Below are 55,622 nucleotides of genomic sequence, written 5' to 3' on the forward strand. Positions count from 1 at the left end.
ATGAAGGAGTGAGTAGATGACAACCACCCTGTCCGAACGGGTGTCGCAGTCAGCCTTCGACGGCTCCATGCTCCGGGTCGTCCTGCTGATGGATCTCCACGAGGGGACCCAGCAGCAGTTCTTCGAGGCGTACGAACAGCTCCGCCACGACATCGCGTCGGTTCCGGGCCACATCAGCGACCAGCTGTGCCAGTCCTTCGAGAATCCCTCCCAATGGCTCATCACCAGTGAGTGGGAGAGTGCCCCGCAGTACCTCGCATGGGTCAACAGCGAGCACCACGCCGAACAGGTGAAGCCGCTCGGCGCGTGCGCCCGCGCGATGCGCCCGCTCAAGTTCACCGTCCTGCGCGAGACCGGGCGCGGCTACGGCCAGGCGGACCGCCCGGCGACGGCGCGCCTGCAGAAGACCCCCCGGCTGGGCGCCGGCATCGTGCGCCACGCCCTCACCTTCACGGTCAAGCCGGGCAGCGAGAAGGAGGTCGCCTCCATCCTCTCCAGCTACGCCTCGCCGGAGGCCCGGGTCGACGACCACACCCGGCTCTGCCGGACCTCGCTGTTCATGTACGGCAACCGCGTCGTGCGCACGGTGGAGGTCCAGGGCGACCTGATGGCGGCTCTGCGCCACGTCTCCGAGCAGCCCGGGGTCCGGGCGGCGGAAGAGGCACTCAACCCGCACCTGGAGAAGGACCGGAACCTGAACGATCCGGAGTCCGCCCGCATGTTCTTCATGCGCGCCGCGCTCCCGGCGGTCCACCACATCGCCGCACCCGAGCCCGAGTCCGCCGAGGTGCAGCGGCACGCGCTCTTCTACCCGGCCAAGCCCGGCTGCGGCGCAGCGCTCGCCAAGTTCCTGGCCCGGCAGGACGAGGCGGCCGCACGGAACCCGGGCAGCCCCGTTCGGAGCAGCAGCATCTTCCAGCGTGACGACATCGTCGTCCGGCTCATCGACGTCCGCGGTCCGTTCGACGCCGAGCCCGACACCACCTTCGGCGTTTCGGGACCGCGCAAGGCGGCGGTGCTCGACCGGCTGACGGCCCGGGCCGGCAGGCGGGTTCGCGCCACGGGCCACACCATGAACCTGATCACGGACCGCCGGGCACCCGCGGACTCCTGATCCCCCGGTCCGTCCGGCTCGTCAGGCCTGTCCGGCCTGTCCGGCCCGTCCGGTCCGCCCAGCGGCCCGTTCCACCCGGTCGCCCCACCCCCCCCGATACCCACCCATCCGCACCCAGGCTCTCCCCACACGCAGGAGGAACCCGCCATGACCCAACAGCGCCCACGCATCGTGGACCTCAGCGAGACGCCCCCCAACCGCCGGCGCGGCGGAGACCTGAGGGCGGTGCTCACCCCGACCTCCGTGGGTTCCACGAGCGGCTTCATGGGCCTGGCGATCATGGCCCCCGGTGAGTCGATCGCCGAGCACTACCACCCGTACTCCGAGGAGTTCGTGTACGTGGTCAGCGGCCGCCTCGAGGTCGACCTCGACGGCGAGGCCCACCCGCTGCGCACCGACCAGGGGCTCCTGGTTCCGCTCAACATGCGCCACCGCTTCCGCAACGTCGGGGACACCGAGGCCCGCATGGTCTTCCACCTCGGCCCGCTGGCCCCGCGCCCCGAGCTCGGCCACGTGGACACCGAGCAGGCCCCGCACCCGGAGGGCACCGCGTGGGAGCAGCCCCCGGACCGTACGGGAGCGGTCTCGTGACCCGCCGGCGGGTGGCCGTCACCGGAGTCGGTGTCGTCGCGCCCGGCGGGATCGGCGTCCGCGACTTCTGGGAGCTGCTCTCCAACGGCCGTACGGCGACCCGCGGGATCAGCCTCTTCGACCCGGCCGGGTTCCGCTCCCGGATAGCCGCCGAGGTCGACTTCGACCCCGCCGCGCACGGCCTCGAACCGGGCGAGGCGGACCGGGCGGACCGCTACATCCAGTTCGCCCTGGTCGCCGCCCGGGAGGCGGTGAAGGACGCCGGACTCGACCTCACCACGGACGAGGCCTGGCGGACCGGGGTCTCCCTCGGCACCGCCGTCGGCGGCACCACCCGGCTGGAGCACGACTACGTGGCCGTCAGCCAGTCCGGCTCCTGGTGGGACGTGGACCACAAGCGGGCCGGCCCGTTCCTGCACCGGGCCTTCACCCCCGCCACCCTCGCCTCCGCCGTGGCGGAGCAGACGGGGGCGCGAGGCCCGGTCCAGACGGTCTCCACCGGCTGCACCTCGGGGCTCGACGCCATCGGCTACGCCGTGCACTCCATCGCGGAGGGCCGGATGGACGTCTGCATCGCGGGCGCCTCCGACTCACCCATATCGCCCATCACGGTGGCCTGTTTCGACGCCATCAAGGCGACCTCGCCGAACAACGACGACCCGGCCCACGCCTCCCGGCCGTTCGACGCCGACCGGGACGGGTTCGTCCTCGGCGAGGGCGGTGCCGTCCTCGTACTCGAAGAGCTGGAACACGCCCGCGCCCGCGGTGCGACCGTCTACTGCGAGATCGGCGGCTACGCCACCTTCGGCAACGCCCACCACATGACCGGGCTGACCGCCGACGGCCTGGAGATGGCCCGGGCCATCGAAACCGCCCTCGCCCAGGCCGGCGTCGCCGCCGACGAGATCGACTACGTCAACGCGCACGGCTCCGGCACCAAGCAGAACGACCGCCACGAGACCGCGGCGGTCAAGCGGGTCCTGGGCGACCACGCCTACAAGACGCCGATGACCTCCATCAAATCCATGGTGGGGCACTCCCTCGGCGCGATCGGCGCCATCGAACTCGCGGCATGCGTACTCGCCATGACCCACCAGGTGGTACCGCCGACCGCGAACTACGAGACGCCCGACCCCGAGTGCGACCTGGACTACGTGCCCAAGGTCGCCCGCGGCCGGAAGTTGCGCAGCGTGCTCTCGGTGGGCAGCGGCTTCGGCGGATTCCAGTCCGCCGTGGTCATGACCCAGCCGAAGGAGGAGGTCTCGTGACCAGCCGTACGGTCATCACGGGCATCGGAGTCGTCGCGCCCAACGGCGTGGGCGCCGACGCCTTCTGGAAGGCGACCCAGTCCGGCCTCAGCGTGCTGGACCGGGTCACCAGGGCGGGCTGCGAGCACCTGCCGCTGCGCGTCGCGGGCGAGGTCCGGGGCTTCGACCCCGGCGCCCTGGTCGAGGACCGTTTCCTCGTCCAGACCGACCGTTTCACCCACCACGCGCTCGCCGCGGCGGACCTCGCCCTGGAGGACGCCCGGCTCGGCCGGGCCGACTACGAGGGCGACCCCTTCTCCGTGGGCGTCGTCACCGCCGCAGGATCCGGCGGCGGCGAGTTCGGCCAGCGAGAACTGCAGCACCTGTGGGAACAGGGGCCGCGCTTCGTGGGCCCGTACCAGTCGATCGCCTGGTTCTACGCGGCGAGCACCGGCCAGATCTCGATCCGGCGCGGGCTGAAGGGCCCTTGCGGGGTCGTGGCCAGCGACGAGGCGGGCGGCCTGGACGCCTTCGCGCACGCCGTCCGCGGGATCCGCCAGGGCAGCCGGGCCATGCTGGTCGGGGCGACGGAGGCACCGCTGGCGCCGTACTCCATCGTCTGCCAGCTGGAGTACGAGGGGCTGAGCACCCAGGACGATCCCGAGCGCGCCTACCGGCCGTTCACCGACAAGGCCTGCGGGTTCGTCCCCGCCGAGGGCGGCGCGATGTTCGTCGTCGAGGACGAGACGCAGGCCCGGCGCCGCGGCGCCACCGTACGGGCCGTCGTGGCCGGTCACGGTGCGACCTTCAGCGGCACCCGGCGACGGGACACGTCCGGCGAGGGACTGGCCCACGCCATCCGCGGCGCCCTCCGGGAAGCCGGCTGCGCGCCCGAGGAGATCGACGTGGTCTTCGCCGACGCCATCGGGACCCCGGAGGCCGACGCGGCCGAGGCGGCCGCCATCGCCGACGCCCTCGGCGCGTACGGGCGGAAGGTGCCGGTCACGGCGCCCAAGTCCGGTACCGGCAGGGCGTACTGCGCGGCTCCCGCCCTCGACACCGCGGCCGCGGTGCTGGCCCTGGAGCACGGCATCGTCCCGCCGACCCCGAACGTCTACGACGTGTGCCACGACCTCGACGTGGTGACGGGCAGCGCCCGCACCGCGGAGCTGCGCACCGCACTGGTGCTCAGCCGCGGCCGGATGGGGTCGAACTCCGCGCTCGTCGTCCGCAAGGGCTCGTAGGAAGAAGGGAGAACAAGATGTCCGGCCGGCTGACCCTGGAGGAACTGGCGGCCCTCATGAAGAAGGCCGGTATCACCGTCGATCCCACCGAGCCGGCGAGCCGTCCGCACTCCGCCTTCGACGAGTACGGCCTCGATTCGCCGGGCCTGCTCGGGATCGTCGGCGAACCGGAGAACCGGCGGGGGCGGGCCCTGCCCACCCACGCCGACCGCTGCAAGACCCCCGGGGAATTCCTCGACCTCGTCAACCACAGTCTGATGACCGGAGCCTGACATGGCAGGACACACCGAGAACGAGATCACCGTCAACGCGCCCGTGGACGTCGTCTGGGAGATGACCAACGATCTCCCCAGCTGGCCCCACCTGTTCAGCGAGTACGCCTCCCTCGAGATCCTCGAGGAGCGGGGCGACACCACCCGCTTCCGCCTGACCATGCACCCCGACGAGAACGGCAAGGTGTGGAGTTGGGTCTCGGAGCGGACCGTCGACCGCAAGGGCCTCACGGTCCGCGCCCGGCGGGTGGAGACCGGCCCGTTCGCGCACATGGACATCCACTGGCAGTACTTCAAGGTGCCCGGCGGCACCCGGATGAAGTGGACCCAGGACTTCGCGATGAAGCCGGACGCCCCCGTCGACGACGCGTGGATGACGGACAACATCAACCGCAACTCCCCGATCCAGATGGCCCTCATCCGGGACAAGATCGAGAAGCGTCAGCGTGAGGGCCGAGCCCCCGCCGTCAGCCGAGTCTGAGACGAAAGGCACGCACGGATGAACCAGCCGCACCGCGCTCTCATCGTCGCCCGGATGGCGCCGGGATCGGCGCCGGACATCGCCGAGCTCTTCGCGGGCTCGGACGCGGGTGAACTCCCGCACCTGGTAGGGGTCACGCGCCGCAGCCTGTTCCAGTTCGGCGACGTCTACCTGCACCTGATCGAGTCGGACCGGCCGCCCGGCCCGGCCATCGCGAAGGTCACCGAGCACCCGGAGTTCCGGGACCTCAGCGACCGGCTGACCGCCTACATCAGCCCGCACAACCCGGACACCTGGCGCAGTCCGAAGGACGCCATGGCCCACGAGTTCTACCGCTGGGAGAACCCGGGCGCCAAGTGACCCGGGCCCGGACGGGACCCGCACACCGAAGTGTGCGGGTCCCGCCGCGCGTGGCCCCGAGGAGTGCCCGGCGCCGCGTCGACCCGCGTCGACCCGCTCGGGTCGCGGCGGGCCGATCGCAGCAGAGAGCAGGAGAAGACGGCATGAACCCGACCGACATCGACCACTTCCCGGCGGATCCGGCCCGTCCGCACGACGGCGAGCCCGCGCGTACCTCCCTGCAGGTGCTCGTCCTGTCCGGTTCCTCCCGCACCGGATCGGTCAACGCCCGCCTCGGCTCCCTCGTCGCCTCGCTGGTGTCCCGGGCCGGTGCCACCGTACGGGCCGCCACGCTCGCCGACTTCCCGATGCCCCCGTACGACGGCGACGCGGAGGCCGACGAGGGACTGCCCGAAGGGGCCCTGGCCATGTGCGCGCGGATCGAGGCCGCGCAGGCGTTGATCATCGCCTCGCCCGAGTACAACGCCTCCGTGCCCGGCGTGCTCAAGAACGCCATCGACTGGGTCTCGCGCTACCGCCCGCAGCCCTTCAAGGACAAGCAGACCCTGCTGGTGTCGGCCTCGCCCTCGATGGTCGGCGGCAACCGCGGGCTCTGGGCCCTGCGCGTACCGCTCGAACACCTCGGCGCGCGCGTCTACCCGGACATGTTCAGCCTCGCCGGCGCGCACCAGGCGTTCACCGAGGACGGAGCCCTCACTGACCCGGGCCTCGGCGAGCGCCTGACCAGTACGATCGGCTCCTTCCTCGACCTCGTCGAGGCCGACACCCGTTACCTGTGCCTGCAGCGCCGCTGGTACGAGTTCCTGGGCGACCGCACCAACGCTCCCGTGACCTCACGCGCCCAGGACTGATCATCATCGGCCACAGGGGGTGAGCTATGTTGGAGCGCGAGTGACATGAGTTAGGGAGGCCCTCGAGTGTCATCGGGGCAGCAGGCACGCGCACAAGCGGCTGCGATCACACCAGGAGGTCAGTCGTCCGAAGAGGTTCGTCCTCCGGCCGACCGGCTCCTCGCGCTCTTCGACGGACGCCGCCTGTCACCGGGCCAGCGCCGCATCGCCCAATACCTGATCGACCACCTCACCGAGGCGGCGTTCCTCTCGATCACCGAACTGGCCGAGCGGGTGGGCGTGAGCCAGCCTTCCGTGACCCGCTTCGCCGCCTCCCTCGGCTTCAGCGGCTACCCCGCCCTGCGCGACGTGCTGCAGCCGATCGCGCTCAGCGCCATCGCCGGCGCCCCGGACACCCGCGCGCAGATCCGCCGCAACGAGCTGCAGGAAGCCGTCGACGCCGAGATCGACAACCTGGAGAACGTGCGCAGGCTGCTCGCCGACACCGACCAGGTGCTGGACATCGGCCGCGAGCTGGCCGCCTCGGTGCCGCTGACCGTCCTGGGCCTGCGCATCTCGGTCTCGCTCGCGGAGTACTTCGCGTACGCGGCCCGGCGCATCCACCCCGACGTACGCCTGGTGACCCGCGGCGGCAGCGTCGCCTTCGACGCGTTGCTGCAGTCCAGGGCGGCCGGCGGGACCTGGGTGCTGGCCTTCGCCATGCCGCGGCACGCCAAGGAGACCCTGGCCGCCATCCGGGCCGCCCGCAGTACGGGGCTGCGTGTGGTCCTGATCACGGACCCCACGCTGGGGCCGCTGGTGGACGAGGCGGACGTGGCCCTGACCGCGGGGACCGGATCCCGACTGGTTTTCGACTCGTACGCGGCGCCCGGCATGCTGTCCGCGGCCCTGTTGCAGGCGATGGCCGACGCGGACCCGGAGCGGACCCAGGCGCGGCTGGAGAGCTACGAGCACGTGGCCGACCAGCACGGCTTCTTCCTGTAGCCCCCCCCGCGGCCTGGTTCACCAGGCGATATTCAGCCCTCGAAGTGCATGAAATTTTTCATACTCTTGCTTACTCGACGGTATATATGTTTACTGACGACGGCGCTCCGGATCCACCAGATGCCAAGGAGGACCCCCATGTCCTCCCGAACGTACTCGCGGTACGACGAACCTCCTCAGGTCGCGACCGCGCGTCGGGTCCAGGCTTTCGGATCCCCGCAGAGCGCCCATGGCGGCCTCGGTCAACCCCTGGGCCGAGGCCGCCCCCCAAGAACGTCTCGATCAGAGTTCGACACCACTCGGAAGTGACGAGAATGCCTCAGACGGCCACGTTTACCCTCAGCCCTGACTGGCCCATGCAGGTCAAGGCACCCGGGACGCACGACTGGGAGCGCACGGCCACGCGTTGGCTGCGGGATCTGCTCCCGGCCCGCTACGGCGGCTACCTGACCCTCACCCGCCACCACGCGCTCCTGGCGCGGCACGTCCAGCTCCAGCTGCAGCACGAGATGCGCGCGGTGCGGGCGGCCCTGCAGACCAGCCGCGCCGAGCTGCCGACCATGGGCATCGCCGAGTCGGTCATCGAGAACTCGATCAGGATGTACGCCGTCGAGCTGGAGCAGCTGGGCCGGCTCGCCCGCGGCGCACGCCTGGTGTCCGACGCGCTCCTCGTCGGCACCCCCGCGCAGCGCAGGCGCTGACCTCTTTCAGGGCCTCTGCGTCGGCTGCCAGGAGCGGAGCCGGGCGGCCACGTCGAAGACGGTGGCGCGCAGCATGCGGATGTCGGTGATGAGGTCGCGCCACTGCTCGTAGGTGGCGTCCACGGCCTTGCCGGAGGCCTCGATGTACGCGACCGCGACCCCGTAGGCGAAGTACTCGTTGGAGTCGGGGAGCGGTCGGAGCAGCACGATCGCGTCGAGCAGGGCGGCGGCACGCCAGTAGGCGTCGGGGTCGTCCACTTCCAGGCTCGGCGTGTTCACCCGATGGCGGGCCACGGCGGCGACCAGGGCGGAGTGATCGGCCACCGCCACGTCCTTGAACAGCGCCTCCTGCCGCTCCAGCAGCCAGCGGTGATCGATGTGCAGTTCCACGCCTTCGAGTATCCCCGCCCGGGGCCCGGCCGTGGGGCTTTTCCGGTCGGGCGGGGACACGTGCGGGACTACGGCTTGGGCAGGGTGCAGCCGGGGCGGTTCAGGTCGATCTTGTTGCCGGGGGCTATGCAGGGGACCACGATGTACGTCTGCTGCGCGTAGTTGATGCCCTGGCGGACCGTCACGTTGCCGTTCTGGTCGACCTCGCACGGGTTGTTCTCCGTGCAGCGGGCGCCGTCCTCGTTGCCCGTGTTGTTGACGGCGACGACCTTGCCGGTCGCCGTGTCGATGACCGGTGACCCGGAGGTGCCGCCGATCGTGTTGCAGGCGGAGGTGTAGCGGACCGAGTCCTTCCAGGTCCAGTCACCCTCCTTGAGGCGGTAGGCGAAGCCGTCCACGTTGCAGCTGTAGATCCGCTTCCAGTAGCCGGAGACCACCTTGATGGCCGAGCCCTGGGTCGGGCGGGCTCCGTCGAGGGTCAGCGCGGTGATGCCGTACTGGCTCTGGATCTGGGCGTAGGTCCGGGTCAGCTGGTAGATCGAGATGTCGGTGTCGGTCATGGTCGCGTACGCGACCTTGCTCGCGCGGAGCGTACCGACCTTCGATCCCGCCGAGTTGAGCAGCGAGAACGAGCGGCTGGACGGGCGGTCCTTGACGACCTCGCCGGCCGCCGGGAAGCCCGACTCCAGGCAGTGTCCGTTCGACAGGACCAGCGCGAGGTCGTTCGGCCCGGAGCCGGGCGCGCGGACGACGGACCCGGAACAGTTGCTGAGGGCCACGGTGCCCGCGAAGTCGACCGCCGCGGCCGTGGCCGCGGGGGCGGTGGGTGGCGTGGCCGTGGGTGCGGTGGGCGCGGCCACGGCGGGGCCGGCCGCCGCTCCCAGCAGGAGCAGGGAGAGCAAGGCGCCGGTGAGAGGCTTGTTCATGTGGGGGTTCCCCTCTGAGGACAATGCGACCGAAGATCCTCCGGTTGTCATGCGCATTGTTGGGATGCCGGCTTCAACTCGCAAGACCGCATGGCCAGTTGACGACGGTGCCGCAAGAGAGGTCCCGGACCGCACCGAAGGCGTCGATAACGGACCGTGCACAGGTGTTCCGCACCGGTGGCTCCGCCTCCTACGGTCGGGGCAGCACAGTTCCGGACCAGGAGGCAACGTGAAGCGCGAGATCGACATCGACCAGCTGGTGACGGCGATGAAGGCGGTCGACGAGGCGGGGCGGCTCTTCGAGGAGGCCCGCGCCGTGTACGAGGCGCGCGGCCTCAAGAGGATCAGCGACGACTTCAAAGTGGCGGGTGGCTCGGTCCAGACCCTGCAGGGCGCCGAGGAGATGGCCCTCGGGGCCCGCAAGTACCTCGCCGAACTCGCGCTGATCGCCGGCTACGCCGCCGCCGGCCTCGAGGAGCGCGCGGGAGAGAGACCGGAGAGCGCCCGCGCCGGCTTCGCGGGCCTGAGCGGCGGCGGCGCCCGCATGGGCCGCCCGCTGCTCGACCCGACCCTGGAGGGACTGAGGCTGCTGCTGGCCGTCGACTTCTTCGAGCCGGCCTTCAAGGCCGGGATCGAGGAAGTCCTGCAGGCCGAGAAGGCCACCTACCCCGACCCCTCCACGCTCCGCATCCCCAAGCGCGCCGACCGCGCCGCCACGGTCGGCCGCACCCCCTGACACCCCCTGGGGTGCCGGGCCGGGCCGACGGGGCGAGGCTGGAGGCATGCACCATGCACCCGTCGTCGTCCACCGCATCCACCCGTCGGGTGGCCGCCAGGTGACCCTGCGGACCTCGAACGGAGAGGAGTCCCTGGGCCTGGCCCGCTCCGACGACGACGTCATCGAGTTCCTGCGCCGAGCCGGCATGCCCGACCCCGACGACGTGGTCCTCGGCGGCGCCGACCTGCTGGACTGGCAGGGGGACACCCCCCACGTGTACGAGGCCGACCCGCCGACCGACGACCTTCCCTAGGTAGGGGGCGTCCCGCCGATCAGGCCGGCCTCGCGGTGCCTGGTCCGGTCAGCCGTGGTGCACGGCCTCCAGGACGGCCAGATCCGCCTCGGACAGACGCAGCGCTCCGGCGGCCACGTTCGCGTCCAGGTGGTCGGGGTCGCCCGTGCCGGGAATGGCCAGAACATGCGGTCCCCGCCCGAGCGTCCAGGCCAGCCGTACCTGCGCCGGACTCGCGCCGTGCGCCCGGGCGACGGCGCGCACCTCCTCGTGCTCGGCGCCGCTCGCGCCCGCCTGCCGTCCGGTGCCGGCGATGGAGTAGAAGGGGACGAACGCGATGCCCTGTTCGCCGCAGGCGCGCACGAACCCGTCATGCTCGGGCCGCACCCCGATCCCGTACATGTTCTGCACGCAGACCACCGGCGCGATGGCACGGGCCTCGGCGAGGTGCTCGGGGGTGACGTTGGAGATGCCGAGATGGCGGATGAGGCCCGCGTCGCGGAGCTCGGCCAGCGCGCCGAAACGCTCCGCGATGGAGTCGGTCCCGACGATCCGCAGGTTCACCACGTCGAGGTGGTCGCGGCCGAGCTGGCGCAGGTTCTCCTCGACCTGGCCGCGCAGCAGCTCCGGGGTGGCGTGTTCGAGCCAGGTCCCGGACGGGCCCCGGCCCGGTCCGACCTTGGTGGTGATCACCAGGTCCTCCGGATAGGGGGCCAGCGCCGCGTTGATCAGCTCGTTGGCGGAGCGCAGCGGCGAGAAGTAGAACGCGGCGGTGTCGATGTGGTTCACGCCGAGCTCGACCGCCCGACGCAGCACGGCGATCGCCTGGCCGCGGTCCCTGGGCACGGCGTCGTCCGCGAACGCCTCGCCGGTCTGCGGCAGGCGCATCGCGCCGAAGCCGATCCGGTTGATCTTCAGGTCACCGAGGTTCCAGGTGCCCGCCGCGTCCGCGGTCTTCGTCTGTGAGGTCATGCCCGGATGATCCGCACCCGGTAGGCTGCCAGGCCATTGATTAAGGCATGACTGAATCCTCGGGGTGGACGTGCGGGCGGAACTGGCATTCTCCGTGAGCGATCTCGCGCAGATGCGGTTCGCCGTCTCACCGATGTGGGAGGTCGGGCCCAGCTACCGGCTGCTGGCCTCCGGGGCCACGCCCCACGTGCACCGGCCCTGGACCGATCAGGTCGGGCCGCGGCTGGCGGCCGCCGGCCTCGACCGGGGCTGGCTGGCCGAACTGATCCCGCCCTCGGGGTACGTACCCGACTTCCTCAACCCGGCGCCCACCGGACCCGCGCCCTCCCTGGCGGAGGAACTGGACAGGGTCCGGGCCACTCCCACCGGCCGGGTCCGCCTGGACCTCGACCGCCTGCGACAGGAACAGGGACGCCTCGGCCCGCGCACGCGGACCTTGTACGCCGATCCGCGGGCCCGCCTGGTCCGGGTCGCCGAGGAGATCGAGACCTACTGGGAGTTGGCCCTGGCGCCCTACTGGGCGCGGATCCGCGCGGTGCTCGACGCCGATGTCTTCCACCGGGCCCGGCAGGCGGCCGAGCATGGCGCCGGCCGTCTCTTCAACGACCTGCACCCCTCGGTGAGCTGGGGCGACGATGCGCTCCGGTTGTCCCGCCGGCACCGGCCGCTGTCCCGCGGTACGGCGGGCGCGGGGCTGCTGCTGATCCCGTCGGTCTTCACCGGACCGGTGCCCTTCACCCGCGTGACGCCCCCGGAACCGCCGCAACTGGCCTATCCGGCGCGCGGCACCGGCGCCCTGTGGGAACCTCGAACCGCCGGCAGTGCCGAGGCCCTGGCCGCCGTACTCGGCCGCTCCCGGACCCGGCTCCTGACCGAACTGGAGAGCCCTGCCTCCACCACCGAACTGGGCCGCCGTACGGGGCTCTCGGCCGCCGGAGTGTCCCAGTATCTCACCGCGCTGCGCGCGGCCGGCCTGGTCAGCTCGCACCGGGCCGGCCGCTCCGTGCTCTACGCCCGTACCTCCGTCGCCGAGTCCCTGCTGGTCGCCACGGCCCGCACTCCGGGCGTGGAGCGGGGACTGTCGCAGGGAGGGGCGACGTGAGCGGCGGGGTCATGCCGCCCCGTCCTTGAGGGAGCGGCCGAACTGCTCGTCCAGGACGGACAGCCGCCGCCAGTACTCCTCCTCGTCGATCTCCCCGGCGGCGAAGCGCCGGCCCAGGATCGCGATCGGCGAGCGTTCCCCGTACGCGGCCGCCGCCCCGCGGCGCCCGCGCCGGACGGTGCGGCGCAGCACGGTGACGACACCCACGACGACCGCCGCCCAGATCAGCGGAACGAACAGGATCCACGGGCCGGGCCCGTCGTAGGCGAGGGTGGTGAAGGTATCCATCTCGGTTCATCTCCTCGGAAGCTTGGACGTTTCGTCTCACCCCGAGACTCCTCCGAAAGGCCCCGCCGGTCGTCGTACGGCCGGCTGCACCCCGGGTACTTCCACGGGAGTAGCCGGAGTGCGGCGGGCCGGCGGTCCCGGCCGGGCGCGCCGGTACGCGTGGGACAGGTGGGGCGCGTGGGGCAGAGGGGTGCGATGCGCACATTCCACGCAATCCCCCGTTCCCCGTACGCCGCCACGCACGCTCGGTAGCGTCGGGATCACAAGCCGTCCGGTGTCAGTAGGAACCGATCACCGGGCGGACTCCGTAGCAGGCAAGGGAGCGAATACCGATGGCGAACGTTGAGGTCTCCTTGAAGGAGACGATGACCTCGATCGAGGGTGCGATGGGAGCCGCGCTGGTGGACTACACCAGCGGTATGGCGCTGGGGACCCTCGGCGGCGGCAAGGAGCTCGACCTCACGGTCGCCGCCGCGGGCAACACGGATGTGATCCGGGCGAAGGTCCGCACGATGGAGATGCTGGGCCTGAAGGACGAGATCGAGGACGTCCTGATCACCCTCGGCGGCCAGTACCACCTCATCCGGCTCCTCAAGGGCCGGGGGCACGGCGGCCTCTTCCTGTACCTCGTACTGGACAAGGGTCAGTCCAACCTGGCCATGGCCCGCCACCAGCTCAAGCGCATCGAGGCCGCCCTGGAGCTCTGAACCCGGCGTTTTCGCGCCCACGCATGCCCAAGAGTTGAAGAATTCTTCAATCCGGCACATCTGAAACAGGTAATCGCCGGGCGTGCGTGGGCCCGTCCGTATGAATGTATGGGTGGTCGGCCGACTGGAAGCCCCGCGCCCCCAAGCAAGGTTTGAAGCAACAGCAGGAGCACTCATGGGAATGCAGGTACCCCTCTACCAGGCGAAAGCCGAGTTCTTCCGCATGCTCGGACACCCCGTCCGCATCCGCGTGTTGGAACTCCTGCAGAACGGCCCCGTACCCGTACGCGACCTCCTCGCCGCGATCGATGTCGAGGCGTCGAACCTCTCCCAGCAGTTGGCGGTCCTGCGCCGGTCCGGCATCGTCGTGTCCATCCGGGACGGAGCGACCGTCAGTTACGCCCTCGCCGGCGGCGACGTGGCCGACCTCCTGCGCGCGGCGCGCCGCATCCTGACCGAGCTCCTGACGGGCCAGAGCGAACTCCTGGCCGAACTGCAGCAGCTGGGACCGCAGACGGACCGCACGGACAAGGTCGCCGGCCGCTGAGAACCCATCGCACCGTATGAGCGTTCCGCTGTCCTGGCGCGGGCGCTCGGTCGCGAGGGGGATCGTGGATGATGGCTTGGTGTCGGTCACGGTAGAGGCAGTGCGACAGGGGCCGTCGACGCCCACGACGGTTCGAGTCCGCTCCGCGGTGGGAACAGCTGAGGTGCTCTGGCAGGGTGCCCTCGGAGCGGTCGGCGACGAGCACCATGTCGAGTGGACCGTCGATGAGGACATCGTCTGGGGGACCAACGCGGGGCCGGCGAGTTCCGCCGGGCCCAAGTTGTCGCAGGACGGCGACCGAATCGTCTTCCAGGGGCGGTTGAGCCTGACGGAGGACGGCGCGGCATTCCTGGATCTGGGCGGAACGTCCATCCTGTTCGACCTCGCCGGACCCTCGCTGCCGGAGGGTGCTGACGGGTCGTGGATCGAGGTCCGCGTCGGCCGGGGCCATGTCAGGGTCTGGCCCTACCGACTCTGAGGTGCGAGCGACGAGCCGGTCGCACCGGTGCCGCACGGACGCCGGCTCCTCCCGCCCCGGGCGGCGATGTCCCGGGGCCGGTCGAGGCCCGGGGACATTCGGCGTCGTGGGGCGGGAGGCGTGTCAGGTCGTGATGGTGGTGACGGCCTCAACGCCGTAGGTGCGGGCGTAGCCGTTCTCGGTGCCGACGAGGAGATCGACGACCGTGAAGTAGCGGTCCCAGAACGGGGTTTCGCGCAGCGCGTCGATGAGGAGCTGGTAGGCGTCGTGGTCGTCGGCCTCCCAGACCCAGACGTCGGTGACGCGGGTGGAGTAGAACTCCGTGTCGTAGAAGCGTGAGCGGACGCCGGTGGTCCTGGCCTTGATCGCCGGGACGACCTGGGTGGTGAAGGCGGTCATGCGCTCCTGGGGGGTCATGGCGAGCCACTCGGGTGTGGTCTTGATCAGCATGAACGCCGTGACCGGCGGCGTCGTCCTCTCAACGGGCATGACGGGTACCTCCCGAGAGGACCGCGGGAGTCAGGGTCCGGGCGCACCAGTCCTGGAAGCTGGTGGGGGAGCCGGTGGCAGGGGTGCGGGTGACGCCCGCGTCGAGGCCCTCGTTCTTGGCCCTTTTCATGTCGACGACGCCCCGTGCGAACGCCTCGTCGAGGCGGTGGCCGAGGAGATCGGTGTGCAGCTCGTCGAGCGGCTGCTGTACGTAACGGACGGGCCGGCCGAGCTGTTCGGTCATGATGCGGGCCAGGTCGGCGGGGGAGAGGTCCTCGGGGCCGAGGACGGGGACGCTGTCGCTGCCGGACCACGAGCGGCCGCGCAGCAGATCGGCGGCGACGGCCGCGATGTCGGCCACCGCGGCCCGCGGGGCCTTGAGGTCGGCGTCGATGGCGTCGGTGAAGACGCCCGTCTCCCGAAGGGCGTCCGCGTCCTCGAGCAGGTTCTCGAAGAACGACGGGCAGGCCAGGGCGCGGTAGGCCACGCCGGTGCCGGCGATGAGATCGTCCATGGCGAGGGAAGCCGTGACGAGTCCGGCGCGGTGGGCGAGCGACGTGCCGCGGCCGAGCGCCGAGACGCCGACGACATGGCCGACGCCGTGGGCCACGAGGGCCTTCGCGGCGGGCCGGGTGAAACCGCGGTAGGCGTCCTCAGGGGTCAGCGACGCGTCCGGGGGGACCAGCCAGAACACGGCGTCCGCGCCCTCGAAGGCGCGGTCGACGACCTCGGCGTCACCGTGCGAGCCGGTGATCACCTCTACACGGTCGCGCACCGCGTCGGGCAGCCGGGCGGGGTCACGTACGACCACGCGTAGTGCCTCGCCGTGGACGGGAGCGGACTCCAGGAGCAGGGACAGCAGGTGGCTGCCGATGTTCCCGGTGGGAGCGGTGATGACGATCATGGAAACCTCGTGGGTCGTGCGGATCGGGACGACCCTCATCCTGTGGAAGGTCAAGGTGTTGCCACAATGGGAACTTGAGCACGGGATCATTGCCTGAAATGGAATAACGCCTATGAGCAGCAGTGCAGCACCTGTCATCGACGCCAATCTCGCCGTCGCACTGGACGCTTTGCTGACCGAGCAGAGCGTCACTCGCGCCGCCGCCCGCCTGCACACGTCGCCGGCCGCCATGAGCCGCACGCTCGCCCGACTGCGACGCATCCTCCAGGACCCGTTGCTGGTCCGGGCCGGGCAGGCCATGGTCCCCACTCCCCGGGCCCAGGCCCTGCGCGAGGAGACGGCCGCCGTGGTGCGCCGTCTGGGAGCGCTGCTGGCCCCTGGCGCCGGCGTCGATCCCGCCGACCTGCGCAGCACCTTCACCCTCCAGGCGGCCGACCTGGTCGGCGCCGCGTTGGCGCCCGGGATGTTGGGGCTGGCCCGGCAGGAGGCGCCGGGGATCTCGTTGCGGTTCCGGGCCGAGGAGATGGAAGCCGGCTCGGCACTGCGCGACGGCCGGGTCGACCTGGAGATCGGGTCCATCGACCATGTGGACCCGGAGACCCGGATCGAAGAACTGGTCACCCTTCGCATGGCGGCGGCCGTCCGGCCCGACCACCCTCTCGTCGAAGGAACCCTGACCCCGGAACGTCTCGCCGCCGCCGATCACGTGGTGGTGAGCCGCCGTGGCCGGTTCACCGGTCCCCTAGACGCCGCCCTGGCCGAGCGGAACCTCCGCCGACGAGTCGCCGTCGTCCTCCCCAGCCACATGGCCGCGATGACGCTCGCTGCCGGCAGCGACATCGTCTGCCTCGTCCCCACCCCACCCCACGGCGGTGTTCCCTCCCCGCTGACCGACGTCGCCACCGCTCTGGGCCTTCGCCTCCTGGACATCCCGTTGCCCCTGCCGCCGCTCACCATCGGCATGGCGTGGCACCCCCGCCACGCCGCCGACGGAGGCCACCATTGGCTCCGCGACGCCGTCCGCCGGACCCTGCACGCCCCGGGCGATACCCCTGCCTGACCTCACCTCCCGGATGACCGGGGGCCTGGGAGGAGCACGCGCACCTTCCGGTAGGGGCGCGGGACGATGCAGGGTCAGCCCACGCCGCTGGGGCGGGCGTTAGCCGAATGCCGCGCCGATCGGTCCCTCGGCGTGATCACTCGCAGGTACTACCGGTAGTGGGGGCAGGCCCCACCCTTGATCCACCGGACAGCCGGATGGCCGGTGGAGGTCGGGTTCGGCGACCGTGGGGCGGTCCCGAACAAGTCGCCTACAGAGAAGGCAAGATCGTGCGCATCGTCACGGCCACCGCCGTCGTACTGGCTCTCGCCGGCCAAGCCGCGCCGGCCGCCGGCGCCAACCACCCGACCACCGACGGAATCTGGCGCACGGACGGTTACGGCACCGTGCTGTCCATCCGGAACGGAACTCTCCAGGAGTACCAGACCACCGCCGTCAGCTGCCTCGAAGGTGACTCCGCGCAGCAGACCGGCTCCGGCACCTACACCACGCCCAAGGGGGATGTCCTCACTGTGCGCATCCAAGGAGGCCGCGACCGCGGGTCCATGCGGGTGGACGGCTCCGTGGGAGACAGGAAGCTGCGCCGGATCGCGGAGTTGCCCGACGCCTGCACGCGTCCGGCCCCCGAGGGTCCGCTCGCCGCCTTTGACGTCTTCTGGCAGTCCTTCGAGGAGAACTACCCCTTCTTTGCCGCCAAGGGCCTCGACTGGCACGCCGTACGTGACCGATACCGGCCCGAGGTGCACGCGAAGACGACCAAGGACGAGCTCTACGCCGTCTTCAGCGAGATGGTCCAGCCGCTCCACGACGTGCACGTTGCCGTTCAGGACGGCGACCGCGTCTTCGCACAGGTTCGCCCCGGCACCGTCCTGCCCACCGAGGAGTGGGACACCGAGGTCAAGAAGTTCATCGTGGCGCACGACCTCGAGGACGCACGGATCATCCAGGACTTCGCCAACGGGCGGATCACCTACGCCGACCTCCCCGGCGGGCAGGGCTATCTGCGGATCTCCGGCTTCGGCGGATACGCGGGCGAGCGCGCCCCCTACGCCGTCCAGCAGGCCGAGCTCGACAGGGCGCTGGACACGGTCCTCAGCCAGGAGCGCACCCAGCGCCTGAAGGGTCTGATCATCGACCTGCGGATCAATGGGGGCGGCTCCGACTCCCTGGGAATCCACATCGCCGAGCGCCTCACCGACACCCCCTACGTCGCCTACTCCAAGCGGGCCCGCAACGACCCCGCCGACCCCGCCAGGCACACTCGCCCCCAGCCCGCGTATGTCACACCCGCCCAAGGCCCCCGTTACACCGGGCCGGTCGCCGTGCTGATCGGCGGCTCGACCGTCAGCGCGGGGGAGAGCTTCGCCCAGGCCCTCATGGACCGGCCCGGCAGGACGGTCCGGATCGGACAGCCCACACAGGGCGTCTTCTCGGACGTCATGGTGCGCAAGCTCCCCAACGGTATGGCGGCCTGGCTGCCGAACGAGGAGTTCCTGACCCGCTCGGGCAGGACCTTCGACGGCACAGGTATTCCGCCGCACGTCGCTGAGCCGGTCTTCACCAAGGACGAGTTCGACAGGAAGAGGGACTCGGCCTTCGACAGGGCTCTGAACATCCTGCGGGACTACAGAGGCCCCACGAACTGACGCAGGAGCAGCGGGACCGGAGTCTGCGAAGGCCACCAAGTCAGGGAGTGTCTCAGCTGAGCCAGCCGGGGCGGACCAGGCCGGATTCGTAGGCCAGGACGACCAGCTGGGCGCGGTCGCGGGCGCCCAGTTTCACCATGGTGCGGCTGACGTGCGTCTTCGCCGTGAGGGGGCTGACGACCAGGCGGCGGGCGATCTCCTCGTTGGACAGGCCCATGCCCACCAGGGCCATCACCTCCCGTTCCCGGTCGGTGAGTCGGCCCAGCCCGGACGCCGTCGCGGGCTGTTTCGAGCGGGCCGCGAACTCCGCGATCAGCCGGCGGGTGACGCCGGGGGACAGCAGGGCGTCGCCCGCGACCACCGCGCGGACCGCCCGTAGCAGTTCCGCCGGTTCGGTGTCCTTGACCAGGAAGCCGGAGGCGCCCGACCGGATCGCCTCGAAGACGTACTCGTCGAGCTCGAAGGTGGTGAGCATGACCACCCGCACGGCCGCCAGGGACTCGTCCTCGCCGATCCGGCGGGTCGCGGCGAGTCCGTCCAGCACCGGCATCCGGATGTCCATGAGCACGACGTCGGGACGCAGTTCCCGGACCAGCCGTACGGCCTCGTCGCCGTCGGAGGCCTCGCCGGCCACCTCGATGTCGGGCTGGGCGTCGAGCAGGGCCCGGAACCCGGCCCGGACGAGCAGTTGGTCGTCGGCGAGCAGTACGCGGATCACAGGTCCTCCTCGAACGCGTCGGCCTTGAGCGGGAGTACGGCGACCACCCGGAAGCCGCCGTCCGGTCGCGGGCCGGTTTCGACGGTGCCGCCCAGGGCCGCGGCCCGCTCGCGCATCCCGACCAGGCCGTTGCCGCCACCGTCCGGGGTGCCGCCCGTGGCCGGGCCGTCGTCGTCCACCCGTAGCTCCAAGGCGTGGGGCTGCCAGGTGAGGCGGATCCGGGCGGTGCGCGAACCGGAGTGTCGCATCACATTGGTCAGTGCCTCCTGGAGGATGCGGAAGGCGGCGAGGTCCACCCCGGGCGGCAGCGCCCTCGCCTGCCCCTCGGCCGAGACGTCCACGCTCAGCCCGGCCGTCGCGGCCTGTTCCACGAGTTCGGGAAGGCGGTCCAGACCGGGCGCGGGGGAGCGCGGCGCCTCGCCGGGGGAGCGCAGGGTGTCGAGGACCTGCCGGACCTCGCCCAGCGCCTCCTTGCTCGCCGCCTTGATGGTGGCGAGCGCCGTACGGGCCTGCTCGGGGTCGGAGTCGAGCAGGGCCAGCCCGACCCCCGCCTGGACATTGATCACCGAAATGCTGTGGGCGAGGACGTCGTGCAGTTCCCGGGCGATCCGCAGCCGCTCCTCGTCCACCCGGCGTCTTTCGGCCGCCGCCCGCTCGGCCCGCTCCCGGGCCCACTGCTCCCGGCGTACGCGGACCAGCTCCGCGACGGCGAGCACCGCGAGCACCCACGCGGTGACACCCACCTCCTGGGCCCAGGGCGTCGGGCCGTCCCCCGGGGGCGGGAGCCACCGGTAGAGCCAGTGCCCGATGAGCAGGTGCCCGGCCCAGAACAGGCCGACGGCACCCCAGGCGGCCCGGCGGTGTCCGGCGACGACGGCGGCGAAGCAGGCCAGGGCCAGACCGAGGAACACCGGGCCGTACGGGTAACCGGCACCCACATAGACCAGGGTGACCACGCTGACCCCGTACGCCACGGCCACGGGGTACCGGTGCCGCACCACGAGCAGGGCGGGTCCGATCAGCAGCAGGAGCCGGGCGAAGCCGTCCAGCGCCACCCGCCCGCTCTGCGCGTGCGCCGCCCAGCCCGCGCCGATCTGCGTGAAGAGGGCGACGAACAGCGCCGAGCGCCAGGCCGGGCCCCGCCCGGTCCGCTCCACCCATCGCCGCCACGGGGGACCCGGGCGTTCGCGCAGCTCGTCCATACAGCCACGCTAGACGGCGCTCCCCGTCACCCGCGTCACCCCGGCGTAGCGTTTCAGGCGTACTCCCCACGTAGTACCCGTACCCGACTTTTCCGGCTTACGGACGACGGCCCGGCCGGTGGCGAGGTCCGGCCGGCACCTGCTGGTGGAGGCGGGCGGATCAGGCTAGGTTGCAGGGAAGCGGAGGCTGTCGTGGACATGCGCCCCCGACATCCGCCGGTTGCCCCACTGCCGTAAATTGTCCAACGGCTCGCCGGGTAAGGCCGGGCAAAAGGTACGAGTTGGGGCAGGTGTGGGCAGGACATGGCGCGACGCGGACGTATGGAAGCGGACCGAGGTGTCACCTCCTCCGCGCCCGCGGTGCCGGGCTCCGAGATAGCCGCGGCGGCCGACGGCGGGAGCGCGGCCCGGAGCTGGCTCCGACTGGGTCGGGACGGACGGCTCACCGCCTACGCGAGCTGCGCCGACGGCCTGGTGCGCTGGACCGAGTCCGCGCCCGGCTCCGACATCTGGCAGGGCCCCGAGTTGTTCCCCGTCGAGGGATGGGCGGGCCGGTTCACGCTCGCCCAGGACTCCAACGGGTTCGTCTGGTTCGCCGGCACCCGCCACCGGGAGGGGGCGCCGGGCGGCCGCGAGCTGATCGTCGCCACCCAGTACCAGACCGGCCGCCCCCTCGGCGACTGGCGCGCGGCGGGCAACCCCTTCCCGGAACGCAAGCGCGAGCAGGGGCACGCGGCGGAGCGGGGCCAGACCCGAGGTCAGGACCAGGACCAGGCCCAAGGTCAGGAACAGGCCGGGGCGGAGTCGGGGGCGCCCCTGCCCCCGCCCGGCGACCCGATCGTGCTCCCCGACGGCACCGGCGCGCTCCACATCCTCTCCACCCGGTTCGGCGTGGGAGCGCGCGGCCGGACCCGGCGCGCCGACGGCGCATGGGCCAATTGGGCCGACTACCAAGGCAAATGGGTGCGCGGAGCCGTCGTCCCCCTGGTGACCGCCCGGGGCCGGGCCGAGTTCCTGGTCACCTTCCGCGGCGGGGCCTCGTACTGGGGGCAGGACATGCCGGGAAGCGACTTCAGGTGGCTCGGGCGCATGAAGGCCGACGCCGTGGAGGGGACGTACAGCGCCTACGAGACGGGCCCCGGCACCGGCACCTACTTCTGGCGCCACCCGGCGGACGGCGGCGTCATCGCCTACCGCCCGCAGGCCCCCGCCGGTGTGTCGCCCGCGCTCATGCCGCTGGGCGGCGCGGGCGGTGTCGGCCCGGTGGACGTCGCCCGTACGCGCATCGACGGGTACGACTGCACCGTCCTGCTGCAGCGGGGGGCCGAGGGCTACCCGGAGATCGCCGCCTACCCGACGGAAGGCGAGCAGTACGGCACTTGGTGGGCCCCGGTCGGGGATCGGTGCGCGGGGCTGCCGGCCATCTCGCCCGACGCCCGTGGCGCGGTCACGATCGCGATGATCGACATGGACGGCGGGCTGCTGATCGCCCGGCAGGATCGGACGGACCCGGGCCTGGCCTTCGGTCCGTGGTGTCGGGTGGGGTGATCCACCTCACCCGAATTCCCGTGCTGCGGCGATTGAAGCATTGCTTCCGCGTGCCGCACCCTGGGTGCAGGCGGAGTTGACCTCCCCCGCAGGTGTGGGAGGTCGCCGCTCATTCGCATACGTGAAGCTTTGAGCCTGTGAAGCGCCCATGAATACTTGCTCGCCATTAAGTGATTGGCCTACGCTGCGGACGCGCTGTCAAGGTCGCATAAGTGTGCGGTCGAGTGCGGTGGGGCGGGTCGAGTGTTCGGGGAGCGGTGGGTGACCGGATTCGGGGGCGGGTCTGGCGGTGTGTCCCGGCAACTTCCGGTGCGCCGTGAGAAGTGTGTCTATCGAGGAGCTTTCTGAGTGGCAGGTATGCCCCGCCTGAGTGTTGTCGTGCCTTTCCAGGATGTGGAGATATACCTCCAGGAATGTCTGGAATCGATAGCCAGGCAGACGTTCTCCGCACTCGAAGTGATCATGGTCGACGACGGCTCGACCGATTCCTCGACGGCCATAGCCGCCGACTTCGCCCGCCGCGATCCCCGGTTCAGGCTTCTGCGTCAGGAGTCGATGGGGCCGGGGCATGCCCGTAATGTCGGTATTCGAGCCGCTCATCCCCAGGCGGAATTCCTCGCGTTCGTCGACGGCGACGACGTCATACCCGAGTACGCCTACGAGTTGCTCGTGCAGACCCTCGAAGGGTCCGGTTCCGATTTCGTGTCGGGCAACGTGCAGATGATGAACTCCACCAAGCGGTGGCAGTCCCCCCTGCACAAGGCGCCCATGCAGAAGAGCCGGCGCGGCACGCACATCACCAAGCTGCCGGACCTCATCTACGACCGCACCGTCTGGAACAAGGTGTTCCGACGGTCCTTCTGGGACTACCACTACATCGCGTTCCCCGAGGGCGTCATGTACGAGGACTCCTGGGTCAACATGTTCGCCCACTTCCGGGCCGCCAAGGTGGACATCCTCACGGACATCGTCTACTTCTGGCGCCGGCGCGAGGGCGGTGCGGCCCCCTCCATCACCCAGCGGCACACCGAGTTCAGCAACCTCCAGGACCGGGTCTCCGCGGTCCGGTCGGTCAGCCGCTTCCTCGCCGGGCACCGGGCCCGCTCCTACTCGGACCACAAGCGCAAGTACGACCTGGCCTGCCTGAAGTCGGACCTGATGCTGCATCTGAAGGTGCTGCCGGACGCCGACGAGGAGTACCAGGACGCCTTCATGCAGTGGGCGAACGAGTTCTTGGACGAGGCCGACGCGGACATCATCCACGAACTTCCCGCAGACGCCCGGGTCAAGTGGCTGCTGGTGCGCGAGGGGCGCCTGAAGGAACTGCTCGACGTCGTCGAGTTCGAGCGCAAGGGCGGGCCCCTGCCCGTCCAGCGCCGCTTCCATCGCTACCTCAACTACCCCTACCTCGGTGACCGTTCGGTCGGCCTCGACAAGAGCGCCTACCGGCTCGACAAGGAACTCTCGCTCCACGGCTCGCTGAACCGGGCGGCCTGGGAGGACGATCACCACCTGACCCTGGAGGGGTCCGCGTACGTCCGTTTCATCAACGTGCACAAGCGGCACATGTCGATGAAGGCGATCGCGCTGCGCAACAAGAAGCAGGGCCGCGTGGTCGTCGCCAAGGCGAAGACCACCTACTACCCGCAGGCCACCGAGTACTCGAACCAGAACCGCTATTGCTACGACTGGTCCGGCTTCCAGGTCAGCTTCGACACGTCCCGGCTCAAGCGCAAGGGCGTGTGGGTCGAGGGCACCTGGGACGTCGCGGCCGGCGTGCTCAGCCGCGGCCTCTTCCGCTACAAGGGCATGGCCCGGGGTGGCGCGGGCAGCGCGGCCAACCCGCCCTACCGGTACGTCGACAAGAACGTCCGCGTCGTGCCCCTCTTCCTGCAGGGCAAGCTCAAGCTCCGCGTCGAGACCGTCCGTTGCCGCATCACCCGGCACCGGATGGTCGGCGACCACATCGAGCTCGGCGGTGTCTACCTCGGTGCCAAGCTCCCCGAGTGGGGCAAGTTCCGGGTGACCAGCATGAGCGGCGCCGGCCGCCACGACTCGTGGGTCCACTTCACGCCGGGCGGCGAGGGCTGGTACCTCTTCGTCACCCGCATACCGGTCAAGGCCCTCGTCCCCGGACACCGCACGAACTCCTCGGACGGGGTCCCCGAGACCTGGAACACCGGCGCCAACGGCTGGAAGACCACCTTCCACGTCGAGGGACGCAAGGCGGCCATCTACCCCGTCATGGCGGAGGACGCCACCGACGGCCACTACCGGATGCCGGCCGGGCTGCAGACCGACGGCGGGGACCGCGAGGTCTTCGTGCACCGCAACGGCTCCGGCTACGTCGTCCTGTTCGAACGGGACACCCTCCCGCTGGCCAAGTCCGCCACCTGGCGCGAGGACGGCTCGTTGGAGGTCGTCGTCGGCTACGCCGCGCAGGACATGCTCGACGCGTCCGAGTACGCCATGGCGCACGTCGTCGTACGCTCCCGCGCCCACGGCGCGGAGCGCGTCGCCCCGATCACCTGGCAAGGCGACGAGTTCCGCTTCGTCGTCACCCCCGCCGCGATGCGCACCCTGGCCGGCGACATCCCGCTCGCCGCCGGCCGCTGGGACTTCTTCCTGCGCCGCCAGGACCCCTCCGCGGTCACCCCGGAGAACCGCACCGGCGACCTCATGGTCAAGATGACGCAGGATCTGATCCCGACCCTGCCGCAGGAGATGACCGGCAACGAGCGCCGCTACGAGCTCCAGTCCGAGGCCTACGACCGGCTCTCCCTGCTGGTCCACTCGGCGATGCCGGACGAGGCCCGCGGCCCCTACCGGCAGAAGCTGATGCGCACCAAGACGTATCCGGCGGCCCGCCGCAAGCCCGTCACCCAGGCCGTGCTGTTCGACGCCTTCAAGGGGACCCAGTACTCCGACAGCCCGCGCGCGCTGCACGAGGAGATGGTCCGCCGCGGCCTGGACCTCGAACACCTCTGGGTGGTGCGCGACGACCAGGTGGATGTTCCCCCCACCGCGCGGCCCGTGCGCATGTGGTCCCCCGACTGGTACGAGGCCATGGCCCGGGCGAAGTACGTCGTCGCCAACAACCACCTCCCGGACTGGTTCGAGAAGCGCGAGGGCCAGGTCGTCGTGCAGACCTGGCACGGCACCCCGCTCAAGCGCATCGGCCACGACATCGAGGCCGTGCACTTCGCGGACAAGCGGTACCTGGAGCGCGTGGAGAAGGAGGTGCGGAACTGGGACATGCTGGTCTCCCCGAACAGCTTCAGCACCCCGATCCTCAAGCGCGCCTTCCAGTTCCCCGGCGAGATGGTCGAGAGCGGCTACCCGCGCAACGACATCCTGCGCCGCGCCGACTCCGGTCGGCGGGCGGCGGAAGTACGCCGCCGCATCGGCCTGCCGCCGGGCAAGAAGGCCATCATGTACGCGCCGACCTGGCGCGACGACCAGTTCTACGCACCCGGGAAGTACAAGCTCGACTTCCGCATCGACCTCGACGAGGCCAAGGCGCAGCTCGGCCACGACCACGTCCTGCTCGTGCGGCGCCACCCCAACGTGGTCGACCCCGTACCGGGCGCCGGCGACGGCTTCGTCTTCGACGTGTCCGACTACCCGGACATGGCGGACCTCTCGCTCATCGCCGACGTGATGATCACGGACTACTCCTCCCTGATGTTCGACTTCGTCAACACCGGGCGGCCGATCCTCTTCTTCACCTACGACCTGGACCACTACCGGGACACCCTGCGCGGCTTCTACTTCGACTTCGAGCAGTCCGCCCCCGGCCCCCTCGTGTACACCTCCCCGGAGCTGATCGGGGCGATCCGCAACATCGACCGCATCCAGCAGGGCTACGCCGCCCGCTACCGCTGGTTCCAGCAGGAGTTCTGCGACCTCGACGACGGCTACGCCTCGGCCCGGCTCACCGATCGCATCCTGATCGCCGGAGGGGACCTCGACCCGGCCCGGGCACAGGCCCCGGCCGTCGGAGCGGCCCGCGGCCGCGCGGCGGGTCCGGCGGGCCAGGCAGGTCAGCGCGCCGACGCAGGTCAGGCAGGTCAGGCAGGTCAGGCAGATCCCTGGAACGGAGGCACCCTCGGTCAGGTGCCGCGTCAGCCGGCGAGAAGAATGGATTCCGAGCATGTCTAAGACAGCCCAGAGCACGCGCCGCGTCTTCACCGGCGTGGACACCTCGGGGGCGGTGCCCGTCGAGTACCGGTTCTCCCACGCGCGCAACGGCAATCGCCATCTGGTCGTCGTCTTCGCGAACCGCTACGCGACCAACGAGTACGGCTGGGCCAACGGAAAGCTCGACCTGCTGCGCTCCAACATCCTGTGGGTCCGCGACCTGTTCGACGGCGCGAACACCTACTACCTGTGCAAGGGGATGGACTTCTCCCTGGAGCAGTCCGTCGCCGGGCTCATCTCGCGCGTCATGGGAGCCCTGTCCCTCTCGCCGGACCAGGTGACCATGTTCGGCAGCTCCAAGGGCGGCAGCGCGGCCCTGTTCTTCGGCCTGAAGTACGGCTTCAGGAACATCGTGGCCAGCGTGCCCCAGTTCCAGATCGGTACCCGCGTCAAGGAGGGCAACCCCGAGGCCGTCCGGGTGATGATGGGCGAGGCCACGGAGCAGAACGTACGCGTCCTCGACTCGGTCCTCCCCGAACTGGTGCACAGCGGGGCGAACCGCTCGGCCAACATCTATCTGGTCACCTCGCCCCAGGACGAGCAGTACGCGAGCCAGGTGGAGCCGTTCGTCAGGCTGTTCCAGGGACACGAGAACTTCAACTTCGTCTACAACGACTCTCCCCTGATCACCGACCACGGGAAAGTCACCCTGCGCAACCTCCCCACCCTGATAGGGCTGTTGAACCTCCTCGTCGAGGGCATCACCCCCCGGTTCGGCATGGTCCGTAACGGCTACGAGGAGCCGCAGCGCGACACGTCGGCGATCGACGCGTACCTGACGCAGACCTCACTCGTACAGCGCGACGAGTCCTTCCCCCGGCCGGTGGTGCTGACGCCGACGACGGAGGAGCGGGTCCCCGCCAACACCGTCCGATTCACGGGCACCGCCGTGGGCGCCGTACGCGTCAGCTTCTGGCAGGACGGCAAGCACAAGGGCTCCGCGCCCGTCGCCGCGGACGGCACGTGGGTCTGGGAACGCGGCACCCCCTGGCCCAAGGGCAGGCACGTCATCAGGCTGTTCGCCGCCGACGCGAACAACTACCAGACCGAGCGCACCGAAGTGGTCTTCACCGCCGTGGAGAACGCGTCCGCGGCCCTGCCCGAGTACGAGCCCGCGCCCCAGCCGCTGCCGCTGCCGGCGCAGCGCCTCGTGCTGTCGGTGACCGCCCCGGCCGCCCACCAGCAGCTGTCGGGCCCCGCCGTCGGCTTCGCGGGCTACGCCCCGGGCGCCGTCCGCGTGGACTTCCAGGAGGGCGGAGCGGCCCTGGGAACGTGCGAGGTACGAGCCGACGGCAGCTGGGCGTGGGAGCCCGGCTGGGCCTGGAACCAGGGCGACCACTTCGTCGAGGCCATCGCGGTGGACGCCGTCGGCAACGCCTCGCCCTGGACGGCCGTCCCCTTCACCCTGATCATGAACTCCTACCCCGTGCCCGCACAGGGGGCGTTCTTCAACGCACGGTACTGATCGTCGCCGGGTCTTCGGGCGGGCGGGTCACCCGCATCACCAGCGGCCGGTGGTCGGACGCCTTGGTGTCCACCGCCTCGCAGGCCGTGCGGGGGAGCTGGGTGAACAGGTAGTCGATCTTCGTGCCGTCCTTGAGGGTGGCATGCCCCGCCCGCGAGCTGCCCTTCTGGTCGCACTCGCGGTAGGTGGTGTACGCCTCCCTCGGCCAGATCCAGGCGGACGTGTTCTTCTCACCCACCGGCGGCGGGGAGTTGAAGTCCCCGCCGAAGACCGTGGCGGCGTCCGTGGCGGCGGCGGCGAACAGCGAGCTCAGCTGGTCGTCGCGGAAGTCCCAGTCCGGGTGCTCGTCGTCGCTCTCCCGCAGCGAGAGGTGCGCGTTGCACACCCGCAGCCGCTGGGCCGGCACCCGCGCGCACAGGATCCCGCGGTGCAGTCCCACCGTAGGCTGCTCGGTCGGGATCGCCTCCACGTCGGTGAGCTGGGAGCCGGCCAGCAGGCCGTAGCCGGCCTGCCCCTTCCCCTGTCCGGTGCAGTCGACGGACGTACGCCGACCGGTCGCGTCCACCTCGGCGTACGGTTCGAAGGCCGATTGCCACTGCGGGCCGAGGGCGTGGGCGAAGGAGGTCAGGTCCTCGGAGCACACCTCCTGCAGGAGCAGGACCTGGACGCCGGAATCACCGATCAGGTCGCGCAGTTGCCCCAGTTTCTCCTTCGGTCCACCCGTCTTCTCGCAGCCCCACTGCCGCACGCCGCACATGTTCCAGGTCGCCACGGAGACGTCGTCGGCCGTCCCGGCGCCCGCACCGGCACCCGCCACCGAAGCCGGTGTCTGCGCCGACGTGCACGCCACCGCGGTCAACAGGCCCAGGGTCGTCGCCGCGCTGCCGAACCGGCGGCGGAGCGACCGCCGCGGCGACCACCACCCGGTCTCCATGTGTCTCTGCATGCGGACATCATTGGGTATGAGCCGGTCAGCCCGTGCATCGGGCCCGGTGTGAGCCGTTCCGCATCGCCGCCGGAAACCGTGAGGCGCACCTCGGGGACCGCATAGGGTGGGACGGTGACGAACGCGAGTACGAACCCCGGCGCCGACCGAGTGCTGTACGGGTGCATGGGCCTGGGCGGGAGCTGGGACCCGGACCCGTACGGTCCGGCCGACATCGACACCGCCGAGGCGGCCGTCGTCGCCGCCCTCGACGCCGGCATCACCACCTTCGACCACGCCGACATCTACCGGCACGGGAAGGCCGAGGCCGTCTTCGGCGAGGTGCTCGCTCGCACACCCGGGCTGCGCGAGCGCATCACGCTCCAGACCAAGTGCGGGATCCGACTGGGCGACAAGGACCGCCCCGGGATGTACGACCTGCGCGGGGAGAGCATCGCGCGGCGCGTCGAGGAGAGCCTGACCCGCCTGCGGACCGACGTGATCGATGTCCTCCTGCTGCACCGCCCCGATCCACTGGCGGACGTGGACGAGATGGCCGCCGCGCTGACCTCCTTGCACCGCCAGGGCCTCGTACGGGGCTTCGGCGTGTCCAACATGGGCGCCGCGCAGATCGCCCACCTCCAGGCCCGGCTCGACGTACCGCTGGTGGCGAACCAGCTGGAGATGAGCCTGCACAGCCGTGCCTGGGTCGAGGCCGGAGTCCTGCTCAACACGCCGGAATCCGCACGGAACGGGTTCCCGTTCGGCACGCTGGAGCACTGTCGCGACCACGGCATCCGCCTCCAGGCCTGGGGCGCGCTGGCGCAGGGCCGGTTCACCGGCCTCGAGGAGACACCCGCCGAGCGGGCCACCGCGGCCCTGCTGGCCGAGCTGGCCCGGAAGAAGGACACCACGCCCGAGTCGGTCCTGCTGTGGTGGCTGATGCGGCATCCCGCCGCCGTCGCGCCGGTCATCGGCAGCGCGCGCCCCGAACGGATCCGTGCCTGCGCCGACGCGGCGCTGCGGGAGCCCGAGCTCACGCACGAGGAGTGGTACGAGCTCTGGATCACGGCCCGGGGCGTGCCGCTGCCCTGAGCCGACCGGAGGGGGAGCGGGGGGTTAGCCCCACCGGTGGCCGACCGGCACGCCGGATGGGACCCCGAGGTGAGATCAACAAGGCTTGTGCCATGACGACTTACCCGCACAAGGCCCCGCGCCGGGCCCCGCACAAGGCCCTGCTCCTCGCCCTCGCCACGGCCGCCGTGGCGACCACAGTGACCGCGACCGCAGCACCGGCCATGGCTCGGCCCGCATCCACGCCCGCCGCCCCGCGGCTCGACTGGCACCCCTGCACCCATCCGGGCGCGCCCGCCGCCCAGGAGTGCGCCGAGCTGCCCGTCCCGCTCGACTACGACGACCCCGACGGCCGGCAGCTCACCGTCGCCGTCTCCCGGATCCGTAGCGACCGCCCCGAGGCGCGGCGCGGCACGCTCGTCGTGATACCCGGCGGACCGGGCGGATCCGGTGTGCAGCGCCTGACGCAGAAGGCCGACGCACTGCGGCGGGAACTCGCCGGGGCCTACGACCTCGTCGCCTTCGATCCGCGCGGAGTGGGCGCCAGTACCACCGCGAGCTGCGACCTCGCTCCCGAGGACCGGTACCTGACCAGCCTGCGGTCCTGGCCGGGCCCGAACGGCGAGATCACCGAGAACATCGCCCGCTCCCGGCGCATCGCGGCGGCCTGCGCCCGCAACGGCGGCCCCGAGCTGCGCAGTTTCACCACGGCCAACCAGGTCCGCGACATGGACCGCTTCCGCGAGGCGCTCGGCGAGCGGAAGCTCTCCGCCTGGGGCACCTCGTACGGGACGTACGTCGGCGCCGTATACGCGCAGAAGTACCCCCGGCACACCGACCGCTGGGTCCTCGACAGCAGCGGCGACCCCGACCCGAAGCGGGTCGCGCGCGGCTGGCTCGCGAACATGGCGCAGGGTGCGGCGGACCGCCTCCCCGATTTCGCGGCCTGGGCGGCCCACCCCGACCGGGACCGCGACGGCCTGCGACTGGCCGCGGCACCGCGGGAGGTGGAGCCGCTCCTCGTCTCGCTCGCGGCCCGACTCGACCGGGAGCCGAGGACGACCACGACCCCCGGGGTGCCGCTGACCGGCAACGGCCTGCGCCAGGCCCTCCAGAACGCGCTCTACGCGGACGCCGCCTTCGCCGGCTTCGCCCGGCTCGTGCAGGCGGCGCAGGACCCGGCGGGGACCCCGGTGCTCCCGAGGGAGCTCGCCGCGCCCATCCCGAACGCGGACGCCGCGCTCATGGTCGGCGTCATCTGCAACGACGTCGCGTGGCCGGACGCGCCCGTGGCCGCGTACCGGCGGGCGGTCGACGCGGACCGGGCCCGGTACCCGCTCACGGCCGGCATGCCGGTGAACGTACTGCCCTGCTCCTTCTGGAAGACCCCCACGCAGAAGCCGACCCGCATCACCGACGACGGCCCGTCCAACATCCTCATGCTCCAGAGCCGCCGGGACCCGGCCACCCCGCTCTTCGGCGGCCTGAAGATGCGCGAGGCGCTGGGCGACCGGGCCCGCCTGGTCACCGTCGAGCAGGGCGGCCACGGGTTGTACCTCGGCAACGGCAACGCGTGCGGCGACCGGGCCGTCACCGAGTTCCTCACGAGCGGCCGCCGCCCGGCCCGGGACACGGACTGCGCGAACTGAGCCGGCCACGCCCGTACCGCGGTCCCCGCGGCCGGTGGTGGTCGCCCAGGGGCCCCGCATGGCCTTGGATTCGTAGGGGTATGGACGGATACGCCCCACTGAACATCTGTTAGTGTGCCCGCGCTTGGTGTTCATCCATCGATCCGTCCTCCCCTCGACCGCCGCGCGCCCGAGGGGGCTGCGAGGTGTCTCGTACGTGCACAGCACCATTCCCTTCTCCCCGACCGAGGCCAGATCCGCGCGCGCCCGCATGGGCCTGACGACGACCCAGGTGGCCCACTCCATGGCCGCCTGCGGCACCCCCGTCCACCCCCAGCTCGTCGTGGCTTGGGAACAGGGCACCCAGGTGCCCTCCGACCGGCAACTCTTCGCCCTGGCCGACGTCCTGTGGTGCGACGCCACCACGCTGATGGGCATCGCACCGCGCACCCTCGCCGAGCACCGGCTGGCCCGTCGACTCACCGTCGACCGGCTGGCGTACCGCATAGGCATGGACCCGTCCCAGTACCGCGCGGCCGAATCGGCGCGGCAATGGAACGGGGACACCTGGCAGACCAGGGCGCTCGTGGAGGCCCTCGGGCTGTCGCTGCGCGAACTGATCGGGATCATGGGGCGGGTGGAGGAGCTGGCCGAGCACCTGCGTTCGGCCGTCGCCGGGCGCTGGAAGACGTACGTGGACCCGGTGGCGGAGATCGTGGTGGTGGACGCGACGAGTGTCGGCGACGCGTTGCGCACGATGCACGCGGAGTTCGCCGCCTTCTCGGAGCGGTACATGGGACACCTCGTGGCGCGCAACAACGACGCCCGGCTCAAGGAGATCGCGGCGGAACGCGCCGCCTATCTGCGCCGACTGGTCGACCACTTCTGGGAGTTGATCGGCGAGGCCGGCGAGGCGCCGCCGTTCCCCGCGGCCGGACGCTGACCTGGAGCATCGACCGCGGGCCGGGCGCGCGGAGCGCCCGGTCGGCGGTCCGCTCAGCGTGCCGGCGCGCCGAAGCGCGGTTCGGCCGGGCCCTCTTCGTCGATGTCGTCCCAGTCGATCTCCATCGTGCCGCGGCGCGTGAAGACGTTGAAGAGCAGGTTCAGCGTGATGGCGGTCAGGGCGCCCAGGGTGATCCCGCTGTCGAGCACGGCCCGCAGGTCGTCCGGCATCCGGTCGAAGAACGGGCCGACGGTCGTCGGCAGCAGGGCGGCGCCCAGACTGACCGCCAGGATCAGGGTGTTGCGCTCCTCGCGCAGATCGGCCTTCCCCAGGATCTGGATGCCGACCGCGGCGACGATGCCGAACATGGAGATCGCCGCTCCGCCCAGCACGGGGTGCGGGACGGAGGCGACGAGGCTGCCCGCCTTCGGCAGCAGCCCCAGCACGACCATGAACGCACCGGCCGCGACGACCACGTACCGGCTCATCACCTTCGACATGCGCACCAGGCCGATGTTCTCGGCGAACGCCACGTACGGGAAGGAGTTGAGGACGCCGCCGAGCACCGTGGCCGCGCCGTCGGCCCGCAGGGCCCGGGCGACCGTGTCGGCGTCGACCTTCTTGCGGGTGATCTCGCCGATCGCGTAGACGTCACCGGTGGTCTCCACCATGGTGATCAGGACGACGACGAGCATGGCGACGATCGGCAGCAGCTCGAACCGCGGCATGCCGTAGTGGAACGGGGTGGTGATTCCGAACCAGTCGCTCTCGCCGACCGCGGCGAAATCGGTGTCGCCGAAGAGCCAGGCGGCCGCCGTGCCGACGACGAGCCCGAGCAGCACGGCGAGGCTGCTGAGGAACGGCTTGCCGATCCGGACGATGGTGAGGATGAAGAGCAGGGTGCCCAGCGCGTAGGCGAGGTTCTTCGGGTCCCCGTACGCGGGGGTGCCGATGAGGTGCGCGCCTCCCGCGGCGTCCTGCAGGGCCACGGGGATCAGCGTGATGCCGATGATGGTGAGGATCGTGCCGATGACGACCGGCGGGAAGTACTTCACCAGCCGGCTGAAGAGCGGGGCGAACAGGAAGGTCGCGATGCCCGTCGTGATCACCGCTCCGTAGACGACGAGCAGTCCGGCGGTACCACCGCCCGCTCCGAGGCCTATGGCGATCATGGGCGAGACCGCGGTGAAGGTGACGCCTTGGACCAGGGGCAGCCGGGCGCCGATCTTCCACACGCCGAGGGCCTGGATGATCGACGCCACGCCGCAGGTCAGGAGGTCCGCGTTGATGAGGTGGACCAGCTCCGCGCGGGAGAGGCCCAGCGCGTTCCCGAGCAGGACCGGGACGATGACGGCCGCCGCGTAGAACGCGAGGACGTGCTGGAATCCGTACAGGGCGAGCTGGGGGAGGGGGAGTCGTTCGTCGACCGGGTGCGTCTGCGGCCGGGTGGACTGACGGGGCATTCTTGCCATCTCTGCCTTGCCTTCGCGAGGTAGGTGAATGAGAAGACCGCCGCCCTCCAGCCCTGGGTGACAGGGCGAGGGCAGGTCGGCTCGTACCGAGCCGACGCCGGGCGGTGTTGCCGACATCGCGTCGCTCTGCACTTCATAGTCATGTCCCGGATGCGGGACATCCTTCGATCGACATGGCGGATCCGTATTTGATCATGGGATCCGAAGGATTCTCGACCGGAGGGCGCTCACCATAGCCAAAGGTCGTGTTTCCTCGCGAGTAACCTGCCGGCAAGGTGGCGGTACCAGCTCCTGTCACCGCCCCGCTCCCGCGCAACCCGTACGACGTCACCCACCTCACCGGGGTGACGGCCGGCCCGGCCGCCCCGACCCCGGTCCGAAGGCGAACTCCGGTCCGCCGCAAGGCTCCTCACGGGGTGGGACGGTCGCCCGGGGATGCCTCCCGCTTCCCCTCCCACCGCACTTTCCGTGGGGCCATGGCCCCTAATATCCATCCGTACTTGTGGGTACTGCGGCCGAATGGCGCCGGATTTGATAGTTCTGGACTGGTCCGGTGTGAGAAAGCTGCGGGAAGGACACGGCATGTTCGATCTACTGCGCCCGGAGACCGTCATGTGCCCCTTCTGCAAGGCCACCGCCGCCGACGGAGTGGTGCGGACCCTGCGGACCGGAGCGGGGTCACTGTCGGTGACCTGGCACACCCTCAACTGCCCGCACTACGCGGCCGACCGGATCCTCGCCGAGAAGGAGAGCTGACCGGAGCCGCCGTCCCGTCCCGGACCGCTACGGGGACGGCGACATGCGCGACAGGACCCGTACGGCGAGGATGAGGAGGGACCGGCGAGGAGGAGCGGCGCATGACCAGTCCAGCTGAGCGGCTCCGGCGCGGACGGGCCGTCCGCAAGATCACCGGCCGCGCCGCGCACGGGCGGTGGACCGCTTCACCGGACCGGCCCGACCCCATCGGCGTACTGCGGCGGCAGGGCACCGACCGGGTGCCCGAACTGCTGCCGATCCGCTACGGCCGAATGGCGGCATCGCCGCTCGCCTTCCTGCGTGGCGCGGCCGCCGTCATGGCCGCCGACCTGGCCGCCGGGCCGCAGACCGGCCTGACCGTCCAGCTGTGCGGGGACGCACACCTGCTGAACTTCGGCGTGTTCGCCTCGCCCGAACGCGCCCTGCTCTTCGACCTCAACGACTTCGACGAGACCTTCCCCGGCCCCTTCGAATGGGACGTCAAACGGCTCGCCGCGAGCGTCGCGGTGGCCGCCCGAGACAACGGGCACGGCGACGAACGCGCCGCGAGAGCGGCCCGTCGCGCCGCCCGGGCCTACCGCCGCACGATCCGGGAGCTCGCCGGACACCGCGAGCTGGACGTCTGGTACCACCGGATCGACACCGCCGACCTGCTGCCCCTCATCCGCACGCCCGAACTGCGCGACCGGGTGGAGGCCAACCTGGCACGCGCCCGCCGCCGCACCAGCCTGCGCGCGCTCGGCAAGCTCACGGAGGTCCGCGACGGGCGCCGGCGCATCATCCACGATCCGCCGCTGCTGGAGCCGCTCGCCCGGGCCGACTCACGGGAGGTCGACCAGATCTTCGGCAAGTACCGCAGCACCCTCCCGGAGGAACGCCGCCTCCTGCTCGACCGGTTCCGCTTGGCCGACGCGGCACGCAAGGTGGTCGGCGTCGGGAGCGTGGGGACCCGCTGCTTCATCGTGCTGCTGCTCGGGCGCGACGCCGACGATCCACTGTTCCTGCAGATCAAGGAGGCCGTGCCGTCGGTCCTGCAAGGGCATCTCCCGGACGACGGGCACGATCACCAAGGGCACCGGGTGGTCGCCGGTCAGCGGCGCATGCAGGCCGCGGGCGACATCTTCCTCGGCTGGACGACCGGACCCGCCGGGCGCCATTTCTACGGCCGGCAGCTGCGCGACATGAAGGGGTCCGCCGATGTCGCGGGCATGTCCCCGGGCCTGCTCGCCCAGTACGCCGAGTTGTGCGGCAGGGCCCTGGCCCGCGCCCACGCCCGTACCGGCGACCGCATCGCCATCGCCGGCTACCTCGGTGGCGGCGACACCTTCGACCGCGCCGTGGCCGGTTTCGCGCTCCGCTACGCGGACCGGACCCTCGCCGACCACGCGCTGCTGACCGCCGCCGTCGCCGACGGCAGGATCACCGCCACCAGCGGCGTCTGATCGGCGGGATCCGAAAGGGACGGCCTAGCGGATCTGGTCGGCCGCCCACGCGGCCCACTCGCGGCGCATCGCGTTGAAGCGGAGGCCGTACTCCAGGGCGATCTTGCCGTTCACCGAGAGCGGGTCGTCGCCCCAGTCGATGGAGTCGGCCAGTCGGCGCAAGGCCTCGTGCTCCTGCTCCGACAGCTCCATGAGTTCGGTGAGGTAGCTCCGCGCCTGGTCCGGCGTGATCACGTTGAGGAAGAACACCCGCAGCAAGATGTCGCTCCTGGTGTTGCGTTGGGGCTTGATCTCCGTCAGCCAGTGGCGCAGCTCCGCCAGACCCTCGTCGGTGAGGGTGTACTCCTTGCGGCCGCGCGGGCCCTGAGCCGAGACGCTGATCAGCCCGTTGTTGGCGAGCTTGGACAGCTCCGTGTACATCTGGCTCTGCGTGGCGGGCCAGACGTTGGCCAAAGAGGTCTCGAAGCGCTTCAGCAGGTCGTAGCCGCTGGCGGGGCGCTCTGACAGGAGTCCGAGGAGGGCGTGTCGAAGGCTCATGCCATCACTTTACCTTCCACTGTTGACATGTCGAGGGTGGAGATTCTAGTTTCTACATGTCAGAACAGGAATGTCAGCAACTCGGGGGTCTTCGATGTCGTACTTACGCACCTTCCTTCCATGGATCGTCTTCGCGGTGGTCCCGTCCGCCCAGTGGCAGTGGGGGGCGCTCGCTGGTCTGCTGGTGGCGGTGACGGTGATCGCCCAACAGCAGCGTACGGGAGTCGGCTTCGACGCTCTGATCATGGAATCCGGCTCGGCCGTCTTCTTCGCGGCCTTGGCGGCCGTCTCCTTCGCAGACCCCCATTCGGTCGTACATGCCTACTCGGCGGCGCTCTCCTCGGCCACCCTGGCCCTCATCGCTGGGGCCTCGCTGCTCGCGGGCAAGCCGTTCACGCTGGGCATCGCCAAGCGCACCACCCCACCCGAGGTCTGGAGCCTCAAGCCCTTCGTCCGGGTCAACGTGGTCATCACCACCGTGTGGACGGCCGCCTTCGCCGTCACGGCGGGTGCCCTCGCGGCTCTCGCCCACACCGGCCAGGGCCACTCCACGACGGCGACACTCGTCCAGGCCGCCGGGTTCGTCGTCCCCATGCTGTTCACCGTGCGCTACGTCGCCACTGTTCAGGCCAGGGCCAGGGTCAAGGGCAACGGCTAGGGCTGGTCGGTACCTGGCACTCGGCGCCGGACGCTCCGCTCAGCCCCCGTCACGGCACGGCCATCCCGCCAGGGGGTTCACGGGCGTACTGCCCACACGCAAGCCGAGCGGCACCGGCATCCAACCTGTCGGGGGCCGGTGGCGAGGGTGGCTGACTGTCACTCACCTTCGCGGCGCGGACAACGCGCTGGAACATCCCCGCCCTGAACCGCACCACTTGGCGCCGTATTGCACGGCCCCGCACGACCCCGCACCGCACCGCATCGCCTCGTAGTGAAGCTGACCCCCGGCGCCGGCCCGGGCCCCGGCCCTCGGCCCCGGCCGTCATGCCGCCCCTGGGGTGCGCGGTCCACCACGCCTCCGGCGCGCCGCCGAACGGGACGTACCCCCGATTGGACCCCTGAGAGCGGGAGCCGGAGTCCCGAGCCGAACCCCGGCCCGACGAGCCGCCCCGCGCCGCGCCGTCCGCACGGCACGGCACCGCTCCGCGCCCACCGCACCGCCAGATCGCCGCGCCGCCCGTGCGGCAGCGATCCCGTTCGCCCTCTTCACCGTTCAGCCCCTGGTTCTCCGGGTCCGGAGAACCCCTGCGCTTCCACCTCATCAGGAGAATGTCATGAACATGACCATTCGTCTCGCCCTGTCCGTCGCCGTCGTCGGCGCGGTCACCGCCACGACGCTGGGTCAGGCCGTCGCCGACACCCCGGCGCCGTCCGCCGCCGCGTCCGGTGCGGCGAACCCGGGCTTCCTGACCCACTTCACCCCGACCGTGCCCAATCCGACCACCGCCTCGGCGGCGCAGCTGGCCGCAGGCCGGCCGGTCGGCGCCTTCGCCACTCTGACCGCGGATTCCTCGGCGGGGGGCAGCATCAGCAGGGCGGAGGTCATCGCCCGGGCCCAGTCATGGGTCGACGCGGGCGTGCCGTACAGCATGACCAGCTACCGCACCGACGCCAACGGCAAGTACCGCACCGACTGTTCCGGCTTCGTCTCCATGGCCTGGCACCTGAACTCCTCCAGCGGGAACAACTGGGGCGAGACCACCGGCACCCTGCTGAACTACACCTCCTCCATACCCAAGGAGTCCCTCAAGCCGGGTGACGTCCTCCTCAACCCCGACTCGGGCGCCGGCGGCCACGTGGTCATCTTCAACGGATGGACCAGCTCCGATCACTCCACGTACGACGCGCTGGAGGAGTCCGGCAGCAGCGGCGCCGTCCACCACAGCATCCCCTACCCCTACTACAGCGGCCACGGCACCTTCAGCCCCCGCCGCTACGACAACATCCAGGATGCCAACAACGGTGCGGACGTCACGGGTGACGGCAAGGCCGATCTGATGGTGTTGAGCACCGACGGGACGATCGGGCTCCGTCCGGGTTCGGGGACGAGTTTCGGTGCCGGCACCACGGTCAGCGCGGGCTGGCAGAACTTCCTGGGCGGTGCCGGTCAGGGCCGTCTGTACTACGCCGACATCAACGGGGACGGGAACAAGGACCTCCTGGTCCAGGGCACGGACGGCACCATCGGCGTCCGGTTCAACAACGGCTCCGGCACCAGCTTCGGCGCCAACGTCCCCCTCTCCAGCGGCTGGCAGAACTACCTGAGCCGACCCGGCCAGGGCCGCCTCACCTTCCCCGACATCAACGGCGACGGTAAAGCCGACCTTGTCATCCAGGGCACCGATGGGACGATCGCCACCCACCTCGGCTCCGGGACCAGCTTCGGCGCGAACATCCCGCTGTCCTCCGGCTGGCAGAACTACCTGAGCCAGCCGGGCCAGGGCCGCCTGACCTTCCCGGACATCAACGGTGATGGCAAGGCCGACCTTGTCATCCAGGGCACCGATGGGACGATCGCCACCCACCTCGGCTCCGGGACCAGCTTCGGCGCGAACATCCCGCTGTCCTCCGGCTGGCAGAACTACCTGAGCCAGCCGGGCCAGGGCCGCCTGACCTTCCCGGACATCAACGGTGATGGCAAGGCCGACCTTGTCATCCAGGGCACCGATGGGACGATCGCCACCCACCTCGGCTCCGGCACGAGCTTCGGCGCGAACATCCCGCTGTCCTCCGGCTGGCAGAACTACCTGAGCCAGCCCGGCCAGGGCACCCTCTCCTTCGAGTAGCGCGGCAGAGCAGCCACGCCGGAGAGGGCGCCAGGCGCCTCAGGCCGGTGCGCCGCTCGGCTCCGCCTCCCGGGCAGCCCGGCGGCGCAGCGCGTCCTCGTCGGTGTCGGCGTCGTAGGAGATCAGCTTCGGCAGCAGGGCGGCCAGCACCGCCACCGCCGCCACACAGGCCAGGCCGCCGCCCCAGAAGGCCGATCGGGTACCGGTCCAGCCGGCCATCGTGCCCGCCCGGACCTGCCCCAGCTGCGGTCCCACGCTGTACGACAGCACCTCGATGCCCGCGAGCCGGCCCCGCAGCTCCTCCGGGATCGTCTGGTTCCAGATCGTCGCCCGGCCCAGCCCGCTCACCATGTCGCCCGCGCCCGCCACCGCGAGGCACAGCAGCACGAGCCAGATACCGGAGGACGCGCCGGCCCCTGCGACCGCCAGGCCCCAGACAGCCGCACCGAACACCACCAGCAGCCCGTGCCGGCGCACCCGGGACATCCAACCGCTGGTCATGCCCAGCACCAGCGAGCCCACCGCCCCGGCCGCGTACATCAGCCCCAGCGCCCAGACCGCGTCGAGCTCGTCCGCGAGGAAGGGGTAGATCGCGTTCGGGAAGGCGAAGAGCATCGCCGCCAGGTCGACGGCGTACGTCCCCAGCAGGACGGGCCGGCTCCACGCGTAGCGCGCGCCCTCGGCGATCCCGCGCAACGACGGGCGTTCGGCCCCCTTCACCGGCGGCGCCGGACCGAGCCGCAGGCACAGCAGCACCGAGGCGAGGAAACCGAGCACGGTGACGGAGTAGGCCGCGGCGTGACCGGCGAAGGCGACGACCACACCGGCCAGCGCCGGACCGGCGATCGCCCCGAACTGGTAGCGCAGCCCGTTGAGCGCGGCGGCGGCCGTCAGCTGCTCGTGCGGCACGATCCGCGCCATCAGCGAGTCCAGGGCCGGCCGCTGGAGCCCGCTCAGCGCCGACACCCCCGCCGCGACCACGTACAGCGGCCACAGCAGCGGATCCGGCAGCAGCGCGTTGACCAGGAGCACCAGGGCGAGCACCCCGAGCCCGGCCTCGGTCAGCAGGATCATCCGCCGCCGGTCGACCGCGTCGGCGAGGGCGCCGCCGTACAGCCCGAAGACCACCAGCGGCACGAGCTCCACCGCACCCATCGCACCCACCGCCATCGGCGAGTCCGTCAGGTGCTTGATCTGCAGCGGCAGCGCGATCATCGCCATGAACGAACCGAAGTACGTCACCGTGCCCTGGTAGAACAGCAGCCTGAAGTCCCGGCCGGATCGGAACGGGGCGAAATCGGGCAGGACGGCGGACCATCGGGAGGTGCTCACGAGAGGCCATCGTCCGTGGACGCCGCGGACGGGGCAACGGATTTTCCGTGCATCCGCCCCGTATCGATCACAGACGGGCGAATCCGGAGCCCGGCGCGTGGCATCGCGGGCTCGCCATGGCACCCATGGGTCATGCCGCCGGTATCAGCGTTCCTGCGTACGGCAGCGTCGTACGCCTGGCGCCTGCTGGTGGTCGGCGCCGCCGTCTACGCGCTCTTCGCCGTGCTCGGCCGTTTCCACGAGATCGCCGTGGCACTCTTCCTCGGCCTCGTCGTCACCGCCCTGCTGTGGTGGCCCACCCGGCGCCTCGCGCGCGCCCTGCCCCGCTCGGTCGCCGTCGCGGTCATCCTTCTCGGCAGCGCGCTGGTCCTGCTGGGCGTGCTGACCCTGGTCGGCACGGCGGTCGCGGGGGAGAGCACCACCTTGGCCCGGGAGTTCCGTCAGGGACTCTCCAGCATCGAGGAGTACCTGGTGAAGCCGCCCTTCCGGCTGAACCCGAACGCGCTCTCCGACCTCCAGTCCCGCCTCGGCGACTACCTGTCGAGCCACCGCTCCACCCTGCTCAGCCAGGCGCTCAGTGGAGCCGGGCGGCTGGTGCACGTCCTGACCGTGCTCGCCCTCGGGGCCTTCTGCTCCTTCTTCTTCCTGCACGGCGGCGACCGGCAGTGGTCCTGGTTCTGCGCGCAGCTGCCCCGGTCGGTGCGCGCCCGCGTGGGCCTCGCAGGCGCCGCGGCCTGGCGTACGTTCACCGGCTACACCCGCGGGATCGTCCTCGTCGCGGCGACGAACGCGCTCCTGGTGGGGGTGGCCCTGTACTTCCTCGGGGTCCCGCTGGCCGTGCCGCTGGCCGTGCTGGAGTTCTTCGCAGCCTTCATCCCGCTCATCGGATCGCCGGTCGCGCTGGCGGTGGCCGCGGTGGTCGCGCTCGCCGCGAAGGGCCCCTTCGTCGCGGGCCTGGTGGTCGCGCTGATCGTGGTCATCGGCCAGATCGAGGGCCATCTGCTGCATCCGCTGGTGATGAGCCGGGCGGTCCGGCTGCACCCGCTGGTGGTGGCGATCTCGGTGGTCGCGGGAGCCATCGCCGCCGGGGTGGTCGGCGCGGTGGTCGCGGTCCCGCTGGTCTCGGTGACCTGGTCGGTGCACACGGCGCTGCGCGACGCCCGCCTCGGCTCCGGCGGCCCGACGACCGACGACGACTGAGCGGGCGGACGGCGGACACTGTCGGTCGCGTCCTGCACAATCGCCTGATGAGCGATGAAGACCCCTACCTGTGGCTGGAAGACGTATCCGGCGACGCCGCCCTCGCCTGGGTGCGGGAGCGCAATGCCGAGACCGTGGACGAGCTGACCGGTTCCCCCGGCTTCAAGGTCCTCGAGCAGGAGATGCGCGAGGTGCTGGACGACGACGGCCGGATCCCCTACACCGTCCGTAGAGGCGGCCACCTCTACAACTTCTGGCAGGACGCCGACCACGTACGCGGCCTGTGGCGGCGGACGACGTTGGAGGAGTACCGGACCGACCACCCGGCCTGGGAGGTGCTCCTGGACCTCGACGCGCTCGCCGAGGCCGAGGGCGAGAAGTGGGCCTGGGCGGGCAGCCGGGTCCTGGCCCCCGAGCACCGGCACGCCCTCGTCCTGCTGTCCCGGGACGGCGCGGACGCCTGCGTGGTGCGCGAGTTCGACCTGGAGACGCTGGAGTTCGTCGAGGACGGGTTCGCCGTCGCCGAGGCCAAGACCCGGATCGGGTGGATCGACCACGACCGGGTCTGGATCGGCACGGACTTCGGCGCCGGCTCGATGTCCGCGTCCGGCTACCCGCTCCAGGTCCGCCGCTGGCGGCGCGGTACGCTCCTCACGGACGCCGAGCTGGTCTACGAGGGCCGACCGACGGACCTGTCCGCCTCCGGATGGCACGACGACACCCCCGGCTTCGCGCGGGACTTCGTCCACCGGCAGATCGACTTCTGGAACCAGGAGCTCTTCCTGCTGCGGGAGGACGCCGCCGGCCCGCCCCTGAAGATCGACGTCCCGGACGACGCGGGCGCCTCCGTCCACCGCCGATGGCTGACCGTCACCACCAAGTCGCCGTGGCTCGGCCACCCCGCGGGCAGTCTGCTGGCCTTCGACCTCGACGCCTTCCTGGCGGGCGAGCGGGAGGCCGAGGTGCTGTTCACACCGGACGAGCGCACCGCGCTCGCCGGGTACAGCTGGACCCGCGACCACCTCATCCTCAGCACCCGCGCGGACGTCTCCTCCCGGATGGAGCTCCTCACCCCGGGCGAGGGCGAGGGCACCGGCGGCTGGCGTCGCGCACCGCAGCCCGGCCTGCCGCCGCTGTCCACCGCCTCGGTCACCGACACGGACCCGGACGTCGGCGACGAGTACTTCCACCAGGTCTCCGGCTTCCTCCAGCCCGCCACCCTGTACCGGGGCACGGCCGGTGACGACGGCGAGAGCGAGACCCTCAAGCAGAGCCCGGCCCTCTTCGACACCGCCGGCCTCGCCGTGCGCCAGTACTTCGCGACCTCCGCGGACGGCACGAGGGTGCCGTACTTCGTCGTCGGACCCGAGGACCGCCCGGGCCCCGGCCCCACCCTGCTCTACGGGTACGGCGGCTTCGAGATCTCCATGGTCCCGCACTACAGCGCGGTCACCGGACGGGCCTGGCTCGCACGCGGCGGCACGTACGTCGTCGCGGGCATCCGGGGCGGGCACGAGTACGGGCCCGCCTGGCACAAGGCGGCCCTCGGCGCGAACCGGGTCCGGGCGTACGAGGACTTCGCCGCGGTCGCCCGGGACCTCACCGCCCGGGACATCACCACCCCCGCCCAGCTGGGCATCGAGGGCGGCAGCAACGGCGGGCTGCTGATGGGCGCCATGCTCACCCGCGACCCCGAACTGTTCGGCGCGGTCGTCGCGCACGTACCGCTGCTCGACATGCTCCGCTTCCACAAGCTGCTCGCCGGAGCCAGCTGGATCGCCGAGTACGGGGACCCCGACAACCCGGCCGACCGGGCGCACCTGGAGGGGATCTCCCCGTACCACCGGATCCGGGCGGACGGGCCCGCGTACCCGCCGCTGCTCCTGCTGACCTCGACCCGCGACGACCGGGTGCACCCCGGCCACGCCCGCAAGATGGCCGCCCGGCTGCGCGAGTACGGGCATCCCGTCCTCTTCCACGAGCACCTCGGGGGCGGCCACGCGGGCGCCACCGACCACCGGCAGACGGCCTTCAACGAGGCCCTCGTCCACACCTTCCTGTGGGAGCGGCTGACCCCGCGGAACTGATCGGCACCGGGCGCCCCAGGTGAACGGGAGGCATCCGTACGGGGGATTTGCGGGGCCAGACGCTGCCTGGGGCCGGGTTGTGCTCCACCATCGGCGGATGTGACCCCGGCCAGGGAGGACCCCATGAGTACCCCGTACGCGTCCGCCGCCCCGTACTACGCCCGCTACCGGCCCCCGTACCCGGCGGAGCTCTACGCGCTCCTCGCGGACCGGTTCGCGCTCGACGGCTCCCAGACCGTCCTGGACCTCGGCGCCGGACCGGGCACGATCGGTCTGCCGCTGGCTCCGCTCGTCGAGCAGGTCTACGCGGTCGACCCGGAGCCGGCCATGCTCGCCGAGGGGTGCGCACGCGCCGAGGAACAGGGCCGCCGGAACATCTCCTGGTTGCGGGGCGACGCCGCCGACATCGGCCGGCTGTGCCTGCCCCGGATCGACCTGTGCGTCATCGGCGACGCGTTCCACCGGATGGACCGGGCGCGGGTCGCGGCCGACCTGGACGCCGTGCTCGCACCACGGGGCGGGATCGCCGTCGTCACCTCCCTGGCGGCGGCCTGGCCGGCCGTCGTCGACGAGGTGCGCGCCCGCTTCCTCGGACCCGGGACGGGGACGGGGACGGGGACGGGGACGGCGTACGGAGCGCCGACGCGGCGGGCCGACACGCCCGCGGACCACGTGCGGGACGCGGAGGACCAGCTCGCGAAGTCGGAGTTCTCCCGCGTCGGGACCACCATGTGGGAGCGGTCCACGCGCTGCACCGTGGACCAGGTGATCGGCCTGCAGTTCTCCCGCGCCTCCTCCCACCCGGCCCTGCTCGGCGACCGCAAGGACGCCTTCGCGTCCGAGTTGCGCCGCGCCCTGCTGGACCACGACCCCGGCGGTACCTACATCCGTACCGTCACCGTCGCGGCCACCGTCGCGACCCGGCCGCGGCGGTGACCGCGGCTTCACCTCACCCGGCTCGCTGATCCGCTCCGGCCGCGGGTGTGCGGTGCGCGAACCGGTCGGCCGCGCGTCGGCCGCGGCTCTCCAGGGGCAGCACCCCGGTGGCCGCGGCCAGCCCGAACGGGGGCATGTCGAAGTAGATCGACTCGTACGAGCCCTCGGGCACGACGTAGGACTCGTGCCAGAGCCCCACGTGGCGGCGCAACTGCCCCGCGCGGTCCTTGCGGTTGATGATCGACCAGGCCTTGTGGTGGAGCATGTCCGGGGCCGCGGCGTACGCGTAGAGCTTCTCCTTGGACTCCCAGTACTGGACCACGTAGTAGGTGCGGGGCGAGGCGGTGAGCAGGACATGGCCGAGCAGACCTCGGGTGGGGTGCTTGGCGAGCTCGCGGAGCATGCGCGGCATGGCCAGGACCACCGGAACCCAATGGTGCACGGCCCAGAAGTGGTTGATGCGCATTCCGATGAGCAGGACGACGACGTCCCCCTCGGCGGCTGCGGTGGTACGGCCCGGTAAGGGTTTCGCGAACATGCCGGCCTCCCGATCGCCTTGTTGGATAGCACTGCTGTCCAACCGTCACATGATTGGATAGTGACACTCGCCAAGGGAAGGTTCAAGAGATTGCGGCTCGCGGAACTCAGTGAGCGGAGCGGCGTGGCCATCGCCACCATCAAGTACTACCTGCGCGAAGGGCTGTTGCCGCCGGGCCGCCGCGTGAGCGCGACGACCGCGGACTACGACGAAGGCCATCTGCGCAGACTGCGGCTGGTCCGCGCGATGATCCAGGTCGGCCAGGTGCCGGTGGCGAGGGTCCGGCAGGTGCTCGCGCACGTCGACGACGAGTCCCTGGGCCGGACGATGCGCCTGGGCGCGGCCCTGTGGGCCCTGCCCCACGAGCCCGAACAGGCCGACGGCAAGGGTGAGGGCGGCGAAGACGGTGACGGCGAGGACGAGGCCATGACCGCCGCGCGCGCCGAGGTCGACCAGCTGCTACGGACGCTGGGCTGGTCCACGGCAAGGGAGTTGGGGGAACTCTCCCCGGTGCACCGCTCGCTCGTGGCGGCGGTGGCCACGCTGACGCGGCTCGGCTATCCGTGGGACGCCGCGCTCATGGCCCCGTACGCGCGGCTGATGCACGAAGTGGCCGTGCGGGACCTGGACTTCGTGGAGACCTTCCCCTCGGAGGCGGAGAAGGTCGAGACCGCCGTGGCGGCGACCATCCTGTTCCAGCCGGTACTGAAGGCGCTGCACCGGCTGGCCCAGGAGGAGGAGTCGGCCCGCCGGTACGGACTGGAGTGACCCGCCGCCGGTGCCCCCGATCACGGGTCAGGGGGTCGGGGTTCCGCCCGGGGCCGGTGCGTCGGCGAGTGCGGTGAGCAGTTCCTGCTCGCGGGCCGTGCTCAGACCGGCTCGGCGGGGGCGGTCCAGTCCCTCTGCGCGTTCCCACCGCAGGAGGTCCGCCAGCATTTCGGCGCGCGGGCGGTCGCGCAGCCCGGCCGCGTGGGCCGCGGCTCCGCTGCGGGCGCAGAAGCCGGCCCACTTCGGATCCGGCATCCACATGGCCATCGACTCCGGGCCCATGAACGCCCCGACGCCCTGGTCGAGGAGCCACTGCGGGTCCGCCACCGCCACCGGTCCGGTGTACCCGGCCGCACCTGCCGACAGGGTGACCCAGTCGTCGAAGGGGACGACGGGTCCGACGGCGTCGAAGGTCCCGGTGGTGCCCTGCTGGGCGAGGTCCAGGAGCCAGGCCGCCAGGTCGCGCACGTCGATCGCCTGCGTCGGCACGCCGGCCGACCGGGGGAGGAGCACGGGCTGGTCCACCTCGCGCGCGAAGCGCGCCGGCCAGTACCCCGACCGTCCGCTCGCGTCGCCCGGGCCGCCGATCAGACCGGCCCGGGCGATGACGAGCCGGTCTCCCACCGCGGCGCGCGAGGCCTCCTCGCAGGCGACCTTCGCCTCCCCGTACTCCTCCCGCCCCACGTAGGCGCCCTCGGCCGCCGGCAGCAGCGCGGCCGACTCGTCGGCGCCGACCGTGCCGTGGTCGGCGTAGGCGCTGATGGAGGAGACGTAGGTCCAGTGCCGGGCCCGCCCCGCGAGGGCCGCGAGCGCGCCGCGGACGAAGGCCGGCTGCCAGGACACCTCGATCACGGCGTCCCAGTCGCGGTCGCGTTCGAGGAGTTCCGCGTAGGCGGACTCCTCGTTCCGGTCCGCCGCCACCAGCCGCGCACCGGGCGCGACGGCTCCGCTCTCGCCGCGCGCGAGGCAGGTCACCCTGTGCCCCCGCTCCAGCGCCTGCCGCGTGATCTCACGCCCCAGCCATGCGGTCCCGCCCAGTACAAGAAGATCCATCAGGCCACCTCAGCACATCGCGACCACCGCCGCGATACCGGTTCGCGCTCGGCGAAGGGGGACCCGGGTGCGTGCGGGTACGGATCCGGCCATGCCCCTCCGGGCGCCGTCGGCCGTGTGCGGAAAGGCCGTCCACCGCGTCAGGCGGGCTTCGCCCACTCCTCGCGCAGCATCCCGAAGAGCACGCTGTCGTAGCGCTTGCCTTCCAACAGCACGGCCGACCGGCGGCGGCCTTCCTCGCGGAAGCCCAGCCTGCCGAAGGCCCGTACGGCGCGCTCGTTGCCGCTCCAGGTGTCCAGTTCCAGGCGGCTCAGGCCGTAGGCGCCGAACAGATGGTCCACGAGCAGCCGTAGCGCGTCGCTGCCGTGGCCGCGACCCCACAACTCCCGCTCTCCGATGGTGACTCCGAGCGTGGCCACTCCCGCGTACGGGTCCAGGTCCCGGTAGTCGACCATGCCTATCACCCTGCCGTCCGCCCGGTCCTCGACCGTGAACACGGCCGACTCCCGCGGGCTCAGCCGCAGCATGGTGTCGAAGCCGAGCCCGACCGCCTCCGCCGTGACCGGGCCGAAGCACGGATCGCCGGCCGCGGCCCAGCGGACCACCTCCGGATCGTTGCGCCACCGAAGGTGATGCTCCGCGTCCTCGGAGCGCAGTGCGCGCAGCCGTACCAGTCGTCCTTCGAACATTGCGTGATCCTCATCGATTCGTCCTGCGGAGTCGATCATTGCGCCGGTCCGAGGTGCCGCCGAACGTCCCGCCGCATGCAGACGCGCGGCCACCGGTCCAGGCCGTGCGCCGCCTCGCGCTCGCGGATCTCCCGGAGGCCCGCGGTGAGCTCCGCGTCGTCCAGCCGCCGGAACCCGCAGCGCGCGTAGTACGGGGCGTTCCAGGGGACCTCGGTGAAGGTGGTGAGGGTCAGGGCGGGCACCCCCGCGCGCCCGGCGAACTCCGCCAGGTGCTCCAGCAGCCCCCGGCCGAGCCCGCGGCGCGCGTGGTCCGGGTGCACGGACACCTGCTCGACGTGCAGGTTCCCCTCGACGTGCTCGGCGATCAGATAGGCGACCGGGGTGCCGGTGGCGTCGACCGACACCCAGGCCAGCCCGGCCCGTCGGTAGGGGTCGAGCTCGTCGAGTGTCAACGGCTCGTCGTCGGCGATCTCCGGCATGCCGATGTCCCGGAAGCAGCGACCGGCGGCCCTCTCGATGTCCTGGAGGACGGTCAGCTCGTCCCACCGTGCGGGGCGGACAGTGATAGCGATGGCCATGGCCGCATTGTCGCTGGCGGCTCGCGCGAGGGCATCCGATTATCGGACCTGCGGGTGATCCCCGCTCGCCGAGGGCGGGCTCTGTGCTCCGTCCGAGTTCTCTTGGGTGCCCGTTCGGCCGCAGCGCCGAGGGAGTGATCATCATTCTGGTCCCACATCGCTTTGATACGGCTATGCCACGAATGCGACGGAGACAACCGACCAAGGCGTGGGGCGCCGTGGCTGCGGTGACGGGGGCCATGCTGGTCGTCGCCGCAGCGCCGGGCCGGGCGCCCGACGCGGACACCGCGGAGGGGACCCTGGCGGGCCCGCCGCGCGAGGCCGCGGTCACCCTGCTGGTCGGGAGGGTGCTGGACGAGGGCCGCGCGTCCGGCGACGGGCCGTGCGCGGTGCGCATGTTCCGGCCCGGCCTGTGCAGCGGCTGGCAGGAACAGCGGGTACGAGCCACCGCGCGCGGTGTGGGATCCGTCGTGAAGGAGCCCGCCCTCGGCGACACGGCCCGGACCGCCCGGACCGACGTACTCCCCACGGACTCCGGCGGGCCGCTCCAGATCGCCCTCGCCGAACCGGGCCGCCTCACGGACGTCACGGTACGAGACGGACACGGCCGCCACCTCGCCGGTGAACTCGCCCCGCACAGCGAGCGCTGGCTCAACAGCGAACCACTGCGGGCCGGGGAGACCTACACGGTGCAGGTCGGCGCCCTGGACCCGGACGGGACCGCCGTCGGCGTGACCATGGCGTTCCGGACCGCGCCGCCCGCGGACGGGGGCCGGCTGACGGTCGAGTTCGGGCCCGGCCCCGGCACGTACGGAGCGGGGGAGATCGTGACGGCGAGCCTCAGCCGCCCGGTGCCCGCCGACGACCTCCCGGCCCGCGCCCGGCTGGAGCGGGGCCTGCAGGTGACCTCGGAACCCCATGTCGAGGGCGCGTGGCACTGGGTCGACGAATCGACCCTGCACTTCCGGCCGCGTACGTACTGGCCCGCCCACACCGTCGTCCGCGTGCGCAGCGGTCTCGACGGGGTCGAGGTCGGGGACCAGGACTACGGCGGCCCCTCCGACGCCGTGCAGTTCACCATCGCGGACCGGATCGAGGCCGTCACCGACTCCGCCACCCACCGGATGACCGTACGCCGCAACGGACGGGTCATCAGGACCATCCCGGTCACCACCGGCAAGGAGGGCTTCCGGACCCGCAGCGGCATCAAGGTCGTGCTGCGCAAGGAGCCCAAGGTCCGCATGCGCGGTGACACCGTCGGCATCAAGCGCGGCACCAGCGAGTTCTACGACCTGCCCGTCTCCTACGCGACCCGGGTGACCTGGAGCGGCGAGTACATCCACGCCGCGCCCTGGTCGGTCGAGGCGCAGGGCGAGGAGAACGTCAGCCACGGCTGCACGGGCATGAGCACCGAGGACGCCGCCTGGTTCTTCGACACCGTCCGCGAAGGGGACATCGTGGAGGTGGTCAACAGCGGCGGAGAGAAGATGGCCCCCTTCGACAACGGCTTCGGGGACTGGAACGTCGACTGGCGTACCTGGCTGGCGGGCAGCGCCCTGGCCACCGTCGACGGGAGCCCGCAGGATGCGTCGGTCACCCCCGTTTCGTCGCGGCTGCACCCGACCACCTGACCCTGCCCCGGGCCGGGCGCCGCGGCCGCCCGGCCGACCGGGGTGCCCGAACCCGGTCGTCGGCGGCGCGCACCGGACTACGATCACCGCATGATCAAAGGAGTGATGTTCGACTTCTCCGGCACGCTGCTGCGCGTCGAGTCGACGCAGGAGTGGCTCGCCGCCGCCCTCGCGGAGACCGGCATCCCGTCCGGCGAGGAGGAGTTCGGCGAGACGGCACGGCGGCTGACCGAGTACGGCGCCCTGCCCGGCGGGCCATCGCCCCAGCACATGCCGGCCCACCTCGAAACCCCGTGGGACCAGCGCGACATCAGCGCGGAGCGGCACCGGGCCGCCTACTGCGGCCTGATCCACGCTGCCGGGGTCACGGATCCGGAGCTGGTGCGGGCGCTCTACGACCGCCACATGACCCCGGCCGCCTGGCGCCCCTACCCGGACACCGAACCGACCCTGCGCGCACTGCGCCGCCGAGGGCTTCCGGTGGCCGTGGTCAGCAACATCGGATGGGACCTGCGGCCGGTCTTCCGCGCGCACGGGCTCGACGCACTGGTCGACGCCTACGTGCTCTCCTTCGAGCTGGGCGTCCAGAAGCCCGATCCGGTGATCTTCAAGGCCGCCTGCGACCGGCTGGGCCTGGCCCCGGCCGATGTGCTGATGGTCGGAGACAGTCGCGAGGCGGACGGCGGCGCGCGGGCGCTCGGCTGCCCGGTGCACTTCGTCGACCACCTCCCCGTCGACCGGCGCCCCGGCGCACTGGCCCCGCTCCTGGACCTGCTCGGGCCCGCCTGAACCGGCTCCCCGGGGGTTGGGCGGGGTGGCACGCCCTGGCCGCGGCCGACACCCCCTGCGGCCCGACTGTGGCGGCCGCGCACATGGGAGCGGCCCACGGTGTCCCGGATGATTCCGGGCATGACAAGCGGATACCTTCCCGTGCCCCCTCCCGCGCCTCACGCGACAGCCGCCACCGCGGGCACCGACCTGGCGGGCCGCACCGCCCTGGTGACCGGCGCCGGCAGCGGCATCGGGCGGGCCTGCGCCTCGGCGCTCGCCGCGGCCGGGGCCCACGTCCACGTGGTGGACATCGACGCCGCCACGGCGAAGGCCGTCGCCGAGACGATCGGCGGGCGGGCGCACGTGGTGGACCTGGCCCGGGCCGAGACCGTCGAGGAGCTGCCGACCGACATCGACATCCTGGTCAACAACGCCGGGCTGCAGCACGTCGCCCCGCTGACCGAGTTCCCGCCGGACCGCTTCGCCCTCATGCAGCGCGTGATGGTGCACGCCCCGTTCCTGCTGATCCGCCGGACCATGCCGCACATGAGGGCACGCGGCTGGGGCCGCATCGTCAACATCTCCAGCGCGCACGGGCTGCGCGCCAGCGCCTTCAAGGCCGGATACGTGACCGCGAAGCACGCCCTGGACGGGCTGAGCAAGGTCGCGGCCGTCGAAGGGGCCCCGCACGGCATCACCAGCAACTGCGTGAACCCCGCCTACGTCCGCACACCACTGGTCGAGCGGCAGATCGAGGCCCAGGCCGCCGCCCACGGCATCGACACCGGTCAGGTGGTGTCCGACGTGCTGCTGAGCCGCTCCGCGATCAAGCGGCTGATCGAACCGGCGGAGGTCGCCGCGGCCGTCCTGTGGCTCTGCGGCCCGCACACCGGCTACGTCACGGGTGCCTCGATCCCCCTGGACGGAGGCTGGACCGCCACCTGACCCCGGCGGGGCCGTCAGAAACCGGGCCCGGCGCCCGTGGCACGGTCCCACCGGGAGCGGGTGGCTCCGAAGCCGCTCTCGTGCACCCAGACGTGCGTGCACCCGGGGCACTGGAGGTGGAGCATGCTGCCCGTGTTGGTGAGCAGGTAGCGCCAGTGGGTGGAGCAGGTGCGCCGCTGCTCGCAGGGTTCGCAGCCACGCGCGTCCGCACACTTCGGACAGGCCACCCAGGCACGGCGCCCGGGGTCGGCCTGCGGGTCAAGCGGCAGCACTGCCGTCTCCGCGCGCGGGCAGCACACCGGCCGCGACCAGGTCGTCGTAGAGACGCTGCTGCTCGGCGTCGAGCCCGGAATAGAGCAGGTCGTAGGCGGCCTCCTCGCCGAGGAGCACCTCCATCGGATCCCAGTCCGGGCCGAGTGCCGCCATCACCTGAGCGCGCCGGAGCACCTCCTGCGAGGTGAGGTCGACGGCGAAGTCGACCAGCTCGGACGCGTCGGAAGCACCGGAGGCGTCGGAGGAAGGGGTGGGTTCGTGGGGGGCCATGCCATCGAAGTTAGGTAGCCCTTCCTTCCCCGGTCAAGGGAGGGTGGGCGGAGTCACAATCCCCTGATCAGGGCGTGTGGGGCCCAGGGGGAGCCGCGCCGGGCGGGGCGGTGCGACCGGGAGCGCGGCGTGACAAATGTAATGGCCTGTCAAGGTGCTTCTCAGTCTGGAGGTTGATGCCCGCTTCGTCCTGACGGAGGAGGCCGCGGCGCGGGCCCGGAGCGAAGAATTGCAGAGACCTGGATCACCGGGCCCCACCGGGCCACCGACGAGGAGCCGCCGTGCCCCACACCCGCCCTGCCGACCGACCCGCACCGCGCCTGCGACGGGCCGCCTCGGCCACCGCCGTCGCCTTGGCCTTGCTGGCGGGCCTCGCGCCGGCCGCGAGCGCCGCAGTCCAGGAGGGGCAGGGCGCCTACGGGCAGGACGCCGCCCGGCGCCTGGACCCGACCCAGCTGCGGGCGGGGCTGAAGGCGATCCACGAGGCGGGCGTGTACGGCGTCTACTCCGGGGTCCGCGACGGCCGCCGGCGCTTCGACGGCGCCGCCGGTCTCGCCGACATCGCCACCGGGCGCACGGTCCGTCCCGACCTGCGGCACCGCGTCGGCAGCGTCACCAAGACGTTCACCGCCGTCGCCGTCCTCCAGCAGTCCGCGAAGGGCCGCGTGGACCTGGACCGGCCGGTCGGCGACTACGTGCCCGAGCTGCTGCCCGGCGAGCGTGGCCGCAAGGTGACCGTACGCATGCTCCTCAACCACACCAGTGGGATCCACGACTACATCGGCGACGCCTTCCCCTCCCTCCTGAAGGGGACCACGGAGAGCCTGGACGAGCACCGGTACCGCACGATCGGGCCCGCCGAGCTGATCGGCTACGGCGTGGCCAGGCCGCAACTGTTCGAGCCCGGAACCGACTGGTCCTACTCCAACACCAACTACGTGCTGCTCGGCGAGATACTCCGCAAGGTGACCGGACAGGACCCGGAGCAGGTGATCACGCGGGACGTGATCCGGCGCGTGGGCCTGCGCGACACCTACTTCCCCGGTACCGACCCGCGCATCCGCGGCGCCCACGCCCGGATGTACGAGAGCTTCTACGGGATCATCGACCCGCCGCGCGACTACAGCGACTACAACATGACCTGGGCGGGCACGGCCGGGGCCCTCGTCTCCACCCCGCAGGACCTCAACACCTTCTACCGCGCCCTGCTGGGCGGCGACGTCCTGCCGCGCCGCCAGCTGGACCAGATGCGCACCACCGTCGACGTCAAGGACCCGACGGGCGCCGTGACCCTGCGCTACGGCCTCGGCATCTACTCCCTGGACACGCCGTGCGGCCCGGCCTGGGGCCATGACGGGGGAGTCTTCGGCGCCGGCACCTGGGCCCTGTCCAGCCCGGACGGCAACCGTCAGTTCGCCATCGGGTACAACCTGATGAAGTACCAGCGTGTGAACGAGGCGGGCACCGACTTCGACCCGCACCCGGCCGACGCCGCCATGCGCGACTACCGCGACCAGGCGCTCTGCGGCGCCACCACGCCGCGCACCCCGGACCCGGCCGCGAAGAACCGCCCCGCCGAGGCCCCGTCGGCCCAGGCCCCGGCCGATCGGCCGGTGGTACTGCCCCCGACCATGCCGGCGCTCCCCGGGCCGCTCTCGGCTCCCCTTCGCTGACCGGGCACAGGCGCGCCACCGCCCGACCGCTGTTCCTAGCAGCGCGCGTACTCCTTCGCCCCTGCCTGGGGGGCCACTTTCGAGCCCTGCCAGGAGGTTTCCGAGTCCGAGCTGCCCCTGGCCGACGGCAAGTCCGTCACCACCTGCGAGATCTACCTGGTTCCGGAGAACGTGCAGCCCGCGTTCGTCGGCTTCCAGGGCGACCGGGACAACCGCTCCCCGAGCAACGAGACCGGCACCGCGGCCGAGGTCGTCCGGAAGGTGGGCTGATGCCTCCGCTGCCCGTCCCGCCCGGCCAGGCCGCTCTGAACCCCGTTGCGCGACGTATCGGCCAGGACCTATCCGGCAGCGGCCGGCAGGGTCAGTTCGAAGCGGCAACCGCCGGAGACGTTGTGGACGTTCGCGTGGCCGGCGTGGGCCTCGACGATGCCCCGGACGATCGCCAGGCCCAGGCCCGCGCCCGAAGGAGGGGTACGGGCCGGGGTGCCGCGCCAGCCCGTGTCGAAGACACGCGGGAGGTCCTCCTCGGGGATGCCTCCGCAGGCGTCGGTGACCGAGACCACCACCGAGTCCGCGCGGCGTTCGGCGGCGATCGCGACCGTACCGTCGGCCGGGGTGTGGCGGATGGCGTTGACCAGGAGGTTGGACAGCACCCGGGTCATCTCCTTGCCGTCGACCTCCACCGGCAGCGAGGCGACCCCCTCGCCGACCAGCCGAACGCCGTGCTCGTGGGCGAGCGCGTCGGTGCCGGCCAAGGCGTCGCCCACCAGGTCGTGGAGGGACATCCGGGTCAGGGTGAGGGACAGCGCGCCCGCGTGGATGCGGGAGAGCTCGAAGAGGTCGCCGACCATGGAGTTGAGACGGTCCACCTCGGTGCGGATCTGCCGGTGGTAGCGGGCGGGATCGGCCGCCATGCCGTCCTCCAGCGCCTCCGACATGGCGCGCAGCCCGGCCAGCGGGGTGCGTAGATCGTGCGAGATCCAGGCCACGAGCTCCCGCCGCGAGGCCTCCAAGGCCCGCTCGCGCTCACGGGAGGCGGCCAACCGTTCGCTGGTGAGGGCCAATTCGCGGCTCAGCGCCGTGAACTCGGCGGGGGCGGGCACGGTCGGCGCCACGAACGTGCCTTCCTCCCCGAAGACCCGGGCCGCACCGACGAGTTCCCGGCAGCGCCGCACGACCTGACGGCCCAGCAGCAGCGCGGTGGCCATCGAGACGGCCGCCGCCGTCGCGACGACCAAGGTCACGACGGTCAGGTCGTGGGAGGACAGGAACATCGCCCAGGCCACGGTCAGGGTTCCGGCGAGCATCGCGGACACGGCGACCGCGGCGACGATCGCGAGGGAGACGGCGACGCTGCGTCGGCGCAGTATCCGCAGCGCCACGGCCCCGAGCAGGCCGGCCGCGCCCGCGCCGAGGAGCGCGTACAGGGCGATCAGCAGAAGGTCACGCATGGCCGTCCTCCGTCCGGAAGGCGTGGTCGGACCCGGTGTCCGGGTCCGCCTCGAAGCGGTAACCGGCACCCCAGACGGTCCGGATCAGCTGCGGGCTCCCCGGATCGTCCTCGATCTTTCCCCGGAGCCGCCGGACGTGCACGGTGACCGTCGACAGGTCGCCGAAGTCCCAGCCCCAGACCTCGCGCATCAGCCGCTCCCGATCGCAGACCTGGCCGGGGTGGCGCAGGAAGTAGGCCAGGAGATCGAACTCCCGCAGGGTGAGCGCGAGCTCCCGACCCTCCTTGTGGACCCGGCGGGCCGCCGGGTCCAGCACCAGGCCCGCCACCGAGACCCGCGGACCGCCCTGCGGGCCGCCCTCCGAAGC

At 71.5% G+C, this 55,622-nt stretch carries 56 protein-coding genes (1 of these 56 cut by a window edge); 36 read left to right on the top strand and 20 right to left on the bottom strand.

What is annotated here, in order from left to right; all coding sequences use genetic code 11:
* The first annotated feature begins 16 nt into the window (after positions 1-16).
* From AB8A24_RS08485 to AB8A24_RS08530, 10 genes are all read left to right on the top strand, one after another.
* On the top strand, positions 17-1,114 hold the full coding sequence (locus tag AB8A24_RS08485) for a SchA/CurD-like domain-containing protein (RefSeq protein WP_030725728.1): 1,098 nt from the start codon (positions 17-19) through the stop codon (positions 1,112-1,114).
* Positions 1,115-1,261: 147 nt separating this feature from the next.
* Complete coding sequence (locus tag AB8A24_RS08490; RefSeq protein WP_033225799.1) at positions 1,262-1,705, top strand: cupin domain-containing protein; 444 nt, start codon at positions 1,262-1,264, stop codon at positions 1,703-1,705.
* The gene (locus AB8A24_RS08495) at positions 1,702-2,973 is read left to right on the top strand and encodes a beta-ketoacyl synthase (RefSeq protein ID WP_369475254.1); all 1,272 of its coding nucleotides are present in this window, start codon (positions 1,702-1,704) and stop codon (positions 2,971-2,973) included. The genes AB8A24_RS08490 and AB8A24_RS08495 overlap by 4 nt, the downstream gene beginning before the upstream one ends.
* A complete protein-coding gene (locus AB8A24_RS08500; protein WP_328964767.1) occupies positions 2,970-4,196 on the top strand; it encodes a beta-ketoacyl synthase N-terminal-like domain-containing protein in 1,227 nt (408 codons plus the stop codon). Before AB8A24_RS08495 ends, AB8A24_RS08500 begins: the two co-directional genes overlap by 4 nt.
* 17 nt (positions 4,197-4,213) lie before the next feature.
* A complete protein-coding gene (locus AB8A24_RS08505) occupies positions 4,214-4,468 on the top strand; it encodes an acyl carrier protein (protein ID WP_328964768.1) in 255 nt (84 codons plus the stop codon).
* 1 nt (position 4,469) lies between these two features.
* Positions 4,470-4,949, top strand: coding sequence for an SRPBCC family protein (locus AB8A24_RS08510; protein ID WP_328964769.1), 480 nt, complete (start codon positions 4,470-4,472; stop codon positions 4,947-4,949).
* A gap of 18 nt (positions 4,950-4,967) precedes the next feature.
* Positions 4,968-5,309 carry a TcmI family type II polyketide cyclase gene (locus AB8A24_RS08515; RefSeq protein ID WP_030725709.1) on the top strand — a complete coding sequence of 114 codons (342 nt, stop codon included), beginning with the start codon at positions 4,968-4,970 and terminating at the stop codon, positions 5,307-5,309.
* A 218-nt stretch (positions 5,310-5,527) separates the two neighbouring features.
* A complete protein-coding gene (locus tag AB8A24_RS08520; RefSeq protein ID WP_369475284.1) occupies positions 5,528-6,160 on the top strand; it encodes an NADPH-dependent FMN reductase in 633 nt (210 codons plus the stop codon).
* A 66-nt stretch (positions 6,161-6,226) separates the two neighbouring features.
* Positions 6,227-7,144 carry a MurR/RpiR family transcriptional regulator gene (locus AB8A24_RS08525; RefSeq protein ID WP_328964770.1) on the top strand — a complete coding sequence of 306 codons (918 nt, stop codon included), beginning with the start codon at positions 6,227-6,229 and terminating at the stop codon, positions 7,142-7,144.
* Positions 7,145-7,458: 314 nt separating this feature from the next.
* Positions 7,459-7,845: a hypothetical protein gene (locus AB8A24_RS08530; protein WP_030725700.1), complete on the top strand. Its 387-nt coding sequence runs from the start codon at positions 7,459-7,461 to the stop codon at positions 7,843-7,845.
* 6 nt (positions 7,846-7,851) lie between these two features.
* Here AB8A24_RS08530 and AB8A24_RS08535 read toward each other — a convergent pair whose 3' ends face one another.
* Together AB8A24_RS08535 and AB8A24_RS08540 are read right to left on the bottom strand one after the other, a co-directional pair.
* A complete protein-coding gene (locus AB8A24_RS08535; protein WP_030725697.1) occupies positions 7,852-8,235 on the bottom strand; it encodes a hypothetical protein in 384 nt (127 codons plus the stop codon).
* A gap of 68 nt (positions 8,236-8,303) precedes the next feature.
* Positions 8,304-9,161, bottom strand: coding sequence for a serine protease (locus AB8A24_RS08540; protein ID WP_328964771.1), 858 nt, complete (start codon positions 9,159-9,161; stop codon positions 8,304-8,306).
* A gap of 229 nt (positions 9,162-9,390) precedes the next feature.
* On the opposite strand from AB8A24_RS08540, the gene AB8A24_RS08545 reads away from it, so the two are divergent.
* Together AB8A24_RS08545 and AB8A24_RS08550 are read left to right on the top strand one after the other, a co-directional pair.
* Complete coding sequence (locus AB8A24_RS08545; protein WP_266387207.1) at positions 9,391-9,897, top strand: hypothetical protein; 507 nt, start codon at positions 9,391-9,393, stop codon at positions 9,895-9,897.
* Positions 9,898-9,943: 46 nt separating this feature from the next.
* Positions 9,944-10,192 (top strand): hypothetical protein, encoded by a 249-nt coding sequence (locus tag AB8A24_RS08550; RefSeq protein ID WP_328964772.1) that lies wholly within the window; start codon positions 9,944-9,946, stop codon positions 10,190-10,192.
* 48 nt (positions 10,193-10,240) lie between these two features.
* Here the strand turns inward: AB8A24_RS08550 and AB8A24_RS08555 are convergent, their stop codons facing one another.
* Complete coding sequence (locus tag AB8A24_RS08555; RefSeq protein WP_328964773.1) at positions 10,241-11,143, bottom strand: oxidoreductase; 903 nt, start codon at positions 11,141-11,143, stop codon at positions 10,241-10,243.
* Positions 11,144-11,255: 112 nt separating this feature from the next.
* On the opposite strand from AB8A24_RS08555, the gene AB8A24_RS08560 reads away from it, so the two are divergent.
* Positions 11,256-12,245, top strand: coding sequence for a transcriptional regulator (locus AB8A24_RS08560; protein WP_369475285.1), 990 nt, complete (start codon positions 11,256-11,258; stop codon positions 12,243-12,245).
* Positions 12,246-12,254: 9 nt separating this feature from the next.
* Here AB8A24_RS08560 and AB8A24_RS08565 read toward each other — a convergent pair whose 3' ends face one another.
* On the bottom strand, positions 12,255-12,533 hold the full coding sequence (locus tag AB8A24_RS08565) for an SHOCT domain-containing protein (protein ID WP_328964774.1): 279 nt from the start codon (positions 12,531-12,533) through the stop codon (positions 12,255-12,257).
* A gap of 332 nt (positions 12,534-12,865) precedes the next feature.
* Between AB8A24_RS08565 and AB8A24_RS08570 the strand changes: the two genes are divergently transcribed.
* From AB8A24_RS08570 to AB8A24_RS08580, 3 genes are all read left to right on the top strand, one after another.
* On the top strand, positions 12,866-13,240 hold the full coding sequence (locus AB8A24_RS08570) for a hypothetical protein (protein WP_030725676.1): 375 nt from the start codon (positions 12,866-12,868) through the stop codon (positions 13,238-13,240).
* Between the two features lie 181 nt (positions 13,241-13,421).
* Positions 13,422-13,787, top strand: coding sequence for a helix-turn-helix transcriptional regulator (locus tag AB8A24_RS08575; protein ID WP_030758679.1), 366 nt, complete (start codon positions 13,422-13,424; stop codon positions 13,785-13,787).
* 163 nt (positions 13,788-13,950) lie between these two features.
* On the top strand, positions 13,951-14,265 hold the full coding sequence (locus tag AB8A24_RS08580; protein WP_369475255.1) for a hypothetical protein: 315 nt from the start codon (positions 13,951-13,953) through the stop codon (positions 14,263-14,265).
* Positions 14,266-14,388: 123 nt separating this feature from the next.
* Here AB8A24_RS08580 and AB8A24_RS08585 read toward each other — a convergent pair whose 3' ends face one another.
* Together AB8A24_RS08585 and AB8A24_RS08590 are read right to left on the bottom strand one after the other, a co-directional pair.
* Entirely contained in the window at positions 14,389-14,754 is a 366-nt protein-coding gene (locus tag AB8A24_RS08585) for a darcynin family protein (protein WP_328964776.1), read from the bottom strand.
* Complete coding sequence (locus AB8A24_RS08590) at positions 14,744-15,658, bottom strand: NAD(P)H-binding protein (protein ID WP_369475256.1); 915 nt, start codon at positions 15,656-15,658, stop codon at positions 14,744-14,746. Before AB8A24_RS08590 ends, AB8A24_RS08585 begins: the two co-directional genes overlap by 11 nt.
* A 112-nt stretch (positions 15,659-15,770) precedes the next feature.
* On the opposite strand from AB8A24_RS08590, the gene AB8A24_RS08595 reads away from it, so the two are divergent.
* Together AB8A24_RS08595 and AB8A24_RS08600 are read left to right on the top strand one after the other, a co-directional pair.
* Positions 15,771-16,718, top strand: coding sequence for a LysR family transcriptional regulator (locus tag AB8A24_RS08595; RefSeq protein WP_328964778.1), 948 nt, complete (start codon positions 15,771-15,773; stop codon positions 16,716-16,718).
* Positions 16,719-16,987: 269 nt separating this feature from the next.
* On the top strand, positions 16,988-18,364 hold the full coding sequence (locus AB8A24_RS08600; protein ID WP_369475257.1) for a S41 family peptidase: 1,377 nt from the start codon (positions 16,988-16,990) through the stop codon (positions 18,362-18,364).
* 52 nt (positions 18,365-18,416) lie between these two features.
* On the opposite strand, the gene AB8A24_RS08605 is transcribed toward AB8A24_RS08600, so the two are convergent.
* Both AB8A24_RS08605 and AB8A24_RS08610 read right to left on the bottom strand, forming a co-directional pair.
* Complete coding sequence (locus AB8A24_RS08605; protein WP_369475258.1) at positions 18,417-19,082, bottom strand: response regulator; 666 nt, start codon at positions 19,080-19,082, stop codon at positions 18,417-18,419.
* Positions 19,079-20,284: a sensor histidine kinase gene (locus AB8A24_RS08610; protein ID WP_369475259.1), complete on the bottom strand. Its 1,206-nt coding sequence runs from the start codon at positions 20,282-20,284 to the stop codon at positions 19,079-19,081. Before AB8A24_RS08610 ends, AB8A24_RS08605 begins: the two co-directional genes overlap by 4 nt.
* Before the next feature lie 321 nt (positions 20,285-20,605).
* Here AB8A24_RS08610 and AB8A24_RS08615 point away from each other — a divergent pair, with 321 nt between their 5' ends.
* The 3 genes from AB8A24_RS08615 (at position 20,606) to AB8A24_RS08625 (ending at position 27,497) form a co-directional block, all read left to right on the top strand.
* Positions 20,606-21,832, top strand: a complete 1,227-nt coding sequence (locus AB8A24_RS08615) for a hypothetical protein (RefSeq protein WP_369475260.1) — start codon at positions 20,606-20,608, stop codon at positions 21,830-21,832.
* 357 nt (positions 21,833-22,189) lie between these two features.
* Positions 22,190-25,993 (top strand): bifunctional glycosyltransferase family 2 protein/CDP-glycerol:glycerophosphate glycerophosphotransferase, encoded by a 3,804-nt coding sequence (locus tag AB8A24_RS08620; RefSeq protein ID WP_328966095.1) that lies wholly within the window; start codon positions 22,190-22,192, stop codon positions 25,991-25,993.
* Positions 25,986-27,497 (top strand): hypothetical protein, encoded by a 1,512-nt coding sequence (locus AB8A24_RS08625; RefSeq protein WP_328964783.1) that lies wholly within the window; start codon positions 25,986-25,988, stop codon positions 27,495-27,497. Before AB8A24_RS08620 ends, AB8A24_RS08625 begins: the two co-directional genes overlap by 8 nt.
* Here the strand turns inward: AB8A24_RS08625 and AB8A24_RS08630 are convergent.
* Positions 27,481-28,443, bottom strand: a complete 963-nt coding sequence (locus tag AB8A24_RS08630; protein ID WP_369475261.1) for an endonuclease/exonuclease/phosphatase family protein — start codon at positions 28,441-28,443, stop codon at positions 27,481-27,483. The genes AB8A24_RS08625 and AB8A24_RS08630 overlap by 17 nt on opposite strands.
* A 114-nt stretch (positions 28,444-28,557) precedes the next feature.
* Between AB8A24_RS08630 and AB8A24_RS08635 the strand changes: the two genes are divergently transcribed.
* From AB8A24_RS08635 to AB8A24_RS08645, 3 genes are all read left to right on the top strand, one after another.
* The gene (locus AB8A24_RS08635) at positions 28,558-29,517 is read left to right on the top strand and encodes an aldo/keto reductase family oxidoreductase (RefSeq protein ID WP_369475262.1); all 960 of its coding nucleotides are present in this window, start codon (positions 28,558-28,560) and stop codon (positions 29,515-29,517) included.
* 92 nt (positions 29,518-29,609) lie between these two features.
* On the top strand, positions 29,610-31,145 hold the full coding sequence (locus AB8A24_RS08640; RefSeq protein ID WP_369475263.1) for an alpha/beta hydrolase: 1,536 nt from the start codon (positions 29,610-29,612) through the stop codon (positions 31,143-31,145).
* 196 nt (positions 31,146-31,341) lie between these two features.
* Positions 31,342-32,067 carry a transcriptional regulator gene (locus AB8A24_RS08645; protein WP_369475264.1) on the top strand — a complete coding sequence of 242 codons (726 nt, stop codon included), beginning with the start codon at positions 31,342-31,344 and terminating at the stop codon, positions 32,065-32,067.
* Positions 32,068-32,120: 53 nt separating this feature from the next.
* Here the strand turns inward: AB8A24_RS08645 and AB8A24_RS08650 are convergent, their stop codons facing one another.
* Positions 32,121-33,539, bottom strand: a complete 1,419-nt coding sequence (locus AB8A24_RS08650) for a nucleobase:cation symporter-2 family protein (RefSeq protein WP_369475265.1) — start codon at positions 33,537-33,539, stop codon at positions 32,121-32,123.
* Positions 33,540-34,121: 582 nt separating this feature from the next.
* Between AB8A24_RS08650 and AB8A24_RS08655 the strand changes: the two genes are divergently transcribed.
* Positions 34,122-34,295: a hypothetical protein gene (locus AB8A24_RS08655; RefSeq protein WP_158820687.1), complete on the top strand. Its 174-nt coding sequence runs from the start codon at positions 34,122-34,124 to the stop codon at positions 34,293-34,295.
* Between the two features lie 101 nt (positions 34,296-34,396).
* Complete coding sequence (locus AB8A24_RS08660) at positions 34,397-35,737, top strand: DUF2252 domain-containing protein (RefSeq protein WP_369475266.1); 1,341 nt, start codon at positions 34,397-34,399, stop codon at positions 35,735-35,737.
* Between the two features lie 24 nt (positions 35,738-35,761).
* Here AB8A24_RS08660 and AB8A24_RS08665 read toward each other — a convergent pair whose 3' ends face one another.
* Positions 35,762-36,274, bottom strand: a complete 513-nt coding sequence (locus tag AB8A24_RS08665) for a PadR family transcriptional regulator (protein ID WP_328964790.1) — start codon at positions 36,272-36,274, stop codon at positions 35,762-35,764.
* Between the two features lie 94 nt (positions 36,275-36,368).
* On the opposite strand from AB8A24_RS08665, the gene AB8A24_RS08670 reads away from it, so the two are divergent.
* Both AB8A24_RS08670 and AB8A24_RS08675 read left to right on the top strand, forming a co-directional pair.
* Complete coding sequence (locus AB8A24_RS08670; RefSeq protein ID WP_369475267.1) at positions 36,369-36,932, top strand: hypothetical protein; 564 nt, start codon at positions 36,369-36,371, stop codon at positions 36,930-36,932.
* Positions 36,933-37,548: 616 nt separating this feature from the next.
* Positions 37,549-39,060 carry an FG-GAP-like repeat-containing protein gene (locus AB8A24_RS08675; RefSeq protein ID WP_369475268.1) on the top strand — a complete coding sequence of 504 codons (1,512 nt, stop codon included), beginning with the start codon at positions 37,549-37,551 and terminating at the stop codon, positions 39,058-39,060.
* A 39-nt stretch (positions 39,061-39,099) separates the two neighbouring features.
* Here the strand turns inward: AB8A24_RS08675 and AB8A24_RS08680 are convergent, their stop codons facing one another.
* Positions 39,100-40,392, bottom strand: coding sequence for an MFS transporter (locus AB8A24_RS08680; protein ID WP_369475269.1), 1,293 nt, complete (start codon positions 40,390-40,392; stop codon positions 39,100-39,102).
* A 132-nt stretch (positions 40,393-40,524) separates the two neighbouring features.
* On the opposite strand from AB8A24_RS08680, the gene AB8A24_RS08685 reads away from it, so the two are divergent.
* From AB8A24_RS08685 to AB8A24_RS08695, 3 genes are all read left to right on the top strand, one after another.
* Complete coding sequence (locus AB8A24_RS08685; protein WP_369475270.1) at positions 40,525-41,592, top strand: AI-2E family transporter; 1,068 nt, start codon at positions 40,525-40,527, stop codon at positions 41,590-41,592.
* Between the two features lie 47 nt (positions 41,593-41,639).
* Positions 41,640-43,679 (top strand): prolyl oligopeptidase family protein, encoded by a 2,040-nt coding sequence (locus AB8A24_RS08690; RefSeq protein ID WP_369475271.1) that lies wholly within the window; start codon positions 41,640-41,642, stop codon positions 43,677-43,679.
* Positions 43,680-43,802: 123 nt separating this feature from the next.
* Positions 43,803-44,615: a class I SAM-dependent methyltransferase gene (locus tag AB8A24_RS08695; RefSeq protein ID WP_369475272.1), complete on the top strand. Its 813-nt coding sequence runs from the start codon at positions 43,803-43,805 to the stop codon at positions 44,613-44,615.
* Positions 44,616-44,628: 13 nt separating this feature from the next.
* Here AB8A24_RS08695 and AB8A24_RS08700 read toward each other — a convergent pair whose 3' ends face one another.
* Positions 44,629-45,153, bottom strand: a complete 525-nt coding sequence (locus AB8A24_RS08700; RefSeq protein WP_328964797.1) for a DUF4188 domain-containing protein — start codon at positions 45,151-45,153, stop codon at positions 44,629-44,631.
* A gap of 90 nt (positions 45,154-45,243) precedes the next feature.
* On the opposite strand from AB8A24_RS08700, the gene AB8A24_RS08705 reads away from it, so the two are divergent.
* Positions 45,244-45,921: a MerR family transcriptional regulator gene (locus AB8A24_RS08705; RefSeq protein WP_328966096.1), complete on the top strand. Its 678-nt coding sequence runs from the start codon at positions 45,244-45,246 to the stop codon at positions 45,919-45,921.
* A 27-nt stretch (positions 45,922-45,948) separates the two neighbouring features.
* Here the strand turns inward: AB8A24_RS08705 and AB8A24_RS08710 are convergent, their stop codons facing one another.
* The 3 genes from AB8A24_RS08710 to AB8A24_RS08720 all read right to left on the bottom strand — a co-directional run bounded on the left by AB8A24_RS08710 (position 45,949) and on the right by AB8A24_RS08720 (position 48,241).
* Positions 45,949-46,974 carry an NAD-dependent epimerase/dehydratase family protein gene (locus tag AB8A24_RS08710; RefSeq protein WP_328964798.1) on the bottom strand — a complete coding sequence of 342 codons (1,026 nt, stop codon included), beginning with the start codon at positions 46,972-46,974 and terminating at the stop codon, positions 45,949-45,951.
* 140 nt (positions 46,975-47,114) lie between these two features.
* The gene (locus AB8A24_RS08715; RefSeq protein ID WP_266387129.1) at positions 47,115-47,663 is read right to left on the bottom strand and encodes a GNAT family N-acetyltransferase; all 549 of its coding nucleotides are present in this window, start codon (positions 47,661-47,663) and stop codon (positions 47,115-47,117) included.
* 35 nt (positions 47,664-47,698) lie between these two features.
* Entirely contained in the window at positions 47,699-48,241 is a 543-nt protein-coding gene (locus tag AB8A24_RS08720) for a GNAT family N-acetyltransferase (protein ID WP_328964799.1), read from the bottom strand.
* A gap of 218 nt (positions 48,242-48,459) precedes the next feature.
* Between AB8A24_RS08720 and AB8A24_RS08725 the strand changes: the two genes are divergently transcribed.
* From AB8A24_RS08725 to AB8A24_RS08735, 3 genes are all read left to right on the top strand, one after another.
* Positions 48,460-49,872 carry an Ig-like domain-containing protein gene (locus AB8A24_RS08725; RefSeq protein WP_328964800.1) on the top strand — a complete coding sequence of 471 codons (1,413 nt, stop codon included), beginning with the start codon at positions 48,460-48,462 and terminating at the stop codon, positions 49,870-49,872.
* A 90-nt stretch (positions 49,873-49,962) separates the two neighbouring features.
* A complete protein-coding gene (locus AB8A24_RS08730; RefSeq protein WP_369475273.1) occupies positions 49,963-50,661 on the top strand; it encodes an HAD family hydrolase in 699 nt (232 codons plus the stop codon).
* Between the two features lie 120 nt (positions 50,662-50,781).
* On the top strand, positions 50,782-51,588 hold the full coding sequence (locus tag AB8A24_RS08735; RefSeq protein ID WP_328964802.1) for a 3-hydroxybutyrate dehydrogenase: 807 nt from the start codon (positions 50,782-50,784) through the stop codon (positions 51,586-51,588).
* 14 nt (positions 51,589-51,602) lie between these two features.
* Here AB8A24_RS08735 and AB8A24_RS08740 read toward each other — a convergent pair whose 3' ends face one another.
* Positions 51,603-51,860, bottom strand: a complete 258-nt coding sequence (locus AB8A24_RS08740; protein ID WP_033224869.1) for a hypothetical protein — start codon at positions 51,858-51,860, stop codon at positions 51,603-51,605.
* Positions 51,847-52,131: a DUF6400 family protein gene (locus AB8A24_RS08745; protein ID WP_328964803.1), complete on the bottom strand. Its 285-nt coding sequence runs from the start codon at positions 52,129-52,131 to the stop codon at positions 51,847-51,849. The genes AB8A24_RS08740 and AB8A24_RS08745 overlap by 14 nt, the downstream gene beginning before the upstream one ends.
* Positions 52,132-52,412: 281 nt before the next feature.
* On the opposite strand from AB8A24_RS08745, the gene AB8A24_RS08750 reads away from it, so the two are divergent.
* Complete coding sequence (locus AB8A24_RS08750) at positions 52,413-53,804, top strand: serine hydrolase domain-containing protein (RefSeq protein WP_328964804.1); 1,392 nt, start codon at positions 52,413-52,415, stop codon at positions 53,802-53,804.
* Positions 53,805-54,142: 338 nt separating this feature from the next.
* Here the strand turns inward: AB8A24_RS08750 and AB8A24_RS08755 are convergent, their stop codons facing one another.
* Together AB8A24_RS08755 and AB8A24_RS08760 are read right to left on the bottom strand one after the other, a co-directional pair.
* The gene (locus AB8A24_RS08755; protein WP_369475274.1) at positions 54,143-55,255 is read right to left on the bottom strand and encodes a sensor histidine kinase; all 1,113 of its coding nucleotides are present in this window, start codon (positions 55,253-55,255) and stop codon (positions 54,143-54,145) included.
* Positions 55,248-55,622, bottom strand: partial view of a response regulator transcription factor gene (locus AB8A24_RS08760; protein WP_369475275.1) — the final stretch only. The gene runs 495 nt beyond the window's last position; only the last 375 of its 870 coding nucleotides appear in the window; its start codon lies beyond the right edge, outside the window — the gene reads right to left on this strand; it ends in the stop codon at positions 55,248-55,250. Before AB8A24_RS08760 ends, AB8A24_RS08755 begins: the two co-directional genes overlap by 8 nt.

Source organism: Streptomyces sp. BF23-19 (genome assembly GCF_041106355.1).
GTDB classification, from domain to species: domain Bacteria; phylum Actinomycetota; class Actinomycetes; order Streptomycetales; family Streptomycetaceae; genus Streptomyces; species Streptomyces virginiae_A.

Bases quoted from the DNA above. Each gene is read 5' to 3' on its own strand.
- AB8A24_RS08755 (WP_369475274.1), bottom strand. From the start codon at position 55,255: ATGCGTGACCTTCTGCTGATCGCCCTGTACGCGCTCCTCGGCGCGGGC.
- AB8A24_RS08620 (WP_328966095.1), top strand. From the start codon at position 22,190: ATGCCCCGCCTGAGTGTTGTCGTGCCTTTCCAGGATGTGGAGATATAC.
- AB8A24_RS08590 (WP_369475256.1), bottom strand. From the start codon at position 15,658: ATGATCGTCATCACCGCTCCCACCGGGAACATCGGCAGCCACCTGCTG.
- AB8A24_RS08615 (WP_369475260.1), top strand. From the start codon at position 20,606: ATGGAAGCGGACCGAGGTGTCACCTCCTCCGCGCCCGCGGTGCCGGGC.
- AB8A24_RS08655 (WP_158820687.1), top strand. From the start codon at position 34,122: ATGTTCGATCTACTGCGCCCGGAGACCGTCATGTGCCCCTTCTGCAAG.
- AB8A24_RS08505 (WP_328964768.1), top strand. From the start codon at position 4,214: ATGTCCGGCCGGCTGACCCTGGAGGAACTGGCGGCCCTCATGAAGAAG.
- AB8A24_RS08710 (WP_328964798.1), bottom strand. From the start codon at position 46,974: ATGGATCTTCTTGTACTGGGCGGGACCGCATGGCTGGGGCGTGAGATC.
- AB8A24_RS08660 (WP_369475266.1), top strand. From the start codon at position 34,397: ATGACCAGTCCAGCTGAGCGGCTCCGGCGCGGACGGGCCGTCCGCAAG.
- AB8A24_RS08700 (WP_328964797.1), bottom strand. From the start codon at position 45,153: ATGTTCGCGAAACCCTTACCGGGCCGTACCACCGCAGCCGCCGAGGGG.
- AB8A24_RS08490 (WP_033225799.1), top strand. From the start codon at position 1,262: ATGACCCAACAGCGCCCACGCATCGTGGACCTCAGCGAGACGCCCCCC.
- AB8A24_RS08695 (WP_369475272.1), top strand. From the start codon at position 43,803: ATGAGTACCCCGTACGCGTCCGCCGCCCCGTACTACGCCCGCTACCGG.
- AB8A24_RS08720 (WP_328964799.1), bottom strand. From the start codon at position 48,241: ATGGCCATCGCTATCACTGTCCGCCCCGCACGGTGGGACGAGCTGACC.
- AB8A24_RS08685 (WP_369475270.1), top strand. From the start codon at position 40,525: ATGCCGCCGGTATCAGCGTTCCTGCGTACGGCAGCGTCGTACGCCTGG.
- AB8A24_RS08575 (WP_030758679.1), top strand. From the start codon at position 13,422: ATGCAGGTACCCCTCTACCAGGCGAAAGCCGAGTTCTTCCGCATGCTC.
- AB8A24_RS08650 (WP_369475265.1), bottom strand. From the start codon at position 33,539: ATGGCAAGAATGCCCCGTCAGTCCACCCGGCCGCAGACGCACCCGGTC.
- AB8A24_RS08550 (WP_328964772.1), top strand. From the start codon at position 9,944: ATGCACCATGCACCCGTCGTCGTCCACCGCATCCACCCGTCGGGTGGC.
- AB8A24_RS08540 (WP_328964771.1), bottom strand. From the start codon at position 9,161: ATGAACAAGCCTCTCACCGGCGCCTTGCTCTCCCTGCTCCTGCTGGGA.
- AB8A24_RS08690 (WP_369475271.1), top strand. From the start codon at position 41,640: ATGAGCGATGAAGACCCCTACCTGTGGCTGGAAGACGTATCCGGCGAC.
- AB8A24_RS08665 (WP_328964790.1), bottom strand. From the start codon at position 36,274: ATGAGCCTTCGACACGCCCTCCTCGGACTCCTGTCAGAGCGCCCCGCC.
- AB8A24_RS08630 (WP_369475261.1), bottom strand. From the start codon at position 28,443: ATGCAGAGACACATGGAGACCGGGTGGTGGTCGCCGCGGCGGTCGCTC.
- AB8A24_RS08570 (WP_030725676.1), top strand. From the start codon at position 12,866: ATGGCGAACGTTGAGGTCTCCTTGAAGGAGACGATGACCTCGATCGAG.
- AB8A24_RS08625 (WP_328964783.1), top strand. From the start codon at position 25,986: ATGTCTAAGACAGCCCAGAGCACGCGCCGCGTCTTCACCGGCGTGGAC.
- AB8A24_RS08560 (WP_369475285.1), top strand. From the start codon at position 11,256: ATGCGGTTCGCCGTCTCACCGATGTGGGAGGTCGGGCCCAGCTACCGG.
- AB8A24_RS08595 (WP_328964778.1), top strand. From the start codon at position 15,771: ATGAGCAGCAGTGCAGCACCTGTCATCGACGCCAATCTCGCCGTCGCA.
- AB8A24_RS08640 (WP_369475263.1), top strand. From the start codon at position 29,610: ATGACGACTTACCCGCACAAGGCCCCGCGCCGGGCCCCGCACAAGGCC.
- AB8A24_RS08675 (WP_369475268.1), top strand. From the start codon at position 37,549: ATGAACATGACCATTCGTCTCGCCCTGTCCGTCGCCGTCGTCGGCGCG.
- AB8A24_RS08485 (WP_030725728.1), top strand. From the start codon at position 17: ATGACAACCACCCTGTCCGAACGGGTGTCGCAGTCAGCCTTCGACGGC.
- AB8A24_RS08585 (WP_328964776.1), bottom strand. From the start codon at position 14,754: ATGCCCGTTGAGAGGACGACGCCGCCGGTCACGGCGTTCATGCTGATC.
- AB8A24_RS08530 (WP_030725700.1), top strand. From the start codon at position 7,459: ATGCCTCAGACGGCCACGTTTACCCTCAGCCCTGACTGGCCCATGCAG.
- AB8A24_RS08555 (WP_328964773.1), bottom strand. From the start codon at position 11,143: ATGACCTCACAGACGAAGACCGCGGACGCGGCGGGCACCTGGAACCTC.
- AB8A24_RS08745 (WP_328964803.1), bottom strand. From the start codon at position 52,131: ATGGCCCCCCACGAACCCACCCCTTCCTCCGACGCCTCCGGTGCTTCC.
- AB8A24_RS08735 (WP_328964802.1), top strand. From the start codon at position 50,782: ATGACAAGCGGATACCTTCCCGTGCCCCCTCCCGCGCCTCACGCGACA.
- AB8A24_RS08715 (WP_266387129.1), bottom strand. From the start codon at position 47,663: ATGTTCGAAGGACGACTGGTACGGCTGCGCGCACTGCGCTCCGAGGAC.
- AB8A24_RS08510 (WP_328964769.1), top strand. From the start codon at position 4,470: ATGGCAGGACACACCGAGAACGAGATCACCGTCAACGCGCCCGTGGAC.
- AB8A24_RS08565 (WP_328964774.1), bottom strand. From the start codon at position 12,533: ATGGATACCTTCACCACCCTCGCCTACGACGGGCCCGGCCCGTGGATC.
- AB8A24_RS08515 (WP_030725709.1), top strand. From the start codon at position 4,968: ATGAACCAGCCGCACCGCGCTCTCATCGTCGCCCGGATGGCGCCGGGA.
- AB8A24_RS08610 (WP_369475259.1), bottom strand. From the start codon at position 20,284: ATGGACGAGCTGCGCGAACGCCCGGGTCCCCCGTGGCGGCGATGGGTG.
- AB8A24_RS08730 (WP_369475273.1), top strand. From the start codon at position 49,963: ATGATCAAAGGAGTGATGTTCGACTTCTCCGGCACGCTGCTGCGCGTC.
- AB8A24_RS08670 (WP_369475267.1), top strand. From the start codon at position 36,369: ATGTCGTACTTACGCACCTTCCTTCCATGGATCGTCTTCGCGGTGGTC.